This window comes from Acinetobacter sp. 1207_04, assembly GCF_052850415.1.
Genome location: NZ_VXCQ01000002.1, coordinates 230,687 through 288,357 on the forward strand (window position 1 = coordinate 230,687; position 57,671 = coordinate 288,357).

A 57,671-nucleotide genomic window follows, 5' to 3' on the forward strand; every position below is an offset into this window, starting at 1 on the left:
AATGATTGCACCAACATCGGCAGGGGAAATCCAAACTGGTAGTTCATCTTTGATTTTTTCGGCTGCAAGCATACCGAGCGAACGTCCAATACAAGACACTTCGAGTGAATGTGTTAAACGTGTGTGAATACCATCATGTTGCGTCAGTGGATGGACTTGGGTCTTTCTGTTGAGCTGTCTAAAACTTTGCGAAAATATAATGCGATCATAATCTTTATGAAATGGGCTGCGAGCCTGTTCTGTACTTTGTTTTTTACTTCCTAAACGAACCGTTGAAAGTAGTTCTAACCAACGCATTTGAGTCATTTATCGTTATTCATATCTTCGTTGGATTCATCATGCCAAATTTATAGTGAATGTACTAGAGGAGGGCGACATCAGTTGTCTTGTTCATTTTATAATTTCATATCTAATTTTTGTCTAAATATTGAATAAATAAATGAAACAATTGTCAAAAACTTGACATGAGTTTAAGAGCTAAATCGGGCACAGTCTGATGTAGTATTTTTAGTATTTAAATTAAGGACAGTATGACTCAACCGAATATTTTGCTCATCGTGGCAGATGATTTAGGCTTTTCTGACCTCGGCGCTTTTGGTGGTGAAATTCGTACACCACATCTGGATGCAATTGCATTACAAGGGCTACGCTTGACTGACTTTCATACAGCTTCAACCTGTTCACCAACACGCTCCATGTTGTTGTCAGGAACTGATCATCATTTGGCGGGTTTAGGGACAATGGCAGAATCTATTCGACCAGATCAGCAAGGTCAACCTGGTTATGAGGGCTATTTAAATGATCAAGTGGTTGCACTACCAGAGCTATTAAAAGATGCAGGGTATTATACTGTAATGTCTGGAAAGTGGCATTTAGGGTTAACACCTGAGCGTTTCCCTGCACGCCGTGGCTTTGAAAAGTCCTTTACGCTGTTGCCAGGAGCTGCTAATCATTATGCCTTTGAAGCTGATATTCCAGATAGTGAAGTGCCTGGTCTATTGAAAGTAACACGAGGACTTTATGCGGAAAATGATCAGTATGTTGATTCAATCTCTGCAGATTTTTATTCATCGGATGCTTTTACTGATAAATTATTAGATTATTTAAAAGATGATGAAAGTCGTCAAGATCGTCCATTTTTTGCTTATTTACCATTTTCCGCACCGCATTGGCCATTACAGGCACCGCAAGAAGATATTGCACGTTATCGTGGAGTATATGATGCTGGCCCTGAAGTCTTGCGTGAAAAGCGTCTAAGTCGTATTAAAGCGTTGGGTTTAGTTGAAGCCGATGCAACGGTTCATCCTATACTTGCCCATACAAGACATTGGGAAAAACTCTCTGAGCAAGAAAAAGCAATATCAGCACGCACGATGGAAGTCTATGCCGCAATGGTTGATCGAATGGATCAAAATGTTGGACGTGTGATTGAACATTTAAAACAGACTGATCAGTTTGAAAATACTATTATTATTTTTTTGTCAGATAATGGTGCAGAAGGGGCGCAATTAGAAGCTTTACCTGTCTTTGGACCAGATCTAAATAGTGTGATCGCAAAATATTATGATAATCGTTTAAGTAATATTGGTAATGGCAATTCTTATGTTTGGTACGGAGAGCATTGGGCGCAAGCTGCAACCGCACCATCACGTTTATATAAAGCACATACTAGTGAAGGCGGTATTCGTACGCCAGCCTTTATCCACTATGCAGGTTTTGAAAAACAACAACAGATTAGCCATGAGTTTTTAACGGTTATGGATTTATTACCGACGTTGCTAGATCATTTAAAAGTTCAACATCCAGGTAAGAGCTATAAAGGTCGTAAGCTTGTACCTTTACGTGGGAAAAGTATTTTGCCATATTTGCAACAGCAACAAGGTTTCATTCATAGCAAAGATCATGTCACTGGCTGGGAGTTGTTTGGGCAAAAAGCTTTAAGAAAAGGTGATTGGAAGGCTTTATTTATTCCTGCACCGAATGGTCCAAACCGTTGGCAGTTGTATCATTTAGCAAAAGATGCAGGTGAGACGGATGACCTTGCTGAAAAATACCCTGAAAAATTGCAAGAACTGTTGGCTGAATGGCAAATTTATGTCGATGAAAATGGTGTGGTTGAAGGAAGCTTTAATCCGCTGACAAAATCGGCCTAAATGCGTGAAGAAATATCTAGATTTTTAAGAGTAGATAGATTCTTTTAAGCATATTAAGGACACTGAGATTAAATTTCAGTGTCCTTTTTAGTTTTTGGATACAACAATAAGAAATACTGAGGATATTTTTACTTGAAAATTGAGTCAAATATTGAGAAAAAGAAATTAAATATATTATTTACAAATGTATCAAAATATGATCTTTTGAATGTATTGATTTTTTTATCGTAAATTTAAAAAAAAAACCCAAAACTCAGATTATTCACAAAGATAAAGTGGTGTTCCATCTAGCTGATTTGAGTAATACGCAGTAGAATATGCGCTCTCTTCAAGTCACATTGCGGTATGGTTGTCTAAACCTGCCCGTGGAGCCAAAATCAGCATGTTTATCGTTGCCGGTGCACCTGCACACTCTTCTTTTAAGCAAACACAACTTTTAACACGCCTTGCGTCTATGAGTTCTGTTCAATCAATAGAAAGCCAATGGGTTTACCTTTTCGACCAAGCGCTTAGCGAGCAACAACAGCAATCTGCACTACAACTTTTAAATGATGGCGCATCGTTTGAAGTTCGTCAGGCTGCGAGTGATGAAGTCCAAATTTTAGTGACACCACGTGTCGGTACAATTTCGCCTTGGTCATCAAAGGCAACTGATATTTTTGCCAACTGTAATATGCCAATACACCGCCTTGAACGCGGTGTTTTGTTTACTTTAAAAGGGATTTCTACAATCTCTGATGAAGTGAAACAAGTTTTACATGACCGTATGACAGAAAGCGTATTCAATCAAATTGATGATGCGGCTGCATTATTTTCTGAAACGGAACCAAAACCTTTAAATAGCATTGATATTTTAGGAAAAGGTAAAGAAGAGTTAGTGAAAGCAAACTCTGAGTTTGGCTTTGCATTGTCTGATGAAGAAATCGATTATTTAACGGCTGCATTTACCAAAATTGGTCGTAATCCACATGACATCGAACTCATGATGTTTGCACAAGCAAATTCTGAACATTGTCGTCATAAAATCTTTGGTTCTGAATGGACAATTGATGGTGAAAAACAACCATTGTCATTGTTCCAAATGATCAAAAATACTTATAAAGAATCACCTACAGATGTCTTGTCAGCATATAAAGACAACGCTTCTGTAATTGTGGGCTTTGACACTCAGCGTTTTTATCCAAAACAAGATGCTGAAACAGGTCATCACGTTTATAAATATAAGAGCCAAGCTGCTCATATTTTAATGAAAGTGGAAACTCACAACCACCCAACTGCAATTGCACCATTCGCTGGTGCTGCGACAGGTTCAGGCGGTGAAATCCGTGATGAAGGCGCAACAGGTCGTGGTGGTAAGCCAAAAGCTGGCTTAACAGGTTTTACTGTGTCTAACTTGAATATTCCAGGCTTTGAACAGCCGTGGGAAGATAATTACGGCAAACCATCTCGTATGGCTTCACCTTTGCAGATCATGATCGATGGTCCTTTGGGCGGTGCTGCATTTAACAATGAATTTGGTCGTCCTGCGCTCAATGGTTATTTCCGTACCTTTGAACAAAACGTCAATGGCGATGTAAAAGGTTTCCATAAACCAATTATGATCGCAGGTGGTTACGGTAACATTCGTCCTGACCACGTTGAAAAAGATCCAATTCAACCGGGCGATTTACTGATTGTTCTCGGTGGTCCTGCAATGTTGATCGGTTTAGGTGGTGGAGCTGCATCTTCTGTAGATAGCGGTAAACTCGGCGAAAACCTAGATTTCGCATCAGTACAACGTGAAAATCCAGAAATGGAACGTCGTTGTCAAGAAGTCATTGATACCTGCTGGCGCATGGAAGATTACAACCCAATCGTGTCTGTACATGATGTGGGGGCAGGTGGTGTATCGAATGCGATGCCAGAACTTGTGAATGATCACGAACTTGGTGCTATTCTTGACCTGCGTAAAATTCCTTCATTGGAAAAAGGCATGTCGCCAATGGAAATTTGGTCTAATGAGGCGCAAGAGCGTTATGTATTGGCGATTCGTCCAAGCTCATTAGAATTGTTTGAATCAATTTGTGCGCGTGAACGCTGTCCGTTTGCTGTATTAGGTGAAGCGACTGAAGCACGTCAGTTGACTGTAAACGATCCATTGTTTGATAACAAAGCTGTGGATATGCCAATGCAGGTCATGCTTGGCGGAACGCCTCGAATGAGTCGTTCTTACGATTCTATCGAACGTCATGGTGATGATTTCACAGCAGAAACCGTGACTGATTTGAAAGATGCAATTTTCCGTGTTTTGAAAAATCCAACAGTTGCCTCTAAATCATTCCTCATAACCATTGGTGACCGTTCAATCACAGGTATGGTTGTACGTGACCAAATGGTCGGTCGTTGGCAAGTGCCTGTAGCGGATGCTGCAGTAACGACTACAAGCCTCGTGGGTTATACAGGTGAAGCAATGGCAATGGGTGAACGTCCACCTGTAGCATTGCTTAATCCTGCTGCTTCTGCACGTTTATCCGTTGCGGAATCAATCTCGAATATCATGTGTTCTAAAATTGACCAAATCAGTGATATTAAACTCTCTGCAAACTGGATGGCTGCTGCTGGGCAACAAGGTGAAGACCAAGCATTATTCGAAGGTGTAAAAGCCATCGGTATGGAAATGTGTCCTGCACTCGGTATTGCAATTCCAGTCGGTAAAGACTCATTGTCAATGCGTACGACATGGAATGAAGAAGGAGAGGACAAATCAGTTACTTCTCCAATGTCAGGCGTAATTACAGCATTTGCACCTGTAACTGATGTACGTAAAACATTGACACCTGAATTGAAAAATGAAGATTCAGTGCTCGTACGTATAGATTTATCTAAAGGTCAGTTCCGTTTAGGTGGTTCAATCCTTGCTCAAGTGTACAAAGCGATAGGTTCTGTGACACCTGATGTCGATAATTTTGAAGAGTTCAAAGCATTCTTTGACTTGGTTCAAGATTGGAACAATCGTGGTTTGATCAAGGCTTACCATGACATCGGTGATGGTGGTTTACTTGCAACTGTTGCTGAAATGATGTTCGCTTCACGTTTAGGTGTAGCGCTTGAAGACCAATCAACTGCGGCATTATTTGCAGAAGAAATTGGTGCAGTGCTCCAAATTTCTAAAGCAGATTGGGCAACATTAGAAGCTGAAGTTGCAGTATCAACATTGAGCGATGCCATTACGGTTGTGGGTACTGTAAATGATACAGATACATTAACCATTAATGGTTTGAACTTAGACCGTGCTGAATTACAACAAGCATGGACTGAAGTGTCTTATCAAATTCAGCGCTTACGTGACAACGTAGAAACTGCCGATCAAGAATATAGCTTGATAGCCAATAAAGAACACAAGGGCTTAATCGCATTACCAATATTCGATTTGAATGAACCTGTTGAAGCACCGTACATCAACGAACGTCGTCCAAACATGGTGATTTTACGAGAACAAGGCGTAAATGGTCATGTCGAAATGGCTGCTGCATTTGACAAGGTTGGCTTTAACACTGTCGATGTTCATATGAGCGATTTACTCGCAGGTCGTATTGATCTTGATGAGTTTGAAGGCTTAGTGGCATGTGGTGGTTTCTCATATGGTGACGTATTGGGCGCAGGCGGTGGTTGGGCGAAATCTGTATTGTTTAACCCACAATTACGTGATCAATTTGAGAAATTCTTTAACCGTGACAATACCTTCTCTGTCGGTATTTGTAATGGTTGTCAAATGTTGTCACAACTTGCACCTTTAATTCCAGGTGCAGAGCATTGGCCACGTTTCCAACGCAATACTTCAGAAATGTTTGAAGCACGTGTGGTGAACGTAAAAGTTGAAAAATCGGCTTCAATCTTGCTAACGGGTATGGAAGGTTCGATTCTTCCGATCGCTGTGGCGCATGGCGAAGGTCGTGCAGAAACTTCGGCTGAAAAATTTGCAGCATTAAATGCAGGCAACCAAGTGGTTCTACGTTATGTGGATAGCTTCGGTAACCCAACGCAAAAGTATCCAATGAACCCGAACGGTTCACCTGATGCGATTTCAGGCGTAACGTCTAAAGATGGTCGTGCAACCATTATGATGCCGCACCCTGAACGTAACTTCCGTGCGATTCAGCATTCTTGGAAACCTGAAGAATGGACTGAAGATGGTGCATGGTTACGTATGTTCCGCAATGCTCGTCAGTTTATTGGTTAATTGATTTAATCAAAAATAAAAAAGCCCCGAAAGGGGCTTTTTTATTGATGAATAATTGGAAAGTTGAAATTGTGAAGTTGGGCACATAAATTTTAATTGCTTACAATTTAAACATTGGCTTATTTTTTGCTTCATATACATTGTCTAAATAAGACTCGTATTTTGTTCCGAAATGTTCAAAAAAAATGCAAAAATGAGGAGTTAAAAATGATAAAAGTAGCTAACTATAACAATGTCACCTCCATTGCCCTACGTCAAAAAGGATGGAAACTTTTTGGTGCAGTCTTATTATTACAAATTATGATGGTGAGTGCAGGATATCTATTTCGTTTATATGGATAAGAAACTCAAAATATTTTAAATTGGCATGATTGGATAACAGCAGAAAAGGAGTATTTTGAAAATTATAAATGATGAAATAATATTGATTTTATTTAAAAAATTTCTTTTTATAAGGAGCTATGTTGTTACCGTCAAATGATTGAACTTAATCTTTTATTAAATTAAAAAGCAGTATGCGCTGATTCATACTGCTTATTCCCACTTTTTTATTGTTAAGTTTTTTCTTGTTATTTTGTCAAGATTAAACGGTTATTACGAGTTAAGCGTAAACGATATTCTTCACCTGCATGCATAATGCGGATTTCACGACCCAAAGCAAATAAATTGTTTGAGTGCAACATTGGTAGAGCGTGAGTTGATTCTGTACGTGTAAATAGGCTAAAAGGTGCGTTCATTGTTGTAACTCCGTTTTTGTGGGGTGTCTTTGAGTGATTTAAATGATAATCATTATCGAATAGACCTGTCAATGCAATTTTTATCATTTTTAAAAAAAGTTACAATAGGACAATGAAGTAACAATAGCACTGAGGTCAATGATGGCAAAGCCTTCTATTCATGTAGCAATCGCACTACTTTTTCATCGTGGAAAAGTTTTGGTAGGTTGGCGAAATGCAGAGCAACATCAGGGGAATAAGCATGAATTTCCAGGCGGTAAATTTGAAGAAAAAGAAACGCCCATCCAAGCTTGTCGTCGTGAAGTTATGGAAGAAGTTGGAATTGATCTGACCGATTGGCACAATTTTGATTTTGTACAGCATGATTATGATGATCTTCAAGTTAATCTGCACTTTTTCCATACCTATGTTGATGATACGCAATTGGCTACAATAGTAGAGCCGTGGACGTGGTTTAAGCGTGAAGAATTAGACGTTTTAAACTTTCCTAAAGCCAATCAAGATATAGTTAATCGTTTAGTATTGCCACAACACATTAAAATTACGACAGACCTTTCAGATATCGTTCAGCTTGCTGAAAATACGCTGTTGTATTGGCGTATGCAGTTAAAAGTGCATGAAATTCAAACAGCGTTATCCGCATTGCCAAATGAACAATTAGCAAAAATTATGCTGAACGTTGTGCAATGGCAACAGCTTCCAAAGGATTTGCAACAACGGATAGGCTTTATCCATTTTAAACAAAATCAATTGATAGAGTATCAATCTAAAGATCGTCCGCAAGGCGTTATATGTATAGCTGCATGTCATGATTTGAGCTCATTACAGCAAGCTCAACAGATTGGAATTGATGCTGCAATTTTAAGTCCTGTACAAGCAACGAATACGCATCCTGATGTTCAACCCCTTGGATGGACTCAATTTTCTGAATTTACCAAAGCAATGGATATTCCTGTTTATGCATTAGGTGGAATGAAACCAAGCGATTTGGAGCAAATTCAACAACATCAAGGTTATGGTGTCGCGGGCATATCAAATTTTTAATTTGAATGGCTGATTGAAGAGCTATAGTGCTTTTAAACGTGTTTGTGCTTCCTGAATCAGGGCTGTATTTTTTTGAACTTGTCCTGATTTAAGAATAACCTGCCAAAGTTGCTTTTTAGAAGATTGGGTTTGTGCATAACTCAGCCCGCGGCGTGCTAAAGATTCTGCATTGCTGGCTTTATTTTGCTTCAATGCAATTTCAGAAAGCCAATAGTAGCTTTCGTCAGATTGTGGCGCGAGCCGTTGTACGTGTAGAGCATATTTCTCAGCTTCTGCCCATTTTCCTTGCTGAAATGCTGTCTTTGTTGCTTGAAGCAAATGTTTAACGGCAGGCGTTTCACGACCATCGTCAAACTTTTGTGGAGTAGGTAGTACTTTCGGTTGTGAAGTGACAATAGGCACTTTAGGTGCTTTTTCCCGAATAATTTCAGGATAGTCATACGTGGTAATTTTTACTCCATCGGATGTTGTGACTGAGGGCTTTGTTGGTGTAGGTGGAGTATGGGGCGTGACTTTTTGAGGTACAGGTGTAGATTGACATGCCGTTAATCCAACGATAATACCTACACCCAACAGCACACAACGAAGTATTTGAGATTGCATCAATACCGTATTCTCCATTAATTTTGGTAGCTACCACTCGAAATTATATGACCACTGGAATTACTATCCTCAGATGAGTTACTTTCACTTTCGCGAATGTAATTTTCAATGCTGTCATTGCTTATAGTTTGTGAACTTGAAGGCTGTTGATCTGGAACATAATCAGGTTCGACATTGTAGTGTGACGAGCCACATGCAGTTGCACGGTTCGGTACAGTATGACGTAGCATTGGAATATACATCGCATCACCACAACCTTGTGCGGATAATTCACCACTTGCGATATCAATCCATTGCCATTGCACATCATCGGTTTGACGCAAGTTGACAGGTTTTTGACGTAGTTGTTTCATAACATTGATCCAGACGGGTAGTGCCCCTGTAGAACCTGTTAATCCTGTAACTTTGTTATCATCAAGCCCAAGCCAAACGACAGCTAAATTGTTGCCTGAGTAGCCTGCAAACCAAGAGTCACGAGTATCATTGGTTGTACCTGATTTTCCTGCCAATTTAAGTTCAGATGAGAAGGTATTGTAGGCAGATTTACCTGTACCTGATGACATGACCTGTTGTAAGCCATAATTCAAAATATACGCCGAAGAAGGTTCAATGGTTTGTTGTACATTCAAACCATAACGATCAAGTAAACGACCATTAGAGTCTGCAACAGTACGAATAGCTTTGACTGGATACTTAAAGCCACCTGTTGCAAAATTACCATAAATACTCATCATTTCCATAGGTGACATATCTACAGCACCCAAGAAAATAGAAGGATAGTTTGGAATTTTTGAGGTTACACCAAATTTAACAAGATTATTTTTAAATGTAGATAATCCAAACTCCTGTCCCAAGCGAACTGCAGACAAATTGTATGAATTTGCTAATGCTTGAGCGAGTGGAACATAACCATGACCCGATCCACTATAGTTTTTAGGCGTCCAAGATTTATTATTTTCAACGGGTATACTAATGGGTGAGTCTTCAATTTGAGTCGCCCAATTATAACGTCCCGATTCAATTGCACTTAAATAAATCACAGGTTTAAGCAATGAGCCGACTTGGCGTTTGGCATCAATTGTGCGGTTAAAGCCAGTAAAATCTTGTGTAGAACCGACAGCAGCAATTAGTTCACCATTTTCAGGGCGTGAAATGAGTACAGCACCTTGTAAATCTTTTAAGCGTTTCGGATTTGCACCTGCTAGACGTGCCACACTTTCACGGAAACTATTTTGCACACGTGTCTGTGCAACAGGATCAAGTGTAGTGAAAATACGTAAACCTTGATTGGTTAAATCGGTTTCTTGATATTCGGTTTTAAGTTGACGGCGTACAATATCGAGGAAATCTGGGAAGCGAGCAGTTCCAAGACTCGGTTTATCAACTATATTTAGTGCACGATTACTTTCTTTTTCAAACTGTTCAGGCGTTAAATATCCCATCACTAGCATATTATTGAGGACGACATTGCGACGTTTTTTAGCAAGTTCAGGGTTTTTCCATGGATTGTATAGGGTAGGACCTTGGACTAAACCAACAAGGAATGCTTGTTGGGAAATATTCAGTTCACTGAGCGGTAAACCAAAATAAAACTGTGAAGCCAAACCATAACCATTGACTGAATAATTACCGCTTTGACCTAAATTTACTTCGTTTAAATACGCTTCTAAAATTTCATCTTTACTGTAATGCAATTCAAGTAATAAAGACATAAAGGCTTCGTTAACTTTACGTTTTAATGTTTTTTCAGGAGTGAGATAGAAATTTTTAATAAGCTGTTGCGTAAGTGTAGAACCACCTTGACGCTTACCACCAGTGACGTTACTCACTAAAGCACGGGCAGTCCCACGAAAGGAAATGCCATGGTGGTGATAAAAATTACGATCTTCAGTTGCAATAAGTGCTTCAATTAAAGGCTTAGGGACTTTATCTAGCTTAATGAGGACACGATCTTCATTGTGTTGAGGGTAGATGCCACCAATCAACATAGGTTCAAGGCGTGCAATCCCTGTATTTGTTGGCTTTGTTGCTTTGACATCGGCAATCACATCATTGGCAAAAGTGACTTGTAAAATTTGTTCAGGGTCTACACTGTCACCAAAGTCAAAACCTCGGGTATGGACATAAAATGAATTGGCTTGTGCAACATAGCTACCTGGTTTGGCATAGCTATCACTGCCTTTATAGCCAAGTAATTTGAGTTCTTGTTCAAAATCATCTTGTGCTACTGGTGCATTGGCATAGACTTCAAGGGGGCGTGCAAAAACTTTGGCAGGAATATCCCAACGATTACCTTCAAATTTATCACGAATGAGATTGTCGAGCCGAATCAAATACACACTGAAAGCCAAAAATGCGCCAATGATAAGCACACAAAAAATCAATGCAATAATGCCAATACCACGTTCAGACTTCATAAAGACAGATAAAACTCATATTTAATATGCTAATCATGCGAAGCTTTTTGTCATTTTGCAATAATAAAACTGTGAAATCATTTAAATTGGAGTTGTAAATAACAAGAATAGGTATGATATTTTTCTTGTGTCTTTTTAAAAATAATCCTGTTAGTGCTACTATAGTCATAATCACAGTGGAGTCTGAGCATACGTGCAAATATCAGCAAAGTCATTTCGCAATATTGGTTTAATCGGGCGACCTGATAAAACTTCTGTCGTCGATACCTTGTCATTGATTCATGATCATCTGCTCAGTCTAGGGTTACATCCTGTTTTTGATACTGAAACTGCTGCATTGGTGCCTTATCCAAATACGCAAGCCGTGAGTAAAAGTTTACTCGGAGAAGTGGTAGATTTGGTCATTGTGGTCGGTGGAGACGGTTCGTTACTTCATGCAGCGCGTGCGTTGGTCAAATACAATACGCCTGTATTGGGCGTGAACCGTGGTCGGCTTGGATTTCTGACAGATATTAAACCTGCTGAAGTTTTGTTTAAACTCGATCAGGTGTTAAAGGGAGATTTTCAGCTAGATCGTCGGTTTTTATTAGAAATGGAAGTTCGTAGCAATAATCAAACGATTTATGATGCCATCGCACTAAATGATGTTGTATTGCATTCAGGTCGATCTGTACATATGATTGATTTTGAACTCAATATTGATGGTCAGTATGTTTATAGACAACACAGTGATGGCTTGATTGTATCAACGCCGACAGGTTCGACAGCGTATGCATTGTCAGGTGGTGGACCTATTTTACACCCAAGTATGGATGCAATTGCATTAGTACCAATGCATCCACACACTCTATCTTCACGCCCAATTGTGGTGGGTGGACACAGTGAAATTAAAATCCAAATTCGTGAAAATCGTGTCTTACCCATGGTCAGTGCAGACGGGCAACATAGTATTTCTTTAAATGTTGGAGATAGTTTGCATATTCGTAAACATCCCTTCAAACTTATATTATTACATCCACCGGGTTATGACTTTTATATGGCATGTCGTACTAAACTCGGTTGGAACCAAGATTTTGACTCTTTTCAACAGCAGGATTGAACATGAATATTGAACAAATGCTTTCTATTTTGGATGCTGATATTGTTGAGCGTTTAAAAACCGCCGTTGAAATTGGTAAATGGCCAAATGGCGTGGTTTTAACTGCGGAACAACGTCAGATTTGTATGCAAGCGGTAATTGCTTGGGAACATCAAAATGTGGATGCCAAAGAACGCACAGGTTATATCGATAAAGGGCATAAGGAAGAAGATGAAGAGTGTGATTCTCATGTTCCAGAGCCTGAGTTTAAACCAATTCGTTTTGTATAATGTATTAAGTAAAAAGAATCATAGTATCATTCAAATGCTATGATTCTTTTGTAAGATCAAGCAATAAGATTAAAATCGATTCTTCCAGAGTTCTTTGCCCCTTGCCATTGCTTCATCAAATGAAGTTACAGCACCCATCGTATGCAGTGCTATTCCCATCGTTTCAGGCACAGCAATTTCACCATATTCATGGTTTTGCTTACCTTCCCAAACTGCTTTGAATACTGCTAAATCGAGTTCTTCTTCCGAAGGTGAACGGTTTTCGGTAAGTTTTGGTAATTCATGCTCATATTTTTCACCATTTTGAATCCCACAAATTAACGTCTTTGCATCAGGATTGCGCTCAAACTCCCCCCCTTCACCTTTAATCACAGCACTATTTTGATAACCCAATTGGAAAGCAGCTTGTTGATGTGAACTTCTGTAAGCAGGGTGGAAAATGGCTTGCATGGTGGCTTTGGCGTTAAAGGGATTAATGAGGCGAGCAAGCGTATGGATAGGGGAGCGTAAACCCATAACATTGCGAAGATTAATCAGATCACTTAAAGTTGGTGAAATAGCTTCTAAAGGCAAATAAGCAAAATTACGTTGCTTAAGTTGTTCCATAACTTCTTTTTCATTTTGGCAAATAGGAAAACCTAAATATTCTAAAACTTGTTCGGTATATAATCGATTAATTGTATGCCCTGAAGCGCCGTGCATTACTACTTTATAACCATGTTTTGCCAAGGTTAGTGCGGCAAGTAAAAACCATGGATAATGTTTACGCTTGCCAGCATATGATGACCAATCAAGATCGACATTAAGTGTTTGGAAATTCAATTGGTCTTTAGTTGCCTGTACAAAACCATGTAACTCATCTACAGACTCTTCTTTGACCCGAAGCAACATAAGAAATGCGCCAAGCTGAACATCAAGAACTTCATCTTTTAAAATCATACGAAAAGCCTGATATGCTTCATCATAACTTAGTGATCTTGCACCATTTTTACCTTTTCCAACAATGCGAACGTATTGGGCAAAAGGGTGTTCAAAGTCTTTGTAAAGATTACGTTTTGTAGGCATAGGGAAATCTAAATTTTGAAAAAATAACTGTACTAACACTATGACATAAAAGTATGCAGAATAAATTGGATTGATTAATGTTCGACTAATGTCTAATAGGGAAATGTTTTATTTTTAAGCGATTTTAACAATTTCATGGGGTGTGGTTAGAAAAAATTCATTAAACTAATCACATTAATTTCTATTATTCATCTCCTATTCCCACTTTTTAGTTTTTTCTTTGTAGAAAAACTGAAATAAAGTCGATGACATTAGTCTCTATGTAGTTGTGATGTTTCGGAATATTTTGATTTTTCGAGTGTATTTTTGTTTTAAAAAAATGTTTGCCTTTGTGTTTTACAAAGGTTTTTAGGGCTACGTATCTTATAGATATGTGAAATTTTTGAATATTTATTTCTGTGCTGAGCAGCAATAAATATATAATGATGAAACTCTTATGGCTAAACAACCTTTGTATAAGTCACTATATTTTCAAGTGATTGTTGCCATTATTGCTGGTGTGTTGGTTGGACATTTTTATCCAAGTAGTACGCAGATAATTAATGGTGTAGAAAAAAATATCCCAGGTTTAGGTGAGCAACTTTATCCATTGGGTAAGGCATTCATTAATCTGATTAAAATGATTATTGCTCCTGTAATCTTCTGTACTGTCGTGAGCGGTATTGCGGGTATGGAAAGCATGAAATCTGTAGGTAAAACAGGCGGTATCGCTTTGCTTTACTTCGAGATTGTATCAACAATTGCACTGCTCATTGGTTTGTTAGTGATTAACATTGCCAAACCAGGTGTAGGTATGAATGTTGATCCAAGTAAATTGGATACTTCAGGTATTTCTAAATTTGTAGAAAGTGGTGCATCACAGTCAACGCTTGATTTCTTTATGAATATCATTCCAAACACAGTGGTTGGTGCATTTGCAGAAGGTGAAATTCTGCAAGTATTACTTTTTGCTATTTTATTTGGTTTTGCTTTGCATAAACTCGGTGAAGCAGGTAAACCTGTACTGAAGTTTATTGATCAAGTTTCACATGTGTTCTTTAACATTGTAAATATGATCATGAAGCTTGCTCCGATTGGCGCTTTTGGTGCAATGGCTTATACCATTGGCAAATATGGTATTGGCAGTTTGGCTCAATTAGCTCAGCTAATTATTTGTTTCTATATCACGTGTTTGCTCTTTATTTTCTTAGTATTAGGTACTATTAGTCGTATTTGTGGTTTTAGTATTTTAAAAATGATTCGCATGATTCGTGAAGAGTTGCTCATTGTGTTGGGTACGTCTTCATCAGAATCAGTGTTGCCACGCATGTTGAAAAAACTTGAAATTGCGGGTTGTGAAAAGTCTGTTGTAGGTTTAGTTATTCCAACAGGGTATTCATTTAACTTAGATGGTACATCAATTTACTTAACAATGGCGGCAATCTTTATTGCCCAAGCGACCAATACTCAACTTGATTTATCACATCAAGTGACTTTACTTTTGGTGTTGTTAATTTCATCTAAAGGTGCGGCAGGTGTAACAGGTTCAGGCTTTATTGTTATGGCGGCAACTTTGTCAGCTGTGGGACATATTCCTGTTGCAGGTTTGGCGTTGATTTTAGGTATTGACCGTTTCATGTCAGAAGCACGTGCCTTGACTAATTTGGTTGGTAACTCTTTAGCAACTATCGTTGTTGCGAAATGGGTTGGGCAATTAGATACGGAAAAACTACAACATGCATTGAACAATCCAGAGGAAGTGGATCGTAAAATGCTTGAAGAAAATAACCAAGCCCATGCTTAATATTTGAAGTTAACAATTCAAAATTAGTATACAGATTTACCTATTGAGGAAGCTTTGGCTTCCTTTTTTAGGCTTTAAAATTTATTAAGAACACATTGTTAAAAAAATAAAGAAACAGGAAGTGATACTCCCTGCTTTAGAGTGTTTATATATAGTTTGGTTTCATAGCCAATTAATCTGGAACAACATTTTGATGTTGTTTTAGGGTGCGATCAAGCTGTTCTTTATCTAAAGCATTGTCCCAACGCGCCACCACAATTGTTGCACAAGCATTACCGACAAAGTTTGTGAATGCACGGCATTCAGACATGAAGCGATCAATACCTAAAATTAATGCCATACCTGCAACAGGTACAGCAGGAACAACGGATAATGTTGCGGCAAGTGTGATGAAACCCGCACCTGTTACACCTGCAGCACCTTTAGAGCTAATCATGGCGACAAGAAGCAATAAAATCTGATGTTGTAGGCTTAGATCAATATTACAAGCCTGTGCAATAAATAGTGCAGCCATGGTTATATAAATGTTGGTTCCATCTAAGTTAAATGAATAACCTGTAGGAACGACCAAGCCGACGACTGATTTTTCACAACCCGCTTTTTCCATTTTACGCATGAGTGATGGAAGTGTAGCTTCAGATGAAGACGTACCCAATACAAGCCATAATTCATCTTTAATATAACGAATCAAATCAATAATAGAGAAGCCATTATAACGAGTAACTGCACCTAAAATGACGAGAACAAAGAGTAGTGCAGTAAAGTAGAATGTCAAAATGAGCATGAATAAATTACCAATACTATCAATTCCATATTTACCTATTGTGAATGCCATCGCACCAATAGGTGCAAACTTCATTAGCATGCCAACAAGGTGGAAAATTGGTGCAGTTAAATGATTAAGGAAATCGACAATCGGCTTGCTTTTTTCACCAATTGAAGGAAGTGATAAGCCAAACAGAACGGCAACAAACAGCACTTGTAAAATGTCTCCACTTGTCAGTGGGCTTGCAAGGGGGGGGATATTCATCAGGAAGTCTAAGATTGATGCATCGTGTGCTTTCTCAGCATATTCGGTAATTTTATCGGTTTTTAATGTTGAAGGGTCAATGTTCAAGCCTTTACCAGGTTGAACCAAGTTTGCAACAGTCATACCAACAATCAATGCAAGCGTCGAGAAGGTCAGAAAGTACAGCATGGCTTTACCTGCTACACGTCCCACACTTGCCATATGGGTCATACCTGAAATTCCTGTCACAATAGTTAGGAAAATTACAGACGTAATAATCATTTTAATAAGTTTAATAAATGCGTCACCAAGTGGTTTGAGGCTTCTCCCGACATGGGGATAGAAGTGACCGAGTAAAATACCAATTACAATGGCTGCAATTACTTGCACATAAAGTACTTGGTAGAATTTTTGTGGCTTTTTGGAATGTTCACTTTGAGTATCTGTTTATATTTCCATGTTGATTCCTTTCACCAAATTGATTCCTTTCACCAAATTGATTCCATTTGGTATTTATTTAAAAATATCACTTAAGACTTAATCAATTAAATAAATATTGCTTGTTGTTTTAACGTATTGATTTTAAATAGATGTACTTAAACAACAAACACATTGATTAGATTAAATAAAGTATTAAATTAGATATTATTTATTAAAAAATATTAGGTATTTGTATTTGATATGATTTGTATATTATTTTTATTTATATGAATTTTATTTATTTTTGATTTGACTTGTTTATTTTGATACATCCATTTTTAGAAAAAAATTGAATAAACTGTCTTAAAATGCTTTTAACCTATTTTGATTTGCGATATCCGTTATATATTTCAGGTCTTAATTTAAGTTTTACTGATAAAAAAGTGATATGCGGCACATTTTTATGTATTGGGCTACATCGAGATTAAAAATGACCACAGGTTTCATGTTTTTCATTTCAAAAATGATTAGGATGGCTGTGATAACAATCAAAAATTTCGTGATACAAGGAAAATGTAATGCTGGCTTATGATGCTGATTTGGAATTATTCAAGGACAATTTTAAACGTTTTATGAATGAGCACATTGCTCCTCATTATGAGCAATGGGAGCGTGAAGGAATCATGCCTCGTTCAGTGTGGACACTGTTGGGTGAAAATGGCTACCTCTGTGTTGATGTGCCAGAAGAATACGGTGGTTATGGTGTTCCAACAGAATATTCGCTTATGTTGGTCGAAGAATCGGCACGTGCAGGCTATGGCTCATTATCGACAGCAATTTCGTGTCACTCTGAAATTGCAGGACCGTATATTTTAAATATTGCTAATGAAGAACAAAAGCAATATTGGTTGCCAAAAATGGTATCGGGTGAAGTGGTTGGTGCAATTGGTATGACTGAGCCGGGTGCAGGTTCTGACTTACAAGGTATGCGTTCATCTGCTATTTTAAATGGTGATCATTATGTTTTAAATGGTTCTAAAACTTTTATTTCCAATGGTCAGCATGCAGATTTAGTGGTTTTAGCGTGTAAAACAGATCCACAAGCACGTGCAAAAGGTGTGTCATTACTACTTGTAGATACGCATTTAGATGGTTTTAAGAAGGGTACAAACTTAGACAAAATCGGTCTGCATTCTCAAGATACATCTGAATTATTCTTTGATAATGTCAAAGTGCCTGCCAACCAATTGTTAGGAAATGCAGGGCAAGGTTTTGCTTATTTGATGCAAGAGCTTCCACGTGAACGTACAGCAATTGCAGCAACTGCATTGGGCGCAATTCGTGGTGCGATTGATGTGACAAGTAAATATGTGAAAGAACGTCAAGCTTTTGGTCAGGCGATTGGTAACTTCCAAAATACGCGTTTTGTTCTTGCTCAAGCGAAAATTGATGAACTTGCAACGGCGGCATTTTATAACCAAAACTTGGCTTTATATAAAGAAAATAAATTGGATGTTGAAACAGCAGCAGCATTGAAAAGCTTTAGTTCAGATATGCAGATGAAAGTGGCAGATAGTTTACTGCAACTTTTCGGTGGTTATGGCTATATGGTTGAATACCCAATTTCACGCTTCTTTGTTGATGCACGTATCCAACGCATTTATGGTGGAACAAATGAAATTATGAAAGAAATTGTGGCACGTGGCTTGATTGGTCGATAATTTCGATACTTGATCTAGACTCCAAAAATAAAGATCAAGCTATCCAAAGGTAGCTTGATCTTTTTACATATATAAAGGCTGATCCATAAAAAAAGCAGAAACTTGATTCTCAATTAAAAACTTAAAAACAATGTAATAAATTATTAATTCCTTAAAACACTTAAACATTCATCAATAAAAATAGGTAGCTCAAAGGTCGAACGTGAGGATATATATAGATTATTGTCATTGACTACTTCATGATCAAAAATGACAGCCCCAGCATCTTTGAGTTCTTTAATCGTTTCATGAATAGAGGTTAAGCGTCTACCAATAGCAATCTGTGCATCGATGAGTAAATGCGGACTATGACAACACAATAAAATAGGTTTTTGTGCGTTTGCAAAACTGCGCAAAAAATCGATAAAGCGCTGATCTTTTTTCAGGTGATAGGGTGAGTGCCCACCAGGAATCATCAGTGCATCAAAGTCTTGGACTGAAATGTCATCAATACCTAAATCAATACTCACAGAGGATTTTCGTTGCTGACTATAAATGATATTGCCAGCCTGCTTTTCAATGTTGCGTACACTATGACTTGCTGCACGAAAGGCTTCTACAGGAGCATGATATTCAATATCTTCAAAGTCTTGGGTGACGAGAACAGCAATACGTTTATTCATTTTTTTTCTCGCACTACTTTTATTTTAATAAGCATACGAAATTTTGAGCAAAAATTATTATATGCATTTGTTGTTGAATCGTTATGTAACGTAATTTTAACCAAGTCTATGTATTTTTGTGCAAATTTTTCTAATTTTACGAATTTTTATAGAGAGAACTGCTAAAAAGTAAAAAATGATTTTGTTCATCTGTTTTGGGGTGATGAATTATTGTTTTATTGCAATAAGCTGTTGGATAAAAGGCGTATTGCACAACAAATCGTACTGAACTATTGTTATACTATTTAAACTTAAAACCTCGGGTAATCTCGATTTTCATAGGGCGATATAACAATGATCAACGTTGATCAACAAGCAACCTCTCTCGATCTTTCTCAAATCCGTGACGATATTGATTCTGTCGACCAACAGATTCAACAACTGATCAACCGCCGTGCCAAATTGGCTGAAGCTGTCGCAAAAGCGAAATTTGCAGCAGAAGAGAATCCGTTGTTTTATCGCCCTGAACGTGAAGCTCAAGTTCTACGAAATGTGATGGAGCGTAATGAAGGCCCGTTGTCCGATACAACTATGGCTCGTTTGTTTCGTGAAATTATGTCGGCATGTTTGGCACTTGAAGCACCGCAAAGCATTGCATTTTTGGGCCCTGTTGGAACATATACGCATTCAGCCGTATTGAAACATTTCGGTCAAGATGCAGTGGTTCGTCCATTGCCAACCATTGATGAAGTGTTCCGTGAAGTGGAAGCGGGTAGCGCGCACTACGGTTTAGTGCCTGTAGAAAACTCGTCTGAAGGCGTTGTGAATCATACTTTAGATTGTTTTAAAGCATCACATTTGAATGTCATTGGTGAAGTTGAATTGCGTATTCATCACCAATTTTTAGTGTCTTCAAATACGCGTAAAGATAGTATTAAACAGATTTATGCTCATCAACAAACTTTGGCACAGTGTCGTGGTTGGTTGGATGCACATTATCCAGGTGTAGAGCGAGTTGCACTCAGTTCAAATGCAGAAGCTGCTCGTCGTATTCGTAATGAGTGGCATTCAGCAGCGATTGCATCAGATGTGGCTGCAAGTATTTATGATCTTGAAATTTTGCATGGCAATATTGAAGACAATCCTGAAAATACGACACGTTTCCTTGTGATTGGCCGTGAAAAAGTGCCACAAAGTGGTAATGATAAATCATCATTACTCATTTCTGCACATGACCGTGCAGGAGCGTTACTTGAGATTCTTGCACCATTTGCTAAACATAACATTAGCTTGACCAGTATTGAAACTCGTCCTGCGTTACCTGAAAAATGGGCTTACGTGTTCTTTATTGATCTTGAAGGTCATGTAGAACAGGACAATGTAAAAGCTGCGATTGAAGAAATTCGCCCATTAGTGAAAGAAGTGCGTGTATTGGGTTCATACCCAATTGCTGTACTTTAAGTTTAGGTTGAAGGTCTGAAATAGCATCATGTCACAACCTATGTTTAAAAAAGTTGCGTTTATTGGGCTTGGGCTAATAGGTTCAAGTCTTGCTCGGGTAATTCTTGCGGAAAATTTAGCAAATACTATTGTTGCTTCAACACGTTCGAAAAAAACCTTGGAAGATGCCAAAGCTTTAGGATTGATTTCTGAAGGTTTTACCGATCCTGCCGATGCAGTGAAAGATGCTGATTTAGTGGTTTTAGCCTTGCCTGTTCGTGCAACGCAAAAAGCACTTGCAAGTATTCAGCCTTATTTGTCAGAAAACTGCATTATTACTGATGTTGGAAGTACCAAAGGTAATGTGGTTGATGCAGCTAAAGCTGTGTTTGGTGATGTACTACCTGTTGGGTTTGTTCCGGGACACCCAATTGCTGGTGCAGAACATACAGGTGTGCATGCAGGTAAAGTCGATTTATTTGCCAATCATAAAGTGATTCTCACGCCATTACCAAGTAGTGCAGATTGGGCAGTGAATAAATTGATTCAGCTCTGGCAAGCAGCGAAAGCCGAAGTTATTTGTATGGATGTGGAAAAGCATGATGAAGTGCTTGCGCATACGAGTCATTTACCACATTTAATGGCATTCAACTTGGTTGAACAACTTGCAAATCGTGAAGATAATTTCGATATTTTTCGTTATGCAGCAGGTGGTTTTCGTGATTTCTCACGGATTGCAGCGAGTGATCCACAAATGTGGCATGACATCTTTTTTGCTAATAAAAAAGCAATACTCAATGCTGTAGATGGATTTGAAGCTCAACTTAAAACATTACGCCAACTCATTGAAAATGAAAATTCACAGGCATTGATGGGATTGCTCGGACATGCTCAAGCAGCACGTCAACATTTCAATCATATGCTCGCTCAAAAACCTTTGATGGAGAAAAATAAGGTGACACAACAATTTACCATTTTGCCAGGTGATAAGACATTTAAAGGTAAATTTACCGTGCCGGGTGACAAATCAGTGTCACATCGCTCCATCATGTTTGGTGCGATTGCAGAAGGCACAACGCATGTGACAGGTTTCCTTGAAGGTGAAGATGCACTTGCAACTTTGCAAGCATTCCGTGATATGGGCGTGAGTATTGAAGGTCCTAAGAATGGTGAAGTAACCATTCATGGTGTTGGTATGAATGGTCTAAAAGCACCGAAAACTGCACTATATATGGGGAACTCAGGTACATCAATGCGCTTGCTTTCAGGCATGTTGTCGGCTCAAGCTTTTGACTCTGTGATGACAGGTGATGCATCACTTTCTCAACGCCCAATGGAGCGTATAGCGAAGCCTTTACGTGAAATGGGTGCACAAATTCAAACGACGGGTGAGCGTGGTACGCCACCGATTTCGATTACAGGTGCACAAGCTCTAAAAGGTATTCACTATGATTTGCCAATGGCATCTGCACAAGTGAAATCAGGGATTCTATTGGCAGGTTTATGGGCTGAGGGCGAAACTTCAGTGACTGAACCTGAACCTACTCGTGACCATTCAGAACGTATGCTTCGTGCTTTTGGTTATGATGTAAAAACTGAAGGCAATCGTATTTCGCTACAAGGTGGTGGAAAATTAGTGGGGACTGATATTCAAGTACCCTCTGATATTTCTTCTGCTGCGTTCTTTATGGTCGGCGCTGCCATTACCAAAGGTTCGGATGTAACGCTTGAAGCAGTGGGTATTAACCCGACACGTACTGGTGTAATTGAAATCCTAAAACAAATGGGTGCAGATTTAAACGTTGAAAATGAGCGTATTGCAGGCGGTGAGCCAATTGCAGACATTCGTATTCGCGGGACACGTACACTCAAAGGCATTCATATGCCAGAAGATCAAGTACCATTGGCAATTGATGAATTTCCATCACTATTTATTGCGGCTGCATGTGCAGAAGGGCAAACGATTTTGACGGGTGCTGCTGAACTTCGTGTAAAAGAGTCCGACCGTATCCAAGTGATGGCAGATGGGTTAAAAACCATGGGGATCGATTGTACACCAACTGACGATGGTATTATTATTGAAGGAAAAGGCAAATCAGGTGAGTGGGGTGCAATCTTCACAGGAGGTGAAATTGAATCACACCACGATCATCGTATTGCCATGAGCTTCTCAATGGCGGGTTTGCGTAATTCGGGTGAAATTAAAATTGTTGGTACAGAAACAGTTGCAACGAGCTTTCCAACATTTACGCAATTGACCAATCAAGCGGGTTTGCAGATTCAGGTGACTGAATAAGTTTCAAACCAATTTAATCGCCAATCTTTGGTCTAGTTTTTGTATATTTGTTCGACAACAGCCAAGCAAACGCTTGGCTGTTTTGTTTTTATTGCTTATTCTAAAACCATACAACTATAAAGTCTTTTGGATGAAGCGATGAGAACATTACAATTTACTGCAAACTGTGAAAATCATATCAAAAGTGAAGCTCAGGGCAATGCATGTCATGTCACTCAGGAATATGTAACTGATCTATTGTCTCAATCGCTTAAAGAATATGGTTTTAAGACTGAAACTGCGCATTCAGAAGAAAATATTGCGGTAAGTGTAGAAAATCATCCAATTGGCTTAGGTGTATATTGTCAATTAAATGATAAAGGTTTGTTGACCTGTCAAATTTCTGCTCATGCAGATGAAGAACAAGTCTGGTTTAAGAAAATTGCTACGCAAAGTATGATTAAGCAGCTTGCTAATGCTGTTGAAAATACTTTGAAAAAAGATGATGCGTTTAGTGGTTTTGAGTGGAAAAGTTAAGATTTAAGTGAGTTGAGTGTATATAAAAATGCTGAATAGCGTAGGCTGATTCAGCATTTTTATTGTGTAGCAATTTAAAAGCTATTCTACTCTCAACCAAGTTTGGCTACGCCCCACAGCTGAAACACCAATATAGCCACGTAAAAATAGTTTCTTACCATTTGGACTGACTTTACCTTTTAGGCTATAGAGTTTGCCTGAAACAGGATCAATAATTTTGCCATTGGTATAATTTATTTGATCCTCAGTTTTTAAACCTGAAATGACTTGCATGCCAATAATTGGCTTATTGGTGTAAGGTGCAGGGCAGTTGGTACAAAATTCTTTTGGTGTATAACCAGGTCGAGGAGTTGCTTTGAGTGCGGTTCCTGCGTATGTACCATTGGCTTGTTTTTCCATTTTAACTAAACCTTTTGGTTCACCTGTTTTGTCATCAATATAGCGCCATGTTCCTGTAATATCTTGAGAAAATACGCTTGTACTGATCAGTGTAATAAAGATTGCCCCAAAAACTTTTTTCATAATATCCCTATATAAAAATATAATTAGCAAAACTAGCTAAAGACTTGATTGTATAATAAATAATGAAAATTAATATTTACATATTGCGCCAAAATTAAGTGAAAAATAAAGCATAATCACCAATCTAGGTTATTTATTCCTCATATTATTGTTGTTTGAGTGTATTGATTGGCATTTATTCTTTTAGGTGTTGAATGAGCTGATTAAGCGCTATTTCAATATTTTCATCTATTTCAAATGAGCAATTGATACGAATGTGATGGTATTCTTTTTCCATTTGATAAAATAATGTACCAGGTGCAACACCAATATTTTGCTCCAATAACTGCTGATAAATCAGATGACTATTTAGATATTTAGGTAAACTAATCCAAAGAAAATAGCCTGAAGGATAGAGTTTTATTTTAAATGAGTCAGGTAAATGCGTAGATAAATATTGATAGTATTGTAGTTTTAAACGTTTCATCGTACTACGAAGCATTTTTAAATGCTTTTCATAATGTCGATGAGATAAATATTCTGCCAATGCATTTTGAATCAGTGAATTGACTGAAATGGTACTCATCAATTGCAAATGTTGGATATGTTCAGAAAATTTTCCTGCATATACCCAACCAATACGAAAACCTGCACCAAGCGTTTTTGAAAAAGATGAACAGTGTAGTACCCAATTTTGTTGATCAAAATACTTCATAGATAAGGGTTTTTTATGCCCATGATAAAGTTCTTCATAAACATCATCTTCAATTAAGTAAATTTGATGCTCATGTAAAAGCTGTGCTAATTGCAGCTTAATTTCATCACTGACGGTAAAGCCAACAGGGTTGTGGCTGTTTAACATGAGTAGGCAGACTTTAATTGGATAGCGTGTTATGGCATCTTTAAAGGCTTCTAAATCAAACCCATATTCAGGATGCTCTGGAATGCTAATGACTTTTAGACCCAAGTGTTCCGCAGCTTGCCATGCGCCATAGAAAATAGTTTCCTGCAATAAAATATAATCTCCTGCTTGGGTTAGAGCTTTGAGTGAGAGATTTAAAGCATCCAATCCTCCAGAGGTAATGACAATATCAGAAGGATCGGTTTGAATGCCTTGCATACTATAACGTTGTGCAATTAATTTTCTTAGTTCAATATTCCCAGGAGGAAGGCTTGGCATTTGTTCATAGTTTTGACGATATTTAGATTGTTGTGCCAATGTTTGCATCAATTTTGCTGAAAACAACAATTGGCTATTTGGGAATGCACTCCCAAAAGGAGTAATATTTTTATTTTGAATCGATTTTAAATAGCGAAAAATTAAAGAATTAATCTCAATCTGTTCATTCAGTATAACATTGGTTTTATAAGCATTTGTGATGGGTACTTCGGCAACAAAGTAACCGAGCTTTGTCCGTGAATAGATCAGACCCTGTGCTTCTAAATCTTGATAAGCATTCATCACCGTCATTAAGCTAAAACCTGAAGTATTGGCTTGCTGACGTAAAGAAGGGAGTTTTTCATGCGCTTTCCAAAAACCACTTTCAATGAGATGTTTCAGACTGAGTGCAAGTTGTTCTGATTTATACATAAAAAGGAATGCTCAAAGGTATGAAAATGCAATGCGTTATAGATTCTGTCAATCATCGACTATATTTATGCGATACAGTGGAACTCAAAATAAATATCCCAGTTTAATTTTAACATGAGCTGTGTATTTTTTTGAAAAATAGCGAAATGTATATTGAATAGTGAATTTTATAAAAAATGATATAAAATATAGTATTAACATATGCATATATAGATGAGCATTAAACGTGCTGTTATCATCTGTTATAGTATTTTTGATCAAAACTGTATATTTTATTTCGAATCAGAAATCTTCAAAATAATGACATCTGCTCAAGTGAGATGAATGTATGAATTTTTTTAACACCAAAAACAAAGCATGGTTTGTTTTTTTCATTATTACTTCGTATTCATTTTTAGGCTTTTTCCTTGGTTTTATTATTTGGAAATACGTGCTCTAAATCAGATACAACGTGATAAAAGTCTAAGATCAAACTTTTTGAAGTTATTGATCTTATATTGAGGCTTATTCAATACAATTTTTGCACTGAAAATATGTGCGAGTGAATAAGCCAAAGTCCTTATATGTCAACGATTAATATCATTCAATCGTACTACTCTATTCTCAGATCTATTTCATTAAAATAAAAATTTCAAATTGTTAGGACAGCTTCTATCTATAAAACGATGAGGGACGTTTTTTCATTTTTGAAACATTATTTCATTATTGTAAACTAATAATATTTTTAACTAATTGATATTTAATAAAAATAAAATTGGCATACTCCTTGCAAACCTATTACTGAAAAGGAGATGTGTTATGGATGACGTGCAATTTCAGGATTTAAAAAATCTGCTTGTACAGCGACTAGATTTTGATCGAAATACAGACATGAGTATCAAAAAACTCAGTGGTGGTGCAATTCAAGAAAACTGGGCAATTTTAGGTCAGAAAAATCATGAAAATTTTGAAATTGTACTGAGAAAAAATTCTGAAACAAGCGTAGAAGTTAGTTCTGACCGTGAGCAGGAATATCGTTTACTCGAACGTTTACATGCGTTAAATATTTGTGTGCCACAGCCCTTATTATTTGAAAAAAAAGATAATTTTTTAAATAGTGATTTTTTTATAATGGAAAAAATTTCAGGGAGTGCAGAAGGTCATAAATTGGTTCGTTTGAAAGATGAGACATTACAACAAAAAATCTTAAAAGATATTGGGCAGTGTTTAGCAGATTTGCATCAGATTGAAACTGATGCCGAGATTGAAAAAATTTTACCAAAACCACAAAAAGAGACGTATCTAAGCGACTTAATTGCTGACTTATATGCACAACTCGATAAATTACAAAGACTTCGTCCTGTACTTGAGTTTGCATTGAGTTGGATGTTGCATGAAAAGCCTGTAATTGATGATTTAGTCTTGATTCATGGCGATTATCGCATAGGAAATATCATGATTAATCAAGATCATGTGTCGGGTATTTTAGATTGGGAATTTAGCCATTGGGGGGATCGCCGTGAAGATATTGGTTGGTTTACTGCAAAATGTTGGCGTTTTGGTCAAGACAATCAAATTGCAGGCGGAATTGGTGCATATAAGAATTTCATGCAAGCCTATGCTGAGCGCACTGAGATATATATCCCTGAATTTGAATTGAAATTTTGGCATATTTTATCGCATGTGCGTTGGGCAATTATTGCAATGCAACAGTCCAACCGTAATCAAAATAATACCCAAGCTTCTTTAGAATTAGCACTCACTGAGTTTTTAGTACCACAGCTTGAGAAAAACATTTTGGATATCATTGGAGAAAAAGAATGACTCAACAAAAAATTCTAGAATTGATCCAAGCGAGTCAAGCCACACTGAAACATGAGTTGATGCCTAAACATCCAGAATCTCGTTATAACCTATTGATGTTACAGCGTAGTTTTGAAATTCTGAAAAATTATATTGAATCGTCTGAGTGTGCACAGACCAAACAACTTGATTTGTTTCAGCAACATTTTCAGTTTCCTGTGCAAGATGTGGAACAAAGTATGGAACAGCTTTCACAGGATATGCGTACAGCTTTTCAGCCTGATGCGTTAGCTATTTTACAACAACTCAATGAACTTGAAATGAGCCTGATTAAAACTGGAAAATCAACATGATAAAAAGGGTTCGTGTTTATTTGGTACGTCATGGTCATGTGCAATATTTTGATAAGCAACATCAACCTGTGAATCCTAAATATGCACCATTGTCTGCAACGGGTATAGCACAAATCAGTCAGTTGGCTGAACAATTAAAAGCAGTGCAGATGGATCAAATTTATTCATCGACCATGCCACGTTCTATTCAAACAGCTGAAATTTTGGCGAGTACGCAGCGTAACTCAACAATTCAGTCTTGTGATGATATTCGTGAAATTAAGTCTGGACGTTTAAAAGAGCTTGATTCGACTCAGGCACATATTGTCATTAAAAAAGCCTATCAACATAGGCGTTATGCTTTAGATACTTTTATGCAAGGTGAACGTTGGCATGAATTTGAAGCGCGCACAACCCATTGGTTAGAAAAAATACTGCTACAACAAGCAGATTTACAGCATCAACATATTTTAGTGTCCTCACATGATGCGGTGAATCGTATTTTTCTCAATCATGCGCATGGCTTAAATGAAAAGGATATTCAGGTACAAGAACAGAATTATGCTTGTCTTAATATATTGGATTATTTTATTGAAAATGATCAGATCATAGAAACCCGAATTTTGCTGCAAAACTTTACAGCTCATAATGTTCTAAAGATTAATGAAACACACAATGCACTTGATGATGTGTATCAAATATATATGAAAACAAATGGATTTAAACGAGAAATGATATGAAAACACTGAGTCCTGAATTACTCGAATTACAAAAACGTGTCCGTACGTTTATTCGTGATGTGGTGATTCCCTATGAAAATGATCCTCGTCAAGACAGTCATGGACCAAGTGATGAATTACGTGCTGAATTAATTGAAAAGGCACGTGAACATCATCTATTAACCCCGCATGCAAGTGTGGAAATGGGGGGGCAGGGATGGACGCATATTCAAAAAGCAGTAGCTTTTGAAGAAGCGGGTTATTCCCCATTAGGACCAACAGCAATGAATGTTCATGCTCCTGATGAAGGCAATATCCACTTGATGGATATTGTAGCGAGTGAAGCGCAGAAAAAACGTTGGTTAAAGCCGATGGTTGAGGGGAAAATTCGTTCTTGCTTTGCAATGACTGAACCTGCACCTGGTGCAGGTTCAGATCCAACAATGCTGCTTACCACAGCAACATTGGATGGAGATGATTATGTCATTAATGGGCGTAAGTGGCTTATTACGGGTGCCGATGGTGCTAAAGTTGCCATTATTATGGCAAAAATGGAAGACGGCACGGCATCGATGTTCTTAACTGAAACTGATGCAGAAGGCTTCATTTTAGAAAAAAATATGAATGCCATGGATTCATGTTTTAGTGGCGGTCATGGCATTTTACGTTTTGAGAATTTGCGTATTCCAAAAGAAAATGTACTTGGTGAAATTGGCAAAGGCTTTAAATATGCACAAGTTCGTCTTGCACCTGCTCGCTTAACACATTGTATGCGTTGGCTCGGACAAGCTCGCCGTGCGCATGATCTTGCGACTCAATATGCACGTGAACGTGAAACCTTTGGTAAGCGCTTGGGTGATCATCAAGGCGTAGGCTTTATGCTCGCTGATAATGAAATGGATTTGCTCAGTACCCGTTTAGCCGTGCATTACTGTGCACAAGTACTTGATCTAAATGAAAAAGGAAATTATGAGTCTAGTCTTGTCAAAGTCATTAGCTCAGAAAATATTTGGAAGGTGATTGATCGTAGTTTGCAAATGCTCGGTGGGCAGGCAATTACCGATGAAAATCTAGTTTGTAAAATATTCAAAGATGCACGAGGATTCCGTATTTATGATGGTGCCAATGAGGTACATCGCATGAGTATTTCACAAAAACTATTGAACGGTAAAACCTAAAACAAAAGTGTATTACCGCTAAATTGAAATCATAGATTATGGAGAATCTTAAAATGTTTAATATTAAAGATAAAAATATTATTGTGACTGGTGCATCGAGCGGTTTAGGGCAACATATTGCAGAGTTTTTTGCTTCACATGGTGCAAATATTATTATTTGCGCAAGACGGGCAGAACGACTAGAGCAATTACAACAAAAAATTGCACTGCAATATGCAATTAAAATTTATTCATATCAGTTTGATATTAATGATCGTCAAGCAGTGCAAGCGATGTTGAGTGATTTGGAATCAAAGCAGGTTCAGGTCGATGTACTCATCAATAATGCAGGCGTGGGCAACAGTAAACGCTTTCTAGAGAACACCGATGATGATTGGGATTTGGTACTTGGAACAAATCTTAAAGCACCTTGGATGTGTTCGCAAGAAGTTGTTAAACACATGGAAAAACATAAAGTTAAAGGTTCTATTGTCAATATAACCTCTATTTTATCTCAATCGATTAATCTAGGTGTTTCACCTTATTGTGCATCAAAAGCAGGTTTACGACATTTAACCGAAGTGATGGCAGCAGAATTGGCTCGCTACAATGTGCGTGTCAATGCGATTGCACCGGGTTATATGGTGACTGAAATTAATGAAGATTATTTACTCAGCGATACAGGGCAAGCGATTTTAAAACGTATTCCTATGCGCCGTTTTGTTGAATTTTCCGATTTAAATGGAGCGCTATTGTTGTTAGCATCAGAGGCAGGTCGTGGAATGACCGGTGTAGAAATTAAAGTGGATTGTGGGCACAGTTGTGGTGCACTCGTATAAGGAAGAAAAATCATGCTGAATCAGAAACCGATTAATATTTTGGTGAGTTATATTAAAACGCCAAGTATGAATGGGTTTCGTCAGCTTGCTGAGCAAACTTTAGCGCAGATGCATTCGGAACAAGTTGGTTTTGTTGAATGCCATATTTCCGATGTACTTGAAGTGGCACAGCAACTCGTTGAAAATGGTAGTCAAATTTTACTGTGTACGGGTGCGACGGCGCACTATTTACAAAAAAAATTGCCTATAGAATTACATACTATTCGAACAGGGGCTTTTGATGTCATTCAAGCCATCTCCAATTTAAAGCAATACCGTAAAATTGCCTTATTGGGCAATGCTTCTAGCGTTAACTTGACGCAATATTCTGACGTTTTTGCATTGCAAATAGAACAATTCAGCTACGATTCATTTTTAGCTGCGAAAAAAACGGTCGAGCAGGTGCGTAAACAGCAGTTTGATGCAGTGATTGGTTCACCTGTTGCAGTCGAAATGGCACTTAATTTAGGTCTAGCGGCACAGCTTGCTATTAGTCAAAATTCTTTACAAGATCATATTTATAGTGCATTACAGCGACTCGAAAAAATCCGAGAAGAAAAACAGCAAAATCAGCGTTTAACTGAAATTTTCAACCATTTGACCGATGGTATTTGTCTGATTTTAAAGACAGGTAGAATTCATTTTGCCAATCAATCTATGCTTGCTCTATTGGGGCAAACTGAGCACAGTCTTTTAAATCAGCCAGTTGATAGGCTGTTTAAAAATTTTGATTTAAATATCGAAAATACTCATCAAATATTATATGTGGGTGCGAAGAAGCTTGCAGCACATTTATCGGTGCTCAAAACAGAGCATATCGATGGCTTTATTTTAAGTGTGCAAGATCTCGACGCACTTGAACAGTCGAGTGGTGAATTTCGGAAAGTTTCAGTCGGAAAGTTTAATACACGTTATCGTTTCACCGATTTAATCACGCGAGATCCTCAACTCCAACAAAGTATTTTACTTGCCAAACAATATGCTCAAACTGAAGCCACTATTTTGATTACTGGTGAAAGTGGAACAGGTAAAGAGTTATTGGCTCAAAGTATTCATCAACAAAGCTCACGTGCCCATGCGCCTTTTGTGGCAATTAATTGTGCTTCATTTCCTGAAAGTATTCTTGAAAGTGAATTATTTGGTTATGTGGAAGGGGCTTTTACAGGGGCAAAAAAAAATGGCAAGGTTGGGTTGATTGAAGCTGCACACAATGGCACTTTATTCCTCGATGAAATTGGTGATATGCCGTTGCATTTACAAACACGATTTTTACGTGTGTTACAGGAGCGTCAAATTAATCGTTTAGGTGCAACAGTCAGCCATACAGTGAATATTCGTGTACTTGCGGCAACGCATTGTGATCTTGAGGAAAAGGTTAAATCTGGAGAGTTTCGAGCAGATTTATATTACCGATTGAATATTTTACGTGTGTATATTCCATCGTTGAAACAGCGCCGTGTTGATATTTTACTTTTGGTTGAACATTTTTTAAAAAAACATGCTTTAAATGTAGAAAATATGCCTGCATTTTTATTCAAAGCCTTACAAAAATATCATTGGCCGGGCAATATTCGTGAACTTGAAAATATAATTGAACGACTTGCAGTGATGTGGCAGCTCGATCATTCTATGCTTAATCAAACATTTATGAGCTTACATATTCCTGAACTGTTTCAACAACGTGATTTCGATACTCATTTCGATGCACAATTGAGCCCGTTAAAAGCAGTCAAAGTCAATCAAGAATTACAATTGATTGAACAAGCCATTGCAACAGCAGATGGAAACTTAGATATTGCGGCTCAAAATTTGAATATTAGCCGTACCACGCTATGGCGGAAAATGAAGTTATTGAAGGTTTAGTTTTTTACTATCTATTCAATTTTAGTATTTCATATTTGAAAAAATTTCAATATTGAACTGTTTTAGATTAAACAAAAAACAATAAATTATTGAAAAATAATAATTAAATAGTTGGCATTATAGTTGCAATATTCTATTTGAAACTCAGTTGTAAAATTGTGTAAGGATAGAATAATCATGAATGGACTTATGATGCACTGTAATCTGAACATTACCTCAATCATGCAACATGCAATGATGGTACATGCAGATCAGGAAATTGTTTCACTTAAATCAGATGGTGTGAGTACGCATCGTTATACCTATAAAGCTGCGTTTAAGCGAGTCGCTCAATTTGCGCATGTGCTGGATCAACTAGGTATTTCTTTTGATGCAAAAGTTGGTACTTTGGCGTGGAATACCCATCAACATATGGAATTGCATTATGCCATTCCTTGTACAGGACGAATTTATCACACGATCAATCCTAAACTTCAACCTGCACAAATTAAGCTAATTATTTTAGATGCACGTGATGAGGTACTTTTAATAGAACCTGAATGTGTACCTTTACTTAATCAATTTTATGAAGAGTTCCAAAGTTTTTTAAAATATGTGATTGTTCTTGGTGATATTCAAAATGAGCTAATGGCAGAATTTCCATTCCAATTTTATGAAGCATTAATCAATATTCAACCTGAATGTTACGATTGGCAGGATATTCCTGAGCAACGAGCAAGCGGACTGTGTTACACATCAGGTACGACAGGGCAGCCTAAGGGTGTGTTGTATTCGCATCGAAGTACGGTATTGCATGCACTGATTATGAGTATGAATGATGCTGTAGGTTTACATCGCAGCAGTGTAATGATGCCGATTGTGCCGCTTTATCATATTAGTGCGTGGGATATGCCATTTAACGGTATTTTATGTGGTGCAAAGTTGGTTTGGCCCAATCAGTTTGCAGGACAAACCGAAAAACTCGTCAGCCTTATGCAAGCAGAAAATGTTGATATTTCGATGGCTGTGCCCACTATTTGGACAGCATTTAAAGAATATTTATCAAATCATCCTCAGATTAAACTCAATTTAAAACGCGCAATTTCAGGTGGGTCAGCAGCACCTCTAGCATTGATTCAGAGTATGCATGCGCTAGGTATCCAAATTGAAAATGGCTGGGGTATGACTGAAACGAGTTCTTTAGGGGCAATTAATCGAACTCAAATAGATCAAAAAAATTTTGAAACACAAGTAATTAAGTGTGGTCGTCCTGTGTTTGGAATGCAAATGCAATTACGTCATCATGACGGTCATTTATTAGCTCACGATGGTGTACAAGAAGGCATTCTTGAAATACGAGGACATACTGTCGTTCATCAATATATCCATACATCTGCACAACAATTATCGCGACAACAAGCTCAGATTGAACAGCAGACTTATGGACAATGGTTTGATACAGGCGATATTGCCACGATAGATACGCATGCCTATATGCATATTACTGATCGTGCGAAAGATATGATTAAGTCTGGTGGCGAATGGATTAGTAGTGTTGAAGTTGAAAATGCTGCAATGGGTCATCCTAAAATTTTAGAAGCGGCTGTTATTGCAGTCGCTCATCCAAAATGGGGCGAAAGACCTCTTTTAGTTGTGGTGGCAAAGGAAAATCAAACTTTGAGTCATGAAGAAATGTTGATGTATTTATCAAATCATTTACATAAGTGGTCACTGCCATCGGCGACAATTAGCGTAAAAGAAATTCCACATACGCCAACAGGGAAAATCAGTAAAAAGCATTTAAGGGAGCAATATCACGATTATTTTCAGCAAATGGATGCTGTTTAAAAATTAAAAACGGGCATAACAGGGAGTAATTATAATGAAACAACAAATAGAAGACGCCATCATAAATGATGCGACATTTAAAAATATGGTCAAATCACGAAATCGTTTTGCTATGTGGTTGAGTATGAGTGTCTTATTGATTTATTTCATATTTATAGGTGTGGCATGCTTTAATCCGCAACTATTGGCACAAACACTTGGCAATCAATCTATTACGGTTGGCATGCCTATCGCAGCTCTAGTGATTATTTTAAGTTGGTTCATTACAGGGGTATATATTTATATAACCAATCGCCATTTTGACCAAGTCAAAGCACAGCTTAAAAGGGAGTATCAATATGAATAAATATGTACTTTCTATTCTAATAATGGGTTTTACGAGTAAAGCTCAAGCTGCGACTAAGATACACTCACTTAATTGGACTGCAATTAGCATGTTTTGCGTGATTGTTGGAATTACATTACTCATTACATGGCATGCAGCGAGAAAAATACACTCTAAAGATGATTTTTATACCGCAGGAGGCTCAATTTCTGCGCAACAAAATGGTTTAGCGATCGCGGGTGATTATATGTCTGCCTCAACCTTACTTGGTGCATCGAGTATGGTATTTTTTAAAGGGTATGATGGTTTTATTTATGTCACGGGATTCTTTGTATGTTGGCCAATTTTGACTTTTTTAATGGCGGAGCGTTTAAGGAATTTAGGTAAATATACTTTTGCAGATATTGTCTCATATCGTTTAGATCCGTCAAAAACGCGTATTCTTGCAACGTGTGGTTCCCTGATTGTAGTGAGTTGTTATTTATTACTACAAATGGTCGGTGCAGGACAGTTAATTAAGCTTTTATTTGGTATTGATTATAAATTTGCAGTTATGCTAGTTGGCTGTTTAATGCTGGTATATGTCATGTTTGGTGGCATGCTCGCAACGACATGGATTCAAATCGTAAAAGCTATTTTACTATTGTTTGGTGGTACGCTATTGGTCTTTTTATGTCTGCGTTATTTTGGCTTTAGTTTTGATCGTTTAGCTGCTGCGGCTGTACAAAATCATCAACTTGGGCAGAAAGTACTTGAACCTGGTTCAATGCTTTCAAATCCAATTAATGCACTTTCTACATCCATTGGTCTAATTTTTGGTTTAGCGGGTTTGCCACATATTCTTATGCGATTCTTTACTGTTTCTAATGCACAAGATGCACGTAAATCGGTATTTTATGCATCTGGTTATATTGGTTATTTCTTTATTTTAGTATGCATTCTCGGACTTGCTGCTGTGACGATTATAGGAACAAATCCAAATTTCTATGTCGATGGAATCGTCGGTGGTGAGCTCATCGGTGGCTCAAATATGGTTGCAATTCATTTAGCTGGCGCGCTCGGTGGTAATTTATTACTTGGTTTCTTGTCTGCTGTCGCATTTGCAACGATTTTGGCTGTAGTGGCAGGTTTAACGCTTGCGGGTGCATCTGCTATTTCACATGATTTGTTCCAAAAAGTAATCAAAAAAGGTGAAGCAACTGAAAAACAAGAAATGGCAGTTTCACGTTTTGCTGTGATTGGATTGGGAATAATTGCAATTGCTTGCGGCATCCTTTTTGAAAAAATGAATATTACCTTTCTGATGGGGCTGACTTTTGGCATTGCTGCATCTGCAAATTTTCCGGTTTTGTTTTTGGCAATGTATTGGAAAGATTTAACGACTCGTGGCGCAATTTGGGGTGGTTTTACAGGAATTATTTCTGCAATCATTTTTGTAGTTTTATCACCAACGGTATGGGTCGGGGTGATGGGGCATGCAATAGCTATTTTCCCCTATGATAATCCTGCATTATTTTCGATGCCTTTAGCTTTTATTGTGAGTTGTGTTGTCTCATTGATGGATCGAAGTGAGCGTGCCGTAATTGATCGAGCGGGTTTTGAACAACAAGTCGTACGGTCAGAACTTGGTGCAAGACAGCAAGATTTGGAAGAAGTTCCAATGCACTAGTCATTATTAATAGGCTTATGATCAGTGGGGTTTAGTCATTAGAACTTTGAATGAATAAAACTAATTTTCAAATAAACAAACTCTCAGCTATTCTAATTAATGCTTGAGAGTTTGTTTACATAACAAAATTGAGTGACAATTTAATGAAATAACGCATCAAAAAAAATGATGGTGATTAAGCTTATTATGTAATAAAAAAATCATTGGGACATGATCGTTTGTATATAATTATTGAGCAATAATAAGAATATGGGTCATTAAAATGTATAAATTGATGTTACCGATTGGTGTGGGTTTAAGCGTAATACTCTGCGTGGGGTATTTATCTTATCTTGATGTGCAAAAAAAGAGAAAGCAGGCAGAAGTGATACAGATTATTAAGGATGCACATCAGTCGATTAAAATAATTGAAAGTAATCCTTATAATCAGCATTTACTCACAGAAAATAATGCATTGAATTAGATTCAGTATAAATGATTATTGTCAGTTTTTAAGCGTATGTTGAGAAAGCACAATAAAGAAATGTCTAATGCGTTTACATACGCTTATCGTGAGATGCTAATTTTTTTAAAACAGTATGTTATAATTTTAAATATTAAAGGGTATGAATGTTTCAGGTGTATAAGCCTGATTGAAATCAATTGTATAGAAAGCTGCAAATGATGCAGCTTTTTTCATTCAATTTATTTATATCTATTACTTATTCTTGGTACATTTATTGAATGCATTTTGCTGACTTGGCATGCATCTTTAAATAGATCATTTTCTTCCGCATAGCTCAAATTGCAGGGGCTCTACAATGACGAATCCAAATCCTTCAGCGGGTTTGCTCGAACGCTTATTTAAACTCAGCGAGAATAAAACAACGTTCAAAACCGAAATCCTTGCGGGTTTAACGACATTTTTGACAATGTGTTACATCATCATTGTGAATCCGTTGATTCTCTCTGAAACAGGTATGGATCATGGTGCTGTTTTTGTTGCAACCTGTTTGGCTGCTGCAATTGGCTGTTTGGTCATGGGTATTGTTGCAAACTATCCAATTGCACTGGCACCGGGAATGGGCTTAAACGCTTATTTCACGTACTCGGTATGTTTAGGCATGGGTGTACCTTGGCAAACTGCTTTAGCAGCTGTTTTTGTATCAGGCTTAGTATTTATTGCAATTAGCATGTTTAAAATTCGTGAAGCGATTGTCAATGCTATTCCAATGTCTTTGAAGTTTGCCATTGGTGGTGGTATTGGTTTATTCCTTGCATTAGTTGCATTGAAAAACTCAGGAATTATTGTTGCTAATCAAGCAACGCTAGTAGGTTTAGGCGATTTAAGTAAACCAACAGTTTTACTGACGCTTTTAGGCTTTCTTATGATTGTGGTTATGCATTTCTTTAAAGTGCGTGGCGCAATTATTATCAGTATTTTAGTCGTGACAGGTCTTGCAACAGCATTAGGCTTGAATGAGTTTAAAGGTGTGGTTGGAACAATTCCTTCTATTGCACCAACATTCTTACAAATGAACTTTGAAGGTCTATTTACCGCAAGTTTAGTGGGTGTGATTTTCGTCTTTTTCTTGGTCGATTTGTTTGACTCAACAGGAACATTGGTTGGCGTTTCACATCGTGCAGGCTTACTCAAAGACGGTAAATTGCCACGTTTGAAAAAGGCTTTATTTGCTGATTCGACTGCAATTGTTGCTGGTGCAGCTTTAGGTACATCTTCAACAACACCTTATATTGAATCTTCAGCAGGAGTTGCTGCAGGTGGACGTACAGGTTTAACAGCAGTTGTCGTTGGTCTATTGTTTATTGCGTGTTTGTTCCTTGCACCATTGGCTCAATCTGTTCCAGGTTTTGCTACTGCACCAGCATTATTATTTGTGGGTGTATTGATGATTCAGGGCATCACCAATATTGAATGGGATGACATTACAGAAGCCGTTCCAGCATTTTTAACCATCGTATTTATGCCATTTACCTATTCAATTGCCGATGGTATTGCAATGGGTTTTATTAGCTATGCTTTGGTGAAATTGTTTACAGGTAAAGCGAAAACTGTACCGTATATGGTGTGGATTATTGCTGTACTTTGGGTGATTAAATTCGTTGCATTTGGTGGCTAATTTTTCATTGCTATTGAAGGGTGTAAACTCAGTTTGCACCCTTTTTTATTTTCAATTTTTTTAATTTTATATCTCTTGTGTATTGATGAATGATGATCCATTAATAGATCAATACATATGAAAAAAGATTTATTCGAGGAACGTAACATGAATCGCTTAGAACTCATTCGTGCTTTACCCAAAGCAGAATTACACGTACACATTGAAGGAACGTTTGAGCCTGAACTCATGTTTGCCATTGCTCAGCGTAATAACATTGATATTCCCTATAAATCGGTAGAAGAAGTTAAACAAGCCTATAACTTCCATAATTTACAGTCTTTTCTCGACATTTATTATGCAGGGGCAAATGTACTGATTCACGAACAAGATTTTTATGATTTGGCTTGGGCATATTTTGAAAAATGTGCTGAAGATCAAGTCGTACATACAGAAATGTTCTTTGATCCACAAACTCATACTGACCGTGGAGTTGCTTTTGCAACTGTAATTAATGGTTTACAACGTGCCTGTGATGATGCCAAAGTCAAATTAGGCATTAGCTCGCATTTGATTATGTGTTTTTTACGTCATTTGAGCGAAGAAGCTGCTTTTGCAACACTTGAGCAAGCTTTACCGTTTAAAGATCAAATTATTGCCGTGGGTCTAGATTCAAGTGAAGTGGGTCATCCACCTTCAAAATTTGAGCGTGTTTTTGCTAAAGCACATGAAGCAGGCTTTCTTATCGTTGCACATGCAGGTGAAGAAGGGCCAGCTGAATATGTTTGGGAAGCTTTAGATTTATTGAAAGTAAACCGTATTGATCATGGTGTACGTTCTGAAGAAGATCCAAAACTAATGCAACGTTTAATTGCTGAAAAGATGCCTTTAACAGTGTGTCCACTGAGCAATTTAAAGCTAAAAGTTGTTCAGGATATGGCTGAACATAATATTCACCGTCTATTGCAACAAGGCGTGCATGTTACAGTGAATTCAGATGATCCATCTTACTTTGGTGGTTATATGAATGATAACTTTATTGCGATTGCAGAAGCACTTGATTTGACCGATATAGAGTTGAAAACATTAGCTAAAAACTCATTTGACGCTTCATTTATTTCTGCTGAAGAAAAAAATAAGTGGAATGCAAAAATTGATGCTTTGGTTTAATTTAAATATGAATTAAATCTCAAAAAAGCAGTGTCAATTCACTGCTTTTTTGTTGTTTTAAAATTTTGAGGAAAAGCTGTGAAAGTTTTATTGATGTTAATGATAACTATTTTTGTGAGTTGGGTGAGTTATGCTACCAATAATGTAACAAAGAATCAGTCTGTGGCACAAAAAATGTTAAAGCCACTCATTGAACAACAATGTGGCAGTGAATTGAAAGCCAATAAAATTTGGCAAGCGTCTTCATTTTTTTGGTCGACATCAAAACAAGATCATGCACAAAAAAAGATTTGTGGATGTGTCAGTGAAAATGCTTTAAATGACGTTTCAAGTAAGGATGTATTAATGGCAACAATTAATGAATCTGCAAAAAATAAACTCATTCAGAATGCTGTGGTGAATAGTATCAAAGGTTGTACACAAGAACTTTTGAAGTAGGTTTAAAGAAATTTTTAGATGGATTCTTTTCAGATATATGCAACTGAATGATAGATAGGGAAATGTCAAAAATAGGTATGTTGAAAATAAATACAAATAATTGAATTTTATAAAGTAAAAATTCAAAAAAATGAACAAAATATTAAAGTTTTACAGGCACAAAGAGCAAGTTTGACGACTGAGTTAAGTGTAGCTTAAGCAGGTTTACATCATAGTGAAAATACTTTGAGGGCGACTCAACTGATTGCACCAAGAGATGGAACAGTGTCTTCTCGTAAAGTGAGAGAAATTGAGTGTCGGTAGAAGCCTTTTCGTGATTGCACCTTTAGATTATTTATGGATTGAAGCCAATTTAAAAGAAACGCAATTGTCTAAATTGTCATAAGGCGATAAGTACATTTTTCGGTACTTTAGACAGTATTTCACGCAGTAGTGGCTTCGATTTAGCGTTGCTACCAGCCGATAATGCAAAGGGCAATTTCACTAAAATTGTACGCTATTTTCCTGTGAAAATTGTTTTTGATCCACAGCAAAAGGTTTAGGAAAATTAGCTATTTGTATGTCGGTTATTGTTGACTTAAAAGCCAATAGGCAAAAAGATAAATGTGAATAATAAAAATTAACGTTGACTCATGTTGATTCAAAATAAAAGCCGATCAAGGCAAGAGGTCTTGATCGGCTTTTTTAGTATTGGCATTGGGTTAAAAGGTTTAATCTTTTTGACGGAGCATACTACGTAAAATATTATCTTTATCAATAAAATGATGTTTAAGTGCTGCTGCAATATGCCCAACAATCAGCAAACCCACAGCCCAAGACAAATAAATATGCAACGGTTTGACAATCATTAAAATATCATCATTTTCTTGAACTAAACGAGGTATTTCAAATAAGTACAACACTGGGGCAGGATGTCCGGCACTCCAACTGAATAAACAGCCCGTAATTGGTAAAGCAAGTAACATCACATACAATGCCAAATGCCCTAAATGTGCCAATGTTTTCATCATAGGCGACATGCTATCAGGGAGTTTTGGCGCAGGATGGGTATATCGCCAAAAAAGACGAATCACGACCAAAAATAAAATGACAGTTGCAATATTTTTATGAAAGGTAATCACAGTACCTTTAAATGAGCCATCCACGTCATAACTTAAAAAATTACCGCTATAGAAACCTACAAGCCATGCTGCAATAAAAATAACGGCCATAATCCAATGGAGCCACTGAGCTGTTCTTGTGTAATAAGCATTTTGTGTCTGCATAGTGAAGTCATCTTCTGTATTTTCGAACATGATAGGGGCTTTTATGTTGAGAAACATTGGTAAAAATTCAACGGAGTGTTTTAAAAATGCAACGCAGAGTCATATAAAATGCATTATGAAAATGGTACTCCTATTTTTTTGTCCTAATAATAGACAACTACATGAATGCTGAATAATTTGGCTATCCACTGTCGTTGAGTTTAGGCAAAATAGCTGAATAATTTTTTTAAGTATAAAAAGGTCATATTGTGAATAAACTGATTGCGGTATTTACTCCGTTGGTTTTGGTTCTTTCTGCGTGTACAACGACAGATTCTACCGGAGGAAATGCAACACCATCAATGACGCAAACATTAGGAAATGCAGCATTAAAAATTGCAATAAATGCGAAATGTACGACTGAATTAAATAACTTACCCGCATGGAAAACCGCAACGGTATTGATGACAGATACACAAAGAACCAATATTCAGTCTGAAATTTGTGGTTGTGTCAGTGAAAAAGCACCAGAAAGTGTAACGGCTGTAGATCTTGCAACAGCAGCTATTGATCCATCGGCACGTGCAACAATTGTTTCAAATGCGGTCAGTAAAACCATCAATGCATGTGTTGCTGAAGCAGTGAAGTAATCTTATGGTAAAATAAAAAGGACTGATTATTCAGTCTTTTTTTTACGAGTGGAACGTGTATATGTATATCGCAGGTACGGATGAAGCAGGTCGAGGACCATTGGTTGGTTCTGTTGTAGCGGCAGCAGTCATTCTTGACCCAAATAATCCGATTGAAGGATTGAACGACTCTAAAAAGCTCACTGAAAAAAAACGTGAAAAGCTCTTTGTTGAGATTCAAGAAAAAGCATTGGCTTGGTGTATTGCAGAAGCATCGCATACAGAAATTGATGAAATCAATATTTTACAGGCCTCATTGCTTGCCATGCGCCGTGCGGTAGAAGGGCTAAAAATTACTCCCGAACATGTACGTGTCGATGGTAATAAAATTCCATTAGGTTTACAGATGAGTTGTGAAGCAGTTGTTGGTGGGGATGCTTTACATGCTGATATTTCTGCTGCAAGTATTTTAGCGAAAGTGACTCGTGACCATCAAATGGTTGAAATGGATGCTAAATATCCACAATATGGTTTTGCGAAACACAAAGGCTATCCAACAAAAGCACATTTTGAAGCCATTGCAGAACATGGCGTAATTGATGAACATCGCCGTAGCTATGCTCCTGTGAAAAAAGCACTAGGATTATAATATTTTTGAACATTTGATAAATTTAAAGTGGCCTTGTGAGCCACTTTATCTTTAAAACCATCAAACCTTATCGGTTAAAATCGTTTTGTTGGAAATTAGCATCCTCAAAAGATGGTTGATATTCCTGATCAATGTGCTGCAAATGTTCATGCATTGCACGTTCGTGTTGAATACGTTGATAGATTTCTTCACGATGTACAGATACTTCTTTAGGTGCATTGACACCAATACGTACCTGATTACCTTTGACACCAAGCACAGTTACACTGACTTGATCTCCAATCATTAATGTTTCTCCGACACGACGGGTCAGAATCAGCATGTTTATCTCCTTGCAAAACGCTAAACCTGCGATAGTTATTTCAAATAGAAAGCAACAACCTCAGTATTCGATAAAATTTTAACAGAAAAATGTGACGAATTAAGCAATTCTTATCGATCTATTGAAATTTTATAAAAAACCCTCAGCGCTAATATAACAGAGCCACTACAGAAAAAACTATAGCGGCTCTCGTATTTTATCGCCTATGTGAACGATTAATTTATGATAAGTGTTTCAAAATTATCCGCGAACGCTAGACTCACCATGTTCACGGTCTAAACCGAAAGCAGTATGTAATGCACGTACAGCTAGCTCAAGATAATTTTCTTCAATAATCACTGAAATTTTAATTTCAGAAGTTGAAATCATTAAAATATTGATACTTTCATCTGCAAGAGCAGTGAACATTTTACTTGCTACACCAGCATGTGAACGCATACCAACACCCACGATAGACACTTTGACAATGTCACCACGTGTTGCAACTTCACGTGCACCAATTGCTTTTGCCGTTGCTTCAAGAATAGCTTTGGCTTTATTTAATTCACTACGGTTAACAGTAAATGTGAAGTCAGTTGTACCATCTTCTTCAACATTTTGGATAATCATATCCACTTCAATGTTTGCAGCACCAATTGGAGATAAGATTTTAGATGCAATACCTGGTTCATCAGGCACACCCAAAATAGTCAATTTAGCTTCGTCACGATTGAACGCAATACCCGAGATAATTGGATTTTCCATGTTGTCTTCCGCTTCAGTAGTGATTAGTGTCCCGACGTTCTTTTTAAATTCTTCGTCGAATGCGCCATCATTGTCATTATCAAAACTTGATAATACACGTAAAGGTACTTGATATTTCCCTGCAAATTCAACAGAACGAATCTGTAGAACTTTTGAACCCAAAGATGCCATTTCAAGCATTTCTTCAAATGAAATGCGATCAATTTTTTTGGCTTTCGGAGCAACACGAGGGTCAGTGGTGTAAACACCATCAACATCGGTATAAATCTGACATTCATCTGCTTTGAGTGCAGCAGCAAGTGCTACGCCTGAAGTGTCTGAACCACCACGGCCTAAAGTTGTGGTGTTGCCATCAGCATCAAAGCCTTGGAAACCCGCAACGACAATCACACGACCTGCATCTAAATGACCAGTCATAACATCGGTATCAATTGACTCAATGCGTGCTTTATTGAATGCGCTATCGGTTTTAATGCCAACTTGGCGGCCTGTAAGCGATTTAGCATCAACACCAATTGAATTGAGTGCCATTGCTAACATTGAAATCGTTACCTGTTCACCCGTAGACACCATTTGGTCAAGTTCACGAGGATCAGGGGTTTCGGTAATGGCTTTCGCTAAAGCAAGTAGGCGATTGGTTTCTCCACTCATTGCTGAAACGACCACAACCACTTTGTGACCATGATCGTGCCAGCGCTTCACACGACGAGCAACATTTAAAATGCGCTCGGGAGTACCCATAGAGGTACCGCCATATTTTTGAACGATTAATGCCATGACACTTAAACCCTTGAATTATTACAGGTAAAGGTTACATATTCTTGCTAATAATTTCATTATGTACGCATATATGTACACTAATGAAAATACTGAAGTTTTTTCGCAAGACGTAAATTTGGGGGACAGTATATAGTATGGCAAATGCGCTAACAATCACTGGAAGGGGCTAAATACCATAAAGTCTTATAGTTTTTAACCCTTTTGCACTCTAGATTGCCTTTTTGGGTTGGTCTACATTTTGGCATTTTTGTTCCCATGCTTCTACGTCACTAGTTAGATAGCGTTTCATCGTGCCACCGTCAGAACTAAAAGCAGGGGCAGGGAATGGAATCCCCCAAGGTGTTTTAGCTTGCCATCTATTTAATGTGCGCTTAGTTATGTGAAACATCTCGCAAATATTGTTAGATGTTAAGTATCTATCCATTAGGCTTCACCTCGCATTTTTTTTAACTGTTCAATTACATTTGTTGTTGCGTGGTTTAATGCTTTTTCAGCATCGGGTGTACTTAAATTATTTACATACAAGCCCATAGCCAACCACATTGAACAGAACGTAAATTCTTTAACTGATTCGCGACCTTCATTTTCAAGAATGCTAATGAGGGGAGAAACGGCTTTACTAAAAACATCTTGAGCAATAACGCTAGGTGCCTCATTTAAATTGATGCTTTTGATTTCAAGTTGGTTTGTTTGCATCACGCTCTCCAATTCGCTTCTTTGAATTTCGCGTCAATGATCAATTCTTCAATTTCACCAACACTAACGTTCTAAAAATATGGTTCATTTTCACTCCGAACACAGTGAGTGTTCGGGTGATAGAGGAATAGTTGAATTTCATGAAGCCACCTGCGAACCCTGATTTAACAATTCAAAGCGACGCTTCTTAACAAGGTCCATTAGCTTTGGTTGAATATCAGCGTGACGAGAGCGAATTTCAGGCAAGAGTTCATTTAACTCATGCTCATTTTGAGTATTTTGAATCTGTACCATTAATGAAGGTGGTTCTGTCACTGCTTTTTCTTTTTGATCATTCAGTTCGATCAATCGCTTATTCATAGCCTGAATAACAGGTTTTCGCTGTTCCTCAGTCCAAGATTTTGTATAGCGAATATGTGCATTAACCCCGATTGGTGTTTGAGCATTATTTACCGCGTCAAGGATTGCATCTAAATGCTTTTGATGTTCAGGGTCGCCTTGCTCAACAGTTTCATTTATCAAGCTGTCTTCAGAAGTGGTCACATTCTCTTGAGAGATAATCTCAATCTTTGGTGTATATTGCTCTGGATCTAGTTCAAGCAATTTTTCCTCAGTTAACCAAGGTCGTCAAAGCTATTGGCCGAAAAAAGAAACTCTAAAATCTCTGCTGCAGCTTGAAAAAGGCGGTAAAGACAAAGATGGTGCCACAGTATCTAGGTATACGTTTAGCAGCCAGTATCAGCAGAATCCTAAGAAGCTAGGCGGTGATTTGATTAAAGGTGAGTGGTTTGGGCGATATAAGGAATTGCCACAACTGCAATGGCGTGCAGTTTTTGTTGATACAGCTCAAAAAATCAAGGAACACAACGATTGGTCCGTATTTATGTTGGCAGGCCTTGGTGTGGATGGAAAGCTTTACATTATTGATATGCTTAGAGGGAAATGAACTGCTCCCGAACTTAATGAACAAGCAAAAAAATTTCTAGATAGACACAAAGCATACACATGGGAAGGCCCCCGAATTTGTTGGCACAATCACATCATCAAATCACCCAAACTATAAAGTCTTGGTTTCTGATAATTCAGGCTTGGTGATGTGTACAAGTGCGGTTGTATATAAAACAGGGGATCGAGTTTTTATCTCAAACAATGAAATTAAAAGGTCTGCACCGTCGGGAACTATGGTTCAGATTGAAGTCTGAAATTACTCAAATACAAGCACTCAATCGAGTGCTTTTTTATTGCCAAAAATAAGGGGGCGTACGTGAATGAGCCAAGTGCATCACTGTGGAAAAAGTTAAATGAAGTCGCAGATAAACTTCAAAAAGTTTCTGAGCAGTTGGTGGAAACAAACGCAATTAATAAGGGATACCACCAAGCACTTGATCAGCAACGGGTAAAAGTGGAGGCACTAGAACAGCAGAATCACAAAGCCCAAGGCGCAATTGCCATGTTGAAGTGGGGGCTTGGTATTGTGCTTGGGGTGGCAATTTCAGGTGGAACCTGGACGATCAATTCAATTAATCAACTTAAACAAGATATGGCAATTATTCAAAGTCATAGAGAGGATAGTAAATGAAATTAATCAATGAAAGTGCATTCAAGCATTTATCCGTAAAGCTCCCAATGTTGGGGGCTTTTTTATTGCTTGTGCTTATTCCTGCATTGCAATGGGCTTTAGATTTTGAATTGGTACCGAAAGCATATGAGCCAATTATTATTGGTACAGTACTGCCACTTTTAGCCTTTATCGGTCGTAAAATTTATCAACCACAATTACACCAAATGCAAAGTTTCGCAGCTGTTCCGAATACGGATGATAATTTGGCGAATCTCTTTAGTAATTTTCGGAAATTAGCGGGGGGATCTTTATCACAAGTGCAAGTTGATCAAATTAATCACTTGGTTTCAGGCTTTCAACAAAAAGCAAAATCAGTCAGCGCTTCGGGCATTACTTTAATCTGCAGTTTTGAAGGTTTAAAACTTAAAGCGTACGATGATGGTGTTGGCGTATGGACGATTGGTTTTGGTACCACAATTTATCCCAATGGCACCAAGGTTAAAAAAGGGGATACTTGCACCGAAGCACAAGCCAAAGCGTATATGGCACAAGATTTAAAGAAATTTGAATTCGCTGTGAATAGTGGTGTAACTGTGCCGATCAATCAGAATCAGTTCGATGCATTGATATCGCTGACTTATAATATTGGTACAGGTGCTTTTAAAGAATCCACGTTGCTTAAAAAATTGAATCTTGGTGATTATAAAGCTGCAGCTACTCAGTTTGCTGTTTGGAATAAGGGTGGTGGCATGGTGATGCAAGGGCTTGTGAATCGTCGTACTATTGAGCGAAAGCTGTTCGAGAAAGCCCTCTAGAGGGCTATCTCGCATAAGGTGTATTATGTTAATTTTAGAAATAATTAAAAATTTAGGGGTACTACTAAAATGCAGCTTATAGAAATAGAACCTTGTTTTTGGGAGCTATATAAAAATAGCGAAGGTATATATCTCAATGTTCTTATAAATATGAGTGCAATTTCTTGGGAAAAAACTATGTGCCTAGATGAACAGACGATTCAACAGTATCTAACTCAAGGAAAAGATTTTATTGATGGTTTAGCTAAGAGAATTGAAAGCAACCAATTTAGAAAAGACTATGAAAGATTTTACTCATATCCAGATGCTTCCAAAAAACAGAAAGAGGGAATGCTTCAAGCATTTAATAAGTATAAGGCTACGCAAAATAACTCCCATTTAACATAATGGAGGTGATGCGAAGTCGATTTGTAATAACCATGTAATATCAATCAATTAGCCTCAATCAAAAATTCAAAAAACTAGCCAAAAGCCGATATAGAAACATATCGGGTTTTTTATGAACAAAACTGGTATATTTCGCCAATAAACCTGATCGTTTTTTAATCAAATTGGGCGTTTCATCTGTGTTATCAATTCATCCAGTGCTTAAATTATTCCCAATTTCTGCGGACAAATCTTGGGATAATTTTAGCGTGTTGTACGCCTAGGCGCACAAGCATTGAAGGATTTTGCCAATATACCAATGGAACACAATTTCTTATCATGAATACATAGAGAGTAGGATGCTCCATAAAATAAAAATAAACGAAAGAACAAGGAAATGTTAAAGGTACGACAGGAGTTATACCTAAAGCATCAAATATGTAAAAAAGCTCAACAGGATGTTGGGCTTTTTTATGCTCTATATTTTTAGATCAGGCTTGGGAAAGCCCATTCAGTAGCAGAAAAAATAATCTTAAAAACAAAAATAAAAATGCCAAATAACTCTAAAATTAGTTTAATACCGTGAAAATCACATGAATACTATTGAAGCTATTGATTTTTGTCTCATTTATTTCACTAGGATTATATGATTATTCAAGATATAAAGTATTGATTAATAATATTTATATTTTGGTGAATAAGTGAAATTAAGAATTTTAGGCGCAGGTGTTGCCTTAATTATGTCGGGGTGTGGCGGTGGAGGTGACTCAAGTCAATCGAATTCATCTCAAGATACAATCAGTCCCAAGCCTGAGATTAATCGGCCAGTAAAGCCTCCTGTACAAAATACAGATGAATCTATTCGTTTAGCAGACATTTCCTCTGAGTTAACAGCATCAAGTTTTTCGCTTGAAGCTTGGAATCCTAAAGCGATTCAACTGAGTGGTGATATTTTATATATTGCAGATAGTACCTCACCTGCAAAAATCTTACGTTATGATGTAAAAAATAAGAAAACTCTTACAGCATTAACGGCTGAAAATGCATTTGGTAATACTGCTACAACTTGGACTGATATTAGTGATATTCATATTTCAAACAATCGTCTTTACGTATCTGCATCTGCGAATCATAGAGTAGATATTTTTGATATTTCTACTGAAAACCCTAATTTTATTATGTCTTTAGGAACAGGTTCTCTGAATGGTGGGCAACCATTTTATGCAATGACCAATCCAAGTTCTGTTACAGCTAATGATAAATATGTGTTTGTTGCAGATCAACTGAATCGAATTAATGTGTGGACTCAGGATGCTGTGACAGCAAAAGCGATACGTAAACTCAATCGTTTGTCGTTACCAGGCTGTACATCTAATTGTGCACCACGGTTAGAAGTTGTTGGTGATCAGCTTTATGCAAGCACTACAAATGGCCATACGTATGTATATGATATTAAATCTATTACAGAGGCCACTGATACAAATTCATTAATTCAACCAATAAAAACACAAAATTCAATTGCAACAGTAGTTCACAGTGCGCAAGATAATTTACTGTATGCAGCACAGCCAAGCGGTAAGATTTTAAGTTTTTCAAAAGAAAATTTGCTAAGTGCAAGTACTGCGATACCAAATAATGCTGTTGATTCTGTTCAGCAATACCGTATAAAAGGGCAAACCACATCGCAAAACTTACCTAAATCTTTAGATTTAACAGTATATGGCGATACTATTTATACACTGTCTAATCAAAAAATTATTGCTTTACCACTACGTAAAATTCAGCAAGTTGTTTCTAATGACCCTGTAAAATCTATAGGATTACTAGAGTCACAGGCGACAGAACAGACCAGAATGCTACAAGATGGTGAGAGCTGGGCTACGTTGACAAATACAACACAGCGTAATGTGCTTATAAACAAAATTTTGTCGGTATCGTTTGATGGATCAGGATTACGCTTACAAAGTTATAGTGCCGCTCCTGTAACTAACCTCAAAATTGAAGGTAAATTACGTCAAAGTAATCAATGGGTAGAGGTTGCGAATTTGGATCGGTTAACACCATTTTCAAATTCAGCGATTAAACTTAAAATTGATGAAAATACCCGCTTTAATTTGATTAATGGTAAAGGCTCAGTTCAGTTACAAGGTCTTAGTAGCTTTGCCGAAATTCCTGCCGATTTATTTGATGAAGTGAAAATTACATCAGATACAGATGTACATGTACAAAAATTAAATAGCATTAAAGCTGGTTGGAAAATTGTCTTTGGTACTTATGATCAGCCAGGAAAGTGGTGTCGTATTACGCCAGCATATGCACGTGAGTGGGTCATTATGATGACTAATTTAGCATATATGTTGAGTAGTCCTGAATTTGAAACACTTTGGTTTAATCATAAAGCAGTGATGGGGCATGACTTCTTCGATAATAGTGGAAGAGTTGAAGGTGATAACGGTTTTTATAAGGCAGAAGATTATAAACGTGTATACCAAGAAATTTTGAATCGCGGTCAAATTAGTTTAGGTGTGACTAATATGGGGGGAGGCCTTGGTGGAGGGCAGGTTCTTGGTGTTGATGGTTGGCTATATTATGGGCATTATCGTCTTTCGGGTTATCGAATTATTGCGCATGAATTTGGACATCATTGGGGTGGACATAATAGTGCTTGGGCCATGGAAGGTTATGGCTTTGAAGCAATGATAGATGGGTTAAACTTTTACTTCCAACGTCAGCCAGGTTCATTGCCTTATATGGATCCAACACTAAATAACTTTCACTTAACACCGAATAGCGAATTATGCCAAGGTGTCAATAACAATATTTTAAGTGGTGTTGCTTCTAAAGCTCCTTGGAATAAAGTGGACGAATACTTTAAAAATAATCCTTTACATAAATAAATTTTTGCATAAATAAAATTCACCCCAATTAAGGTGATTTTTATTTATTAAAGTGAATATTCTAAAAGCGGATATTTTTATTTGGAAATAGAAGCTCTATTGATGGACTTTTAGGTCTTTATATTTAACATAAAATCTCTTATGCGAAATGAGAACTATTTGTTCTCATTGCGCATGAGTATTTTATTCAACCGCAGTAACAGTAATTTTAATCGGATAATCTTTATCTATTTCTTTACCATTTTGTTTTAGATTTGCAATGTAAATGCTATCCGTCTTTTCAGGCATTAACTTAATGTCACCATCTTTAATAGATGTAAATATAACACGATCGCTTCTCCCAGAAAGATCTTCTTGAACATCAAAAGTAATATTGAGATTTGACCCACCCTCAATATTCCATTTTAATTTTTTTCCTTGCTTTAAAGAGAGGAAGTGATAGTTATAACTACAACGATGATTCTGTCCTTCTAGTTTACGTGAATTAGTTTCTAGTGTTGCTTGTATAAAACCATCAAATTTAAAACCTGGCATTTTTTATTTCCTTAAAAAAATTATGTAATTTAGATTATAATTAGGATTATAAATATTAAAATCCCTGAAAATAGGTATATTTTTTTATATTTGATTCAAAATTAGATAATAAAAAAGCCCAACATCCTGTAGGGCTTTTTTACATATTTGATGCTTGAGGTATAACTCCTGTCGTACCTTTAACATTTCCTTGTTCTTTGGTTTTTCTTATTCTCTGGAGCATCCTGCTCTCTATGTGTCCATGATAAGAAATTGTGTTCCATCGGTATATTGGCTAAATCCTTCAATGCTTGTGCGCTTAGGCGTACAACACGTTTAAATTATCCCAAGATTTGTCCGCAGAAATTGGGGATAATTTAAGCACTGGATGAATTGATAACACAGGTGAAACGTTCAATTTGATTAAAAAACGATCAAATTAATTGGCGAAATATACCAGTTTTGCTCACCCAAAAGCTGATATGTTTCTATATCGGCTTTTGGGTGGTTTTTTGAATTTTTGAATGAGTCTAATTGATTGATATAAAAGGCTTATTATAAATAGACTTCGCATAAGCACCATTATGTTAAATGATTAATAAAAGTTGTAATTTTACAATCAAATTTTAGACTAAATAGCCGTAAGTGATAGATAAAAATAACTGAATTAATATAGTGAGAATTTAAAACATGTCATTTATTTATGAAAACTTAACTGAAGATCGAAAAAAAGATTTTCCAGAGTTAGAAGGAAAATATCCAAAGGGCTGGTATGTGGACTTAGATAAAAATATTTGTATTTGGGGAGGATTAGCAGCTGGGCATTGGATGGAAATTTGTGAAGGTGATTATCGTTGGAAATTTCATTTAGGCGTTAATCATGAGTGGTTTGACTTTGTTTTAGAACCAGGGTTAGGTTCTAAAAAATTTGCAGAAAATCCATATGTAATAAAATGGGATAAAGTACTTTCAATTCAATCCCATTCAAAAAATTCAATTATATGTAAAGAGAATGATTTGATTGAATATCTTAAGGTTGCTCTTACAGCATGGGGAGCAGGACCTTCAGCCAATAAATATATATTAAGATCTGTAGTTGAATACAACTTTTAATAAATATTTAGCTATGTGTTATTCAATTAATTTAATCTTTAAATATTTCTAAAATTAACATAATACACCTTATACGAAGTCAAAATGGGAGCTTAAGGCTCCCATTTTTACTTTTTTATAATTTTGCATAACGACTGTTATATTAAATCGGAAGTTGGTTTATATAATCGATACCTAATAAAGTGTTCATCGCTTATAGTAATTTCTCTATCTGATTTAAATCCTAATAAATAAATACCTTTTAACTTTTTCCGTGTAGGAGGTAATAAAATCGTTATTGATTCAAAACCCATTTCAGTAAAAGCTTTTTTTATAATTTCATCAAAAATCTGTTTACCGAAGCCCCAATACTGAGGATGTAGTACTAAAGCTAAGTCTGCATCTCCCTCTTCATACTGTAGCCCACCCCAACCAGCAAATTTACCATCAACAAGGAAAGCCCACGGGCCATAACCATATTTAGTCCATTGCTCTTCTTTTCCTTTGACCCAAGCAATACATTTTTCTTCATCAAAAACAACACCATTAGCTAAAGGCATTTGTTTGAGTACACGTTCATTTGTATTCAGTTCAATAATTTCTTGGTTACTAATGTTTCTTAAGCGGTCAAACTGGATATTCAATATATTTTCCTAAAATATGAGATGTAGTCTTCAAAAGGTCTAAAATTAATATAATACACTTTATGAGAAAAATTTTTATATAGAAAATCAAGCGTAAAAGTAATTAGGTTTTTAAGTCAAATTCTATGTTCTTTAAGTCAATACTTTAAATTTGTATAAAGGCTATTTTTATATAACTATTAGAAATAATTTTGATAGAAATTTTTTAGAAAAAATATTACGAAGGGTTAATAATGTCAGAAGCAAATATACACTTTAATTTAGATTTAACTGAAAGTTCATCAAATGATCTGGGATTATTTGGGCCAACTTCAGTTACTTGGAAAGTGTGGTCACATCCTGCTGCTTTTGTAGGGCTTACACGGTCATTTTACATCGAGGTTTTAGGAAGTATGGATGCTGCAGCAGCTTTGTCTGATAGAGCAACATATAAATCAGATCCAATTGGTCGTCTTAGTCGAACGATGTCTTATTTTTTAACAGTTATCTTTGGTGATATAGAAACGGTAAGTAAGGCAAATTTAAGATTATTCAAATTGCATTCTCATGTAAAAGGTAATGTGCCTCTTACAGGGAAAAAATACAGTGCTCATGATCCACTTTTAGTAGTTGGAACCCATCTTATAACGTGGCATTCAGTTTATTATGCTTATGAAAAACTTGTGGGAAAATTGCCAAAGGAAGAAGAGGAGCGGTATTTTAAAGAAAGTGTAAAATACTTAGAATCTTTAAAAGAGGTATATCCAGATCTGAGTATTGAAACTGTCAAACAAAGTGCGCTTGCTCATGGTTATGATATATCATCTTTAAATAATTTAAATAAATTACCTGATACACGTGATGATTTTCGAAATTATATTAAACTAACAAATTCTAAAGCAGTAATAACTACACAAACACGAGATATTATAAATACTTTACTTGATCCATCTTCGGTTGAAACTCAGGATCCAATCATGAGCTTGATTCTCAAATTTTATCCGATTTTAAAGAAAATAGTTGTGACTCTTACTCCTAAAGAGATTTGCCACCTAGCAGGATTACATCGTTCTCCAATGACGGATATAACAGGTATAGTACTAGGTAAGGCATTTGTTAAATCTATTTCTATAAATCAAATAAAATCTATTTTTGAAAGCAAAATCGGTTCCAATGGTTATATTTTAATGAATCAAGCCATATCATCTAAAAAGTTTTAAATTTTCTTATGGTGATTCTGCAAATGCAATCTTTCCTGAATATCAAATCTCTATTAATATTGTATTAGAATTTTAAACTATAATTTAAACTATGAATGTTAATCCGACTGTTAATGGTTCAATTGCTGGAATGTTTCGAGACTTCATGTTGGATAATCAGTTGGATAACTCCATAAGTTTTGCATATATATCTAACTGGAATAGAGATAGTAGGGTTGGTATAATTGAATTAGGGCTGTGTTTGAAGCTAATTCAAGAAAAATATCCGGAATCTGGCCTTGGGATACATATATCACAATATTTTCAGCCTATATATTCCGGTCTTCTTGGTTATTTAATTTTACCTTGTCGAACTATAAAAGATGCAATAATACAGTTTAAAAAATACTACGGACTTATGTGGGATGGCTTTACAGTAAACATTATTGAAGAATTTGATAGCATATGTGTTTCATGGAATATTCCGTGGATTGATAAGTTTGAAAATAATCAAGAATTTATGGAAATTATTCGAATAGGATATGAACTTGGAATTTGCTGTTTTGTAAAAACGCTTCAACAATTAACAAATGAACATAATCTTATAAATCCTGTTGAAATAAATTTGCCAGGAAGTAAACCGAAGAATCCCGAAATCTACAATGAAAGTCTGAATTGCTCTGTTCTATTTGGTTGTAATGAAGGGGCAGTTAGATTTAAAAAATCTTCTTTAAGCGTTCCTATTAATTTAAATAATGATTTTTTTATAGAATTATTGGATAAACAGGCAGCTGCCTATTTAGAATCAATTAAGATTGTAAATAAAACAAAAAGTAATGAGTTTCTTCTAAATTTTCAGAAAATTCTTGGAAGAGGTATTGAAAATGGCACACCTACATTAGATTTTGTGGCCTGTAAAATGGCTTTATCGAAGTCAACACTGAAAAATAGATTAGTTGATCAAGATTTAAATTTTCAAAGTTTATTAGATAAAGTTCGGCTTGAGCTTGCAAGAATGTATTTAGATGACCAACTTTTATCTTTAGCTGAAATTTCTAGTCTACTTGCATTCTCTGAACAAAGTGCGTTTAATCGATTTTTCAAAAGGGTAACTGGACTAAGTCCACTAAAGTATAGAAAAACAATTTTATTTAAATAGGTATTTTGTTTTTAACAGAATTATGATTGACTATTTGAAGTTAAAGGCAGTGATGTATTATCTGCTCCAACTAAGTCTTGGTAATCTGACAGTTGACCCCATTGGTTGTAAGTAATTAGATAGTGAACGTTTTTAGATTTATTCGTTGTTTTCTCCGTTCTTAAATTGTGTAAGAGTTCTTAGCTTATCAAGCCACTTTGTATATGCTTCAGTCTGCTGCGGTATGTACTCATAATAATCATATGTGCCTTGTTCACCAGGCATTACATGACCGATCATCAATTCTGCAACATCGCGTGAAGTGAACGCACTAAAATTTGTCCTCGCTGTTCTTCGAAGATCATGTAGAGTCCAATGCTTCATATGATAATCATGATGTCTACGTAATCTTTCCATGACATTTGCAGGCAGGGCAATAGAGGCTCCATTACCCATAGGTGTATCAGCATTATCATTTGTCAGAAAGTATTCACTATTATTATGTTCCATTGCCTCAATAATTAAATCTTCCATTTCAGGAAGAATCGGACGAATTATTTCACGGCCAGTTTTTTTGCCAACTTTATTATTTTCAACAGGAACAATCCAAACTTTCTTTTTGAGGTCAAAATCTTGCTTCTTGGCTTTACGCAGTTCCCCATTTCGACATCCGAACATCAAACAGAGTTTTAAAAATATTTTATTTTTCGGCAATATTTTTGATTCATCAATAGCCATCAAAACCATTGTTATTTCTTCGTCATCTAATATTCGATTAACTCTATTCTTTTCAATTCCTAAGTCTTCTTTGGCGTAAATATCAGATAGGGCATTCACTATAAGCAGTTCACGCTTCTTAGCCCACTTCAGAACCTGCTTAGCATTGGTAAGTATACGCTCAGCAATAGACGGTTTTTCTTTTGCTAATTCTTCTAAGACAGCAAGCCATTGTTGTAGGGTGATCCGGTCAATTGGTAAATCACCAATTTTAGGAAAAACATGCAATTCAAATGAAGTTCTTATATCTGCAGCAGATGATTTCTTTTTTACACAATAGCTTTCATACCAATCATCAAAAACTTCTTTTAGTGTAGAAGCATTAATATATTTTTGTTGCTGTACTCTAATTTCTATTTTGGGGTTTTGCCCTTTATCTAGCAACGAACGCATTTCATTGGCTTTGATTCGGTCATCTTTTAGCGATCGGTGAGGGTATGTACCTAAATCTAATCTCTCTGCTTTACCTGCAAATCGGTAACGTAATTGAAAAACAATTTTGCCCCTAGGTGAAATACGAACACTCATAAAGTCCCGGTCTGCAACCTCTTCAGTTTTATTCCGGACTTTACCATTATTGTTTTTTAGCCACGCATCAGTGAGAGACATATAGCACCTGTGTACATAATTTTAAAAGGCAAACAAAAGCCACGGATATGTACACAAGTGTGTACAAAATCAACGTGGCTTATTGTGTCTATATTAAAAGCAGTTAAAGTCAAGATAATAAAGGATTATATAGCTAATCATGTCTTAACTTGTCGTAGAGTGTCACAATAGCACCAATCCTTTTGTACGATTAATGCCATAGTTGTTCCATAAGAGCTTTGACCCTGATGTCACCATCGAGGGTCAGTTACACAAAAGGTGAAGTATTATTTTGCTTCAAGCCAAGCTGACAGATCAGCCATCACAGGAGCAAACTTCTCGTTAAGTGGCGCGCCACCTTGTGCTAGATCAGGTTTACCACCACCTTTACCACCAAGCTCAGAGGCTAAGTGTTTGATGATGTCACCTGCTTTTAGAGTCGCTGTAAAGTCTTTTGCAACTGATGCGATTAAGCTGACTTTGTCATCTTCCACACCTGCAAGGACAATGACAGCATTGTCTAATTTTGATTTTACACCGTCATGTAGATTACGAAGTGACTTCGCATCCATGTTTTGTACGGTTGTTATTAATGTTGTACGTCCTGCAATTTGTTGAACTTGGTTCAATAATTCAGCTGCTTGGAAGCTCGCCAATTTTTGATTGAGTTGCTCAATTTGTTTTTGTAAGCTTGATGCAGTTGCAGATAAAGCTTCAACTTTCTCTACAGTTTGATCTTTTTGTGCTTTCAATAGTTCATTGATACTATGAATATCACGATCAGCTTTTTGTACAGTTTCAATCGCTTTCGTACCTGTCACAGCTTCAATACGACGTACACCCGCAGCTACGCCACCTTCAGATGTAATTTTGAATAGACCAATATCACCAGTACGTTTTACGTGAATACCACCACAAAGCTCGATTGAGAAGTTTTTCTCGTCTTGTGTTGTACCCATAGACAGTACACGAACTTCATCGCCATACTTTTCACCGAACAACATCATTGCACCTTTTGCTTTCGCGGCATCGATGTCTAAAATTTCAGTTGAAACTGCTGTATTGGCAATAACTTCACGGTTAACAATACGTTCAATTTCTTGCAATTGTTCAAATGACACAGGTTGGTCATTGGCAAAGTCGAAACGTAAAATTTCTGAAGCAACCAAAGAACCTTTTTGCTGAACATGTTCACCAAGCACTTGACGTAGTGCTGCATGCAATAAATGTGTTGCAGAGTGGTTACGTGCAGTTG

Annotated in this window: 53 protein-coding genes and 2 pseudogenes (2 of these 55 running past the window's edge); 36 read left to right on the forward strand and 19 right to left on the reverse strand. The window is 36.9% G+C overall.

What is annotated here, in order from left to right; translation table 11 throughout:
* Nucleotides 1–306, reverse strand: the 5' portion of a protein-coding gene (locus FW754_RS03070; RefSeq protein WP_409511715.1) for a deoxyguanosinetriphosphate triphosphohydrolase. It extends 1,035 nt beyond the left edge of the window; 306 of the gene's 1,341 nt are visible here — the first part of the coding sequence; its start codon is at nt 304–306; its stop codon lies off the left edge, out of view.
* A 224-nt stretch (nt 307–530) separates the two neighbouring features.
* Between FW754_RS03070 and FW754_RS03075 the strand changes: the two genes are divergently transcribed.
* From FW754_RS03075 to FW754_RS03085, 3 genes are all read left to right on the forward strand, one after another.
* A complete protein-coding gene (locus tag FW754_RS03075) occupies nt 531–2,153 on the forward strand; it encodes an arylsulfatase (protein WP_446323832.1) in 1,623 nt (540 codons plus the stop codon).
* 382 nt (nt 2,154–2,535) lie between these two features.
* On the forward strand, nt 2,536–6,372 hold the full coding sequence (gene purL / locus FW754_RS03080) for a phosphoribosylformylglycinamidine synthase (RefSeq protein ID WP_446323833.1): 3,837 nt from the start codon (nt 2,536–2,538) through the stop codon (nt 6,370–6,372).
* Between the two features lie 207 nt (nt 6,373–6,579).
* Entirely contained in the window at nt 6,580–6,714 is a 135-nt protein-coding gene (locus FW754_RS03085; protein WP_409511720.1) for a KGW motif small protein, read from the forward strand.
* 227 nt (nt 6,715–6,941) lie between these two features.
* On the opposite strand, the gene hemP is transcribed toward FW754_RS03085, so the two are convergent.
* On the reverse strand, nt 6,942–7,109 hold the full coding sequence (gene hemP, locus FW754_RS03090) for a hemin uptake protein HemP (protein WP_409511721.1): 168 nt from the start codon (nt 7,107–7,109) through the stop codon (nt 6,942–6,944).
* Nucleotides 7,110–7,250: 141 nt separating this feature from the next.
* On the opposite strand from hemP, the gene FW754_RS03095 reads away from it, so the two are divergent.
* Entirely contained in the window at nt 7,251–8,153 is a 903-nt protein-coding gene (locus FW754_RS03095; protein WP_446323834.1) for an NUDIX domain-containing protein, read from the forward strand.
* Nucleotides 8,154–8,174: 21 nt separating this feature from the next.
* On the opposite strand, the gene FW754_RS03100 is transcribed toward FW754_RS03095, so the two are convergent.
* Together FW754_RS03100 and mrcB are read right to left on the reverse strand one after the other, a co-directional pair.
* On the reverse strand, nt 8,175–8,756 hold the full coding sequence (locus FW754_RS03100) for a tetratricopeptide repeat protein (RefSeq protein WP_446323835.1): 582 nt from the start codon (nt 8,754–8,756) through the stop codon (nt 8,175–8,177).
* Nucleotides 8,757–8,773: 17 nt separating this feature from the next.
* Complete coding sequence (gene mrcB, locus FW754_RS03105) at nt 8,774–11,173, reverse strand: penicillin-binding protein 1B (protein WP_419346005.1); 2,400 nt, start codon at nt 11,171–11,173, stop codon at nt 8,774–8,776.
* A 193-nt stretch (nt 11,174–11,366) separates the two neighbouring features.
* Between mrcB and FW754_RS03110 the strand changes: the two genes are divergently transcribed.
* Entirely contained in the window at nt 11,367–12,272 is a 906-nt protein-coding gene (locus tag FW754_RS03110; RefSeq protein WP_409511725.1) for an NAD(+) kinase, read from the forward strand.
* Nucleotides 12,273–12,274: 2 nt separating this feature from the next.
* Entirely contained in the window at nt 12,275–12,541 is a 267-nt protein-coding gene (locus FW754_RS03115; RefSeq protein WP_409511726.1) for a YeaC family protein, read from the forward strand.
* A 69-nt stretch (nt 12,542–12,610) separates the two neighbouring features.
* Here the strand turns inward: FW754_RS03115 and FW754_RS03120 are convergent, their stop codons facing one another.
* Nucleotides 12,611–13,606, reverse strand: coding sequence for a glycosyl transferase family protein (locus FW754_RS03120; RefSeq protein WP_409511727.1), 996 nt, complete (start codon nt 13,604–13,606; stop codon nt 12,611–12,613).
* 436 nt (nt 13,607–14,042) lie between these two features.
* Between FW754_RS03120 and FW754_RS03125 the strand changes: the two genes are divergently transcribed.
* Entirely contained in the window at nt 14,043–15,389 is a 1,347-nt protein-coding gene (locus tag FW754_RS03125) for a dicarboxylate/amino acid:cation symporter (protein WP_409511728.1), read from the forward strand.
* A 172-nt stretch (nt 15,390–15,561) separates the two neighbouring features.
* On the opposite strand, the pseudogene FW754_RS03130 reads toward FW754_RS03125, so the two are convergent.
* Nucleotides 15,562–16,830: pseudogene (locus FW754_RS03130) on the reverse strand (dicarboxylate/amino acid:cation symporter); the annotation flags it as partial.
* A 566-nt stretch (nt 16,831–17,396) separates the two neighbouring features.
* Between FW754_RS03130 and FW754_RS03135 the strand changes: the two are divergent.
* On the forward strand, nt 17,397–18,539 hold the full coding sequence (locus FW754_RS03135; RefSeq protein ID WP_446323836.1) for an acyl-CoA dehydrogenase family protein: 1,143 nt from the start codon (nt 17,397–17,399) through the stop codon (nt 18,537–18,539).
* A 143-nt stretch (nt 18,540–18,682) separates the two neighbouring features.
* Here FW754_RS03135 and FW754_RS03140 read toward each other — a convergent pair whose 3' ends face one another.
* Nucleotides 18,683–19,201: a DJ-1/PfpI/YhbO family deglycase/protease gene (locus FW754_RS03140; protein ID WP_409511730.1), complete on the reverse strand. Its 519-nt coding sequence runs from the start codon at nt 19,199–19,201 to the stop codon at nt 18,683–18,685.
* Nucleotides 19,202–19,534: 333 nt separating this feature from the next.
* On the opposite strand from FW754_RS03140, the gene pheA reads away from it, so the two are divergent.
* The 3 genes from pheA (at nt 19,535) to FW754_RS03155 (ending at nt 23,432) form a co-directional block, all read left to right on the forward strand.
* Nucleotides 19,535–20,641: a prephenate dehydratase gene (pheA, locus tag FW754_RS03145; RefSeq protein WP_409511731.1), complete on the forward strand. Its 1,107-nt coding sequence runs from the start codon at nt 19,535–19,537 to the stop codon at nt 20,639–20,641.
* Between the two features lie 28 nt (nt 20,642–20,669).
* The gene (locus tag FW754_RS03150) at nt 20,670–22,916 is read left to right on the forward strand and encodes a bifunctional prephenate dehydrogenase/3-phosphoshikimate 1-carboxyvinyltransferase (protein WP_446323837.1); all 2,247 of its coding nucleotides are present in this window, start codon (nt 20,670–20,672) and stop codon (nt 22,914–22,916) included.
* A 138-nt stretch (nt 22,917–23,054) separates the two neighbouring features.
* Nucleotides 23,055–23,432: a hypothetical protein gene (locus FW754_RS03155; RefSeq protein ID WP_409511733.1), complete on the forward strand. Its 378-nt coding sequence runs from the start codon at nt 23,055–23,057 to the stop codon at nt 23,430–23,432.
* Nucleotides 23,433–23,513: 81 nt separating this feature from the next.
* On the opposite strand, the gene FW754_RS03160 is transcribed toward FW754_RS03155, so the two are convergent.
* On the reverse strand, nt 23,514–23,954 hold the full coding sequence (locus tag FW754_RS03160) for a DUF2147 domain-containing protein (protein ID WP_409511734.1): 441 nt from the start codon (nt 23,952–23,954) through the stop codon (nt 23,514–23,516).
* A gap of 175 nt (nt 23,955–24,129) precedes the next feature.
* Nucleotides 24,130–25,524: an aminotransferase-like domain-containing protein gene (locus FW754_RS03165; protein ID WP_446323838.1), complete on the reverse strand. Its 1,395-nt coding sequence runs from the start codon at nt 25,522–25,524 to the stop codon at nt 24,130–24,132.
* A 328-nt stretch (nt 25,525–25,852) separates the two neighbouring features.
* Between FW754_RS03165 and FW754_RS03170 the strand changes: the two genes are divergently transcribed.
* The 14 genes from FW754_RS03170 to FW754_RS03235 all read left to right on the forward strand — a co-directional run bounded on the left by FW754_RS03170 (nt 25,853) and on the right by FW754_RS03235 (nt 39,783).
* Nucleotides 25,853–25,963, forward strand: a complete 111-nt coding sequence (locus FW754_RS03170) for a hypothetical protein (RefSeq protein WP_409511736.1) — start codon at nt 25,853–25,855, stop codon at nt 25,961–25,963.
* Between the two features lie 359 nt (nt 25,964–26,322).
* Nucleotides 26,323–27,327, forward strand: a complete 1,005-nt coding sequence (locus tag FW754_RS03175) for a phosphotransferase family protein (protein ID WP_446323839.1) — start codon at nt 26,323–26,325, stop codon at nt 27,325–27,327.
* Nucleotides 27,324–27,659: a hypothetical protein gene (locus FW754_RS03180; protein ID WP_446323840.1), complete on the forward strand. Its 336-nt coding sequence runs from the start codon at nt 27,324–27,326 to the stop codon at nt 27,657–27,659. The genes FW754_RS03175 and FW754_RS03180 overlap by 4 nt, the downstream gene beginning before the upstream one ends.
* Nucleotides 27,656–28,378 carry a histidine phosphatase family protein gene (locus FW754_RS03185; RefSeq protein WP_446323841.1) on the forward strand — a complete coding sequence of 241 codons (723 nt, stop codon included), beginning with the start codon at nt 27,656–27,658 and terminating at the stop codon, nt 28,376–28,378. The genes FW754_RS03180 and FW754_RS03185 overlap by 4 nt, the downstream gene beginning before the upstream one ends.
* Complete coding sequence (locus FW754_RS03190; protein ID WP_409511740.1) at nt 28,375–29,535, forward strand: acyl-CoA dehydrogenase family protein; 1,161 nt, start codon at nt 28,375–28,377, stop codon at nt 29,533–29,535. The genes FW754_RS03185 and FW754_RS03190 overlap by 4 nt, the downstream gene beginning before the upstream one ends.
* Before the next feature lie 53 nt (nt 29,536–29,588).
* Nucleotides 29,589–30,353 carry an SDR family NAD(P)-dependent oxidoreductase gene (locus tag FW754_RS03195; protein ID WP_446323842.1) on the forward strand — a complete coding sequence of 255 codons (765 nt, stop codon included), beginning with the start codon at nt 29,589–29,591 and terminating at the stop codon, nt 30,351–30,353.
* Nucleotides 30,354–30,365: 12 nt separating this feature from the next.
* The gene (locus tag FW754_RS03200) at nt 30,366–32,255 is read left to right on the forward strand and encodes a sigma 54-interacting transcriptional regulator (protein WP_446323843.1); all 1,890 of its coding nucleotides are present in this window, start codon (nt 30,366–30,368) and stop codon (nt 32,253–32,255) included.
* A gap of 174 nt (nt 32,256–32,429) precedes the next feature.
* The gene (locus FW754_RS03205) at nt 32,430–34,082 is read left to right on the forward strand and encodes a long-chain-fatty-acid--CoA ligase (RefSeq protein WP_446323884.1); all 1,653 of its coding nucleotides are present in this window, start codon (nt 32,430–32,432) and stop codon (nt 34,080–34,082) included.
* Nucleotides 34,083–34,116: 34 nt separating this feature from the next.
* Nucleotides 34,117–34,428: a DUF485 domain-containing protein gene (locus FW754_RS03210; RefSeq protein WP_446323844.1), complete on the forward strand. Its 312-nt coding sequence runs from the start codon at nt 34,117–34,119 to the stop codon at nt 34,426–34,428.
* Nucleotides 34,421–36,076 carry a cation/acetate symporter ActP gene (gene actP / locus FW754_RS03215; RefSeq protein ID WP_446323845.1) on the forward strand — a complete coding sequence of 552 codons (1,656 nt, stop codon included), beginning with the start codon at nt 34,421–34,423 and terminating at the stop codon, nt 36,074–36,076. Before FW754_RS03210 ends, actP begins: the two co-directional genes overlap by 8 nt.
* A gap of 262 nt (nt 36,077–36,338) precedes the next feature.
* Nucleotides 36,339–36,539: a hypothetical protein gene (locus tag FW754_RS03220; RefSeq protein WP_409511747.1), complete on the forward strand. Its 201-nt coding sequence runs from the start codon at nt 36,339–36,341 to the stop codon at nt 36,537–36,539.
* A gap of 337 nt (nt 36,540–36,876) precedes the next feature.
* The gene (locus FW754_RS03225) at nt 36,877–38,196 is read left to right on the forward strand and encodes an NCS2 family permease (protein WP_446323846.1); all 1,320 of its coding nucleotides are present in this window, start codon (nt 36,877–36,879) and stop codon (nt 38,194–38,196) included.
* A gap of 147 nt (nt 38,197–38,343) precedes the next feature.
* A complete protein-coding gene (locus tag FW754_RS03230; protein WP_446323847.1) occupies nt 38,344–39,345 on the forward strand; it encodes an adenosine deaminase in 1,002 nt (333 codons plus the stop codon).
* Between the two features lie 93 nt (nt 39,346–39,438).
* Nucleotides 39,439–39,783, forward strand: a complete 345-nt coding sequence (locus FW754_RS03235; protein WP_446323848.1) for a hypothetical protein — start codon at nt 39,439–39,441, stop codon at nt 39,781–39,783.
* Nucleotides 39,784–40,493: 710 nt separating this feature from the next.
* Here the strand turns inward: FW754_RS03235 and FW754_RS03240 are convergent.
* The gene (locus tag FW754_RS03240) at nt 40,494–41,048 is read right to left on the reverse strand and encodes a cytochrome b (RefSeq protein WP_409511760.1); all 555 of its coding nucleotides are present in this window, start codon (nt 41,046–41,048) and stop codon (nt 40,494–40,496) included.
* 248 nt (nt 41,049–41,296) lie between these two features.
* On the opposite strand from FW754_RS03240, the gene FW754_RS03245 reads away from it, so the two are divergent.
* Nucleotides 41,297–41,677: a hypothetical protein gene (locus FW754_RS03245; RefSeq protein ID WP_446323849.1), complete on the forward strand. Its 381-nt coding sequence runs from the start codon at nt 41,297–41,299 to the stop codon at nt 41,675–41,677.
* Between the two features lie 61 nt (nt 41,678–41,738).
* On the forward strand, nt 41,739–42,305 hold the full coding sequence (rnhB, locus tag FW754_RS03250; protein WP_446323885.1) for a ribonuclease HII: 567 nt from the start codon (nt 41,739–41,741) through the stop codon (nt 42,303–42,305).
* A 67-nt stretch (nt 42,306–42,372) separates the two neighbouring features.
* Here rnhB and csrA read toward each other — a convergent pair whose 3' ends face one another.
* From csrA to FW754_RS03275, 5 genes are all read right to left on the reverse strand, one after another.
* Nucleotides 42,373–42,627 (reverse strand): carbon storage regulator CsrA, encoded by a 255-nt coding sequence (gene csrA / locus FW754_RS03255; protein ID WP_409511753.1) that lies wholly within the window; start codon nt 42,625–42,627, stop codon nt 42,373–42,375.
* Between the two features lie 240 nt (nt 42,628–42,867).
* Nucleotides 42,868–44,148: an aspartate kinase gene (locus FW754_RS03260; RefSeq protein ID WP_409511754.1), complete on the reverse strand. Its 1,281-nt coding sequence runs from the start codon at nt 44,146–44,148 to the stop codon at nt 42,868–42,870.
* A 211-nt stretch (nt 44,149–44,359) separates the two neighbouring features.
* Nucleotides 44,360–44,575, reverse strand: coding sequence for a hypothetical protein (locus FW754_RS03265; RefSeq protein WP_446323850.1), 216 nt, complete (start codon nt 44,573–44,575; stop codon nt 44,360–44,362).
* Nucleotides 44,575–44,847: a hypothetical protein gene (locus FW754_RS03270; RefSeq protein ID WP_446323851.1), complete on the reverse strand. Its 273-nt coding sequence runs from the start codon at nt 44,845–44,847 to the stop codon at nt 44,575–44,577. Before FW754_RS03270 ends, FW754_RS03265 begins: the two co-directional genes overlap by 1 nt.
* 138 nt (nt 44,848–44,985) lie before the next feature.
* A complete protein-coding gene (locus FW754_RS03275; RefSeq protein ID WP_446323852.1) occupies nt 44,986–45,450 on the reverse strand; it encodes a hypothetical protein in 465 nt (154 codons plus the stop codon).
* A gap of 16 nt (nt 45,451–45,466) precedes the next feature.
* On the opposite strand from FW754_RS03275, the pseudogene FW754_RS03280 reads away from it, so the two are divergent.
* The 6 genes and pseudogenes from FW754_RS03280 to FW754_RS03305 form a co-directional block, all read left to right on the forward strand.
* A pseudogene (locus tag FW754_RS03280) lies at nt 45,467–45,790 on the forward strand (phage terminase large subunit); the annotation flags it as partial.
* A gap of 43 nt (nt 45,791–45,833) precedes the next feature.
* Nucleotides 45,834–46,049: a hypothetical protein gene (locus tag FW754_RS03285; protein ID WP_446323886.1), complete on the forward strand. Its 216-nt coding sequence runs from the start codon at nt 45,834–45,836 to the stop codon at nt 46,047–46,049.
* 62 nt (nt 46,050–46,111) lie between these two features.
* Nucleotides 46,112–46,426 carry a hypothetical protein gene (locus FW754_RS03290; RefSeq protein WP_409512515.1) on the forward strand — a complete coding sequence of 105 codons (315 nt, stop codon included), beginning with the start codon at nt 46,112–46,114 and terminating at the stop codon, nt 46,424–46,426.
* Between the two features lie 206 nt (nt 46,427–46,632).
* Complete coding sequence (locus FW754_RS03295) at nt 46,633–47,223, forward strand: lysozyme (protein ID WP_446323887.1); 591 nt, start codon at nt 46,633–46,635, stop codon at nt 47,221–47,223.
* 69 nt (nt 47,224–47,292) lie between these two features.
* The gene (locus tag FW754_RS03300) at nt 47,293–47,610 is read left to right on the forward strand and encodes a hypothetical protein (RefSeq protein ID WP_446323853.1); all 318 of its coding nucleotides are present in this window, start codon (nt 47,293–47,295) and stop codon (nt 47,608–47,610) included.
* 680 nt (nt 47,611–48,290) lie between these two features.
* Nucleotides 48,291–50,486, forward strand: a complete 2,196-nt coding sequence (locus tag FW754_RS03305; protein ID WP_446323854.1) for a hypothetical protein — start codon at nt 48,291–48,293, stop codon at nt 50,484–50,486.
* Nucleotides 50,487–50,669: 183 nt separating this feature from the next.
* On the opposite strand, the gene FW754_RS03310 is transcribed toward FW754_RS03305, so the two are convergent.
* Nucleotides 50,670–51,020 (reverse strand): hypothetical protein, encoded by a 351-nt coding sequence (locus tag FW754_RS03310; protein WP_446323855.1) that lies wholly within the window; start codon nt 51,018–51,020, stop codon nt 50,670–50,672.
* 669 nt (nt 51,021–51,689) lie between these two features.
* Here FW754_RS03310 and FW754_RS03315 point away from each other — a divergent pair.
* The gene (locus tag FW754_RS03315; RefSeq protein WP_446323856.1) at nt 51,690–52,112 is read left to right on the forward strand and encodes a hypothetical protein; all 423 of its coding nucleotides are present in this window, start codon (nt 51,690–51,692) and stop codon (nt 52,110–52,112) included.
* A gap of 137 nt (nt 52,113–52,249) precedes the next feature.
* Here FW754_RS03315 and FW754_RS03320 read toward each other — a convergent pair whose 3' ends face one another.
* The gene (locus tag FW754_RS03320; RefSeq protein WP_446323857.1) at nt 52,250–52,735 is read right to left on the reverse strand and encodes a GNAT family N-acetyltransferase; all 486 of its coding nucleotides are present in this window, start codon (nt 52,733–52,735) and stop codon (nt 52,250–52,252) included.
* A gap of 233 nt (nt 52,736–52,968) precedes the next feature.
* Between FW754_RS03320 and FW754_RS03325 the strand changes: the two genes are divergently transcribed.
* Complete coding sequence (locus FW754_RS03325) at nt 52,969–53,934, forward strand: oxygenase MpaB family protein (RefSeq protein ID WP_446323858.1); 966 nt, start codon at nt 52,969–52,971, stop codon at nt 53,932–53,934.
* A gap of 145 nt (nt 53,935–54,079) precedes the next feature.
* Nucleotides 54,080–55,072 carry a helix-turn-helix domain-containing protein gene (locus tag FW754_RS03330; protein ID WP_446323859.1) on the forward strand — a complete coding sequence of 331 codons (993 nt, stop codon included), beginning with the start codon at nt 54,080–54,082 and terminating at the stop codon, nt 55,070–55,072.
* A 138-nt stretch (nt 55,073–55,210) separates the two neighbouring features.
* On the opposite strand, the gene FW754_RS03335 is transcribed toward FW754_RS03330, so the two are convergent.
* Together FW754_RS03335 and alaS are read right to left on the reverse strand one after the other, a co-directional pair.
* On the reverse strand, nt 55,211–56,437 hold the full coding sequence (locus tag FW754_RS03335; RefSeq protein WP_446323860.1) for a tyrosine-type recombinase/integrase: 1,227 nt from the start codon (nt 56,435–56,437) through the stop codon (nt 55,211–55,213).
* A gap of 266 nt (nt 56,438–56,703) precedes the next feature.
* Nucleotides 56,704–57,671 carry the 3' portion of an alanine--tRNA ligase gene (gene alaS / locus FW754_RS03340; RefSeq protein ID WP_446323861.1) on the reverse strand. Its footprint extends 1,726 nt past the window's final position, so 968 of the gene's 2,694 nt are visible here — the last part of the coding sequence; its start codon lies beyond the right edge, outside the window; it ends in the stop codon at nt 56,704–56,706.

Coding starts and splice junctions, on each gene's coding strand:
- FW754_RS03140 (WP_409511730.1), bottom strand. CDS start 19,201: ATGAATAAACGTATTGCTGTTCTCGTCACCCAAGACTTTGAAGATATT.
- FW754_RS03225 (WP_446323846.1), top strand. CDS start 36,877: ATGACGAATCCAAATCCTTCAGCGGGTTTGCTCGAACGCTTATTTAAA.
- FW754_RS03295 (WP_446323887.1), top strand. CDS start 46,633: ATGCAAAGTTTCGCAGCTGTTCCGAATACGGATGATAATTTGGCGAAT.
- FW754_RS03175 (WP_446323839.1), top strand. CDS start 26,323: ATGGATGACGTGCAATTTCAGGATTTAAAAAATCTGCTTGTACAGCGA.
- csrA (WP_409511753.1), bottom strand. CDS start 42,627: ATGCTGATTCTGACCCGTCGTGTCGGAGAAACATTAATGATTGGAGAT.
- FW754_RS03125 (WP_409511728.1), top strand. CDS start 14,043: ATGGCTAAACAACCTTTGTATAAGTCACTATATTTTCAAGTGATTGTT.
- FW754_RS03085 (WP_409511720.1), top strand. CDS start 6,580: ATGATAAAAGTAGCTAACTATAACAATGTCACCTCCATTGCCCTACGT.
- FW754_RS03170 (WP_409511736.1), top strand. CDS start 25,853: ATGAATTTTTTTAACACCAAAAACAAAGCATGGTTTGTTTTTTTCATT.
- pheA (WP_409511731.1), top strand. CDS start 19,535: ATGATCAACGTTGATCAACAAGCAACCTCTCTCGATCTTTCTCAAATC.
- FW754_RS03335 (WP_446323860.1), bottom strand. CDS start 56,437: ATGTCTCTCACTGATGCGTGGCTAAAAAACAATAATGGTAAAGTCCGG.
- FW754_RS03185 (WP_446323841.1), top strand. CDS start 27,656: ATGATAAAAAGGGTTCGTGTTTATTTGGTACGTCATGGTCATGTGCAA.
- actP (WP_446323845.1), top strand. CDS start 34,421: ATGAATAAATATGTACTTTCTATTCTAATAATGGGTTTTACGAGTAAA.
- FW754_RS03200 (WP_446323843.1), top strand. CDS start 30,366: ATGCTGAATCAGAAACCGATTAATATTTTGGTGAGTTATATTAAAACG.
- purL (WP_446323833.1), top strand. CDS start 2,536: ATGTTTATCGTTGCCGGTGCACCTGCACACTCTTCTTTTAAGCAAACA.
- FW754_RS03300 (WP_446323853.1), top strand. CDS start 47,293: ATGCAGCTTATAGAAATAGAACCTTGTTTTTGGGAGCTATATAAAAAT.
- hemP (WP_409511721.1), bottom strand. CDS start 7,109: ATGAACGCACCTTTTAGCCTATTTACACGTACAGAATCAACTCACGCT.
- FW754_RS03100 (WP_446323835.1), bottom strand. CDS start 8,756: ATGCAATCTCAAATACTTCGTTGTGTGCTGTTGGGTGTAGGTATTATC.
- FW754_RS03150 (WP_446323837.1), top strand. CDS start 20,670: ATGTCACAACCTATGTTTAAAAAAGTTGCGTTTATTGGGCTTGGGCTA.
- FW754_RS03240 (WP_409511760.1), bottom strand. CDS start 41,048: ATGCAGACACAAAATGCTTATTACACAAGAACAGCTCAGTGGCTCCAT.
- FW754_RS03165 (WP_446323838.1), bottom strand. CDS start 25,524: ATGTATAAATCAGAACAACTTGCACTCAGTCTGAAACATCTCATTGAA.
- FW754_RS03120 (WP_409511727.1), bottom strand. CDS start 13,606: ATGCCTACAAAACGTAATCTTTACAAAGACTTTGAACACCCTTTTGCC.
- rnhB (WP_446323885.1), top strand. CDS start 41,739: ATGTATATCGCAGGTACGGATGAAGCAGGTCGAGGACCATTGGTTGGT.
- FW754_RS03160 (WP_409511734.1), bottom strand. CDS start 23,954: ATGAAAAAAGTTTTTGGGGCAATCTTTATTACACTGATCAGTACAAGC.
- FW754_RS03310 (WP_446323855.1), bottom strand. CDS start 51,020: ATGCCAGGTTTTAAATTTGATGGTTTTATACAAGCAACACTAGAAACT.
- FW754_RS03330 (WP_446323859.1), top strand. CDS start 54,080: ATGTTGGATAATCAGTTGGATAACTCCATAAGTTTTGCATATATATCT.
- FW754_RS03230 (WP_446323847.1), top strand. CDS start 38,344: ATGAATCGCTTAGAACTCATTCGTGCTTTACCCAAAGCAGAATTACAC.
- FW754_RS03315 (WP_446323856.1), top strand. CDS start 51,690: ATGTCATTTATTTATGAAAACTTAACTGAAGATCGAAAAAAAGATTTT.
- FW754_RS03270 (WP_446323851.1), bottom strand. CDS start 44,847: ATGCAAACAAACCAACTTGAAATCAAAAGCATCAATTTAAATGAGGCA.
- mrcB (WP_419346005.1), bottom strand. CDS start 11,173: ATGAAGTCTGAACGTGGTATTGGCATTATTGCATTGATTTTTTGTGTG.
- FW754_RS03155 (WP_409511733.1), top strand. CDS start 23,055: ATGAGAACATTACAATTTACTGCAAACTGTGAAAATCATATCAAAAGT.
- FW754_RS03220 (WP_409511747.1), top strand. CDS start 36,339: ATGTATAAATTGATGTTACCGATTGGTGTGGGTTTAAGCGTAATACTC.
- FW754_RS03095 (WP_446323834.1), top strand. CDS start 7,251: ATGGCAAAGCCTTCTATTCATGTAGCAATCGCACTACTTTTTCATCGT.
- FW754_RS03325 (WP_446323858.1), top strand. CDS start 52,969: ATGTCAGAAGCAAATATACACTTTAATTTAGATTTAACTGAAAGTTCA.
- FW754_RS03115 (WP_409511726.1), top strand. CDS start 12,275: ATGAATATTGAACAAATGCTTTCTATTTTGGATGCTGATATTGTTGAG.
- FW754_RS03260 (WP_409511754.1), bottom strand. CDS start 44,148: ATGGCATTAATCGTTCAAAAATATGGCGGTACCTCTATGGGTACTCCC.
- FW754_RS03235 (WP_446323848.1), top strand. CDS start 39,439: ATGTTAATGATAACTATTTTTGTGAGTTGGGTGAGTTATGCTACCAAT.
- FW754_RS03210 (WP_446323844.1), top strand. CDS start 34,117: ATGAAACAACAAATAGAAGACGCCATCATAAATGATGCGACATTTAAA.
- FW754_RS03135 (WP_446323836.1), top strand. CDS start 17,397: ATGCTGGCTTATGATGCTGATTTGGAATTATTCAAGGACAATTTTAAA.
- FW754_RS03190 (WP_409511740.1), top strand. CDS start 28,375: ATGAAAACACTGAGTCCTGAATTACTCGAATTACAAAAACGTGTCCGT.
- FW754_RS03265 (WP_446323850.1), bottom strand. CDS start 44,575: ATGGATAGATACTTAACATCTAACAATATTTGCGAGATGTTTCACATA.
- FW754_RS03075 (WP_446323832.1), top strand. CDS start 531: ATGACTCAACCGAATATTTTGCTCATCGTGGCAGATGATTTAGGCTTT.
- FW754_RS03195 (WP_446323842.1), top strand. CDS start 29,589: ATGTTTAATATTAAAGATAAAAATATTATTGTGACTGGTGCATCGAGC.
- FW754_RS03180 (WP_446323840.1), top strand. CDS start 27,324: ATGACTCAACAAAAAATTCTAGAATTGATCCAAGCGAGTCAAGCCACA.